Source organism: Streptantibioticus ferralitis (genome assembly GCF_029223525.1).
Classification (GTDB): Bacteria; Actinomycetota; Actinomycetes; order Streptomycetales; family Streptomycetaceae; genus Streptantibioticus_A; species Streptantibioticus_A ferralitis.
In genome coordinates, this window is the sequence record NZ_JARHTQ010000001.1 from 1 (window position 1) to 56307 (window position 56307).

Consider the following 56307-nt stretch of genomic DNA (forward strand, 5'->3'; position numbering starts at 1 on the left):
GGGGGGTGGGGGCGGGGGGGGAGGCCCCCCGGGGCTAGGCCCTGGCGCCCCTAACCCCGTGTAGGGCCACCGAGACCGCGGCCTGGGTGATCGCGTCCGGGTCCTCGGCTGCGCCGAGTTCGATGCGGCGTACGGCGGCGTCGACGATGCCCTGGAGGAGCATCGCGGTCAGCCGGGGCTCTTCGTGGCCCAGGGCGCTGAGTGCCTCGACGACAATGGCGATCAGTCCGCCGTGCGCGGCGCGGATCTTCTCGCGTGCGCCCGCGTCGAGTTCGCCCGCCGAGATGGCGACGACCGCGCGGTGCCGACGGTCACCGACCAGGGCGAGCTGCTGCCGTACGTAGGCCTCGATCTTGTTCTCGGCCGTGTCGGCGGCTTCCATGGCCGCTTCGACTTCGGCGGCCCAGACGGGGAAGTCAGCGGCGCACAGTTCCTCGACGACGGCTGCCCGGGAGCGGAAGTACTCGTAGACGGAGGAGCGTGCGAGGCCGGTGCGTTCGGCGAGGGCGGGGAACGTCAGCGCCTCCGTACCGCCCTCGGACAGCAGGGAACGCGCGGCGTCCAGCAGGGCGCTGCGCTGCATCGTCCGGTGCTCGGCCACTGAGGCCGCTCGAATCCTGGGCACCCCACCACTCTACGGACAGCGGCCCTCGGTGGGGTCAGCAGCGTCCGACATCTGCCAGTTTGGCGCGCAGCTGAAGTACCGACTTGGTGTGGATCTGGCTGACTCGGCTCTCGGTGACGCCCAGGACATGGCCGATCTCGGCGAGGGTGAGGCCCTCGTAGTAGTAGAGGGTGACCACGGTCTTCTCGCGTTCGGGGAGGGTGTTGACCGCGCGGGCCAGCAGTCGGCGTAGTTCGCGGTCTTCGGCCACCTCGACGGGATTGTCGGCGGCGCGGTCCTCCAGGGTGTCGACCAGGCTCAGCCGGTCGCCGCCTTCGGTGCCGACGTACAGCAGTTCTTCCAGCGCGACGACGTTGGCGAGTGAGAGCTGGCCGAAGATGGTGTGCAGTTCCTCGACGGCGATGTCCATCTCGGTGGCGACTTCGGCTTCGGAGGGCGTGCGGTGGTATTTCGCTTCGAGGGTCGCGTAGGCGCGTTCGACGGCGCGCGCTTTCTGGCGTACGGAGCGGGGGATCCAGTCGAGTGCCCTGAGTTCGTCGATCATGGCGCCGCGGATTCGACTGATGGCGTAGGTCTCGAACTTGATGGAGCGTTCGGGTTCGAACTTCTCGATGGCGTCGATGAGTCCGAAGACGCCGGAGGAGACGAAGTCGGCCTGTTCGACGTTGGGCGGCAGGCCGACGCTGACCCGGCCGGCGACGTACTTCACCAGTGGCGAGTAGTGCAGGATCAGTTGCTCGCGCAGTCGTGCCTCCCCGGTGGCCTTGTAGGAGCGCCACAACTCGTCCAGTGCGGTGGGGGCGGCGGTCTGCGCGCGCGGCGGAACTCCGCGGTCGTCGGTGGCCGCGGTCGCGCGGTCAGGCCCGGAGGTGTGCTGGGGCATGCGTCGCCTTGAGCCGTTCTGCCGTGACGTTGGTGGGGATTCGGGTCTCCGCGAGCGTAGCGTGAGCTGAGCGTCGCGTAGTGCTACGACGTTCGGGTGAGCCTCACGCAGATACGTTCCGCCATTTGGGGGTCAGGGCTTGGAGTCTCTTTGCCCTTTCCTTCCATGGATGTTGCGCATTAAAGCGTTCAGCGGTCATGTCCCTAACCTCGCCATCGGGTCGCCCCAGGTCAAGAACCTTCCTGTCACCTGATGGTGTGTTGACCGGGTCACCGGATCCGGGGTGTACCACCCTCTCGGGCGGCGGTGGTCAGCCGCCAGCGGGTGCCATGGCGCTCGACGTAGCCGAGCGCCTGGAGTTCGTGGAGTCTGCCGGCGGCTTCGTCGACGCCGGTTCCCGCGGTGCGGGCGATGTGTGCGGTGTCGGCGTCGCCTTGGCCGGGCAGCCCTTCGAGTACCGCGGCGGTCGCGGGTGTCAGGAGGTCTCGGGGCAGTACCGGGCCCCGGCGTTCGGGCGCGAGGTCCTCGCCGATGCTGCCGACGAGTTCGATGATGTCCGCCGCGTCGGTGACCAGTTGGCCTTCTTCGCGTAGGAGCTGGTGGACGCCGGCTGACAGTCCTGAGGTGACCGGGCCTGGTACTCCCATGGTGATGCGGCCGAGCGCGGTCGCGCGTCGGGCGGTGATCAGTGAGCCGCTGCGTAGTTGGGCCTCCACGACCACGGTGCCCCGGGTCAACGCGGCGATGACGCGGTTGCGTTGGATGAAGCGGCTTCGGGTGGGGTGGTCACCGGGGGGCAATTCGGCGAGGGTCAGGCCTTGTTGGGTGATGCGCCGGATCAACTCGGTGTTTCCGCGTGGATAGGGGATGTCCACTCCGCAGGCCATCACCGCGATCGTCGCTCCCCCGGCGGCGAGCGTGCCCCGGTGTGCGGCGCTGTCGATACCGTGGGCGGCACCGGAGACCACGGTCCAGCCGGCTTCGGCCAGGTCGGCGGCGAGGGTCGCGGCCATGTGTGTGCCGTAGTCGCTGCAGGCCCGGGCGCCGACGACGGCGACGGAGCGCAGTGCCCAGGGGCGTAGCGTGGGGTGGCCGACGGCCCACAGTCCGATGGGGCGTTGGTCGCCGAGGTCGTCGAGTTGGCTGGGCCAGTCGGGGTCGGTTGGGCAGATGAAGCGTCCGCCGAGTGCTTCGATGGTGGCCAGGTCGGGGTCCGGCCGCGCGTGTTGTCCGCGTAGTCGGTATCCGGCGGCGCGGGCGTTGCTGATGCCGGGTGGTGGCTCTTGGGCGGTGAGCATGCGCAGGGTTTCGGTGGGGCCGTGTTCGCGGAGCCATCGGCCGACGGTGGGGTCGCCGGGCTCGGCGATTCTGGTGAGTGCGGCGCGCGCCCGGCGTTCTTCGGGCCGGGTGGTGGCGGTGGCCGGTTCGGTGGTCATGTGCCGCTCCCTACGGTGGCCGGTACTCCGCGGTATACGCCGGTGCGCAGTTGGAGTGCTTGTCCTACGTCGTCGTAGTCGGGTCGGTCGTGGCCGGCCAGGTCGGCGACGGTCCAGGCGACGCGTAGGACTCGGTCCAGGCCGCGTGCGGTGAGCAGGCCGCGTTCCATTTCGCGTTCGACGTCGCGCATGGCGCCGGTGCGTACTCTCCAGCGGGTGCGTAGTTCGTGTCCGGGGACTTGGCTGTTGGTGTTCCAGGGCAGGTCTTGGTAGCGGGTGGCGGCTCGCTTCCTGGCTGTGTGGACTCGTTCGGCGACCTGTGCGGTGGTCTCGCCTCCGGTTCCGTGGCTGATCAGTTCGGAGCGGGTGACGGTGTCGACGGTGACGCGTAGGTCGACGCGGTCGAGCAGCGGGCCGGAGAGTCGGGCTTGGTAGCGCCGTACTTCGTTGGGTGTGCACTGGCAGCCGCCGCCGAGGATGGCGTGGCGGCCGCAGGGGCAGGGGTTGGCGGCGAAGACCAGCAGGAACTTGGCGGGTAGCCGCATCACGCCCGCGCTGCGGGCGACGACGACATGGTCGGATTCGAGGGGTTGGCGGAGGGCTTCCAGTACGCGGGTGCTGAATTCGGGGGCTTCGTCGAGGAACAGCACGCCGTGGTGGGCGAGCGAGACGGCTCCTGGTCTGGGGAGTCCGGTGCCGCCGCCGACGATGGACGGCATGGTGGCTGAGTGGTGCGGGGCGCAGTAGGGGGCTGTGTCGATGTGGGGTTTGCCGGGCGGGAGGATTCCGGCGATGGAGTGGACGGCGGTGACTTCTAGGGCCTGTTGTGCGGTGAGGGGTGGCAGGAGTCCTGGGAGTCGTTCGGCGAGCATGGTCTTGCCTGCGCCGGGTGGTCCTGACAGGTAGAGGTGGTGGCTTCCGGCGGCGGCGATTTCCAGGGCTTTGCGGGCCAGGGGTTGTCCGGCGACGTCGGCGAGGTCTGGTGGGCGTTGGCTGCGGGTGGTGCCGAGTCCTAGTCCGAGGCCGAGTCCGGGGAGGGTGAGGCTTGCGCTGATGGTGTCGGGGCGTTTGTCGCCGTCGTCGGGTTCTTCGTCGGGGACGGGTTCGTCGTTGAGTGCGGCGATGAGTTGTCGCAGGCTGCGGACGCCGAGTACGGCGATGTCGGGTACCAGGGAGGCTTCGGCGGCGGCGCGTTCGGGGACGACGACGTGGCGGTATCCGGCGTCGGCGGCGGCGAGTACGGCGGGCAGGACGCCGCGTACTGGCCGTACTCGTCCGTCGAGGCCGAGTTCGCCGATCATCATCAGGTCGGCGATGGCGGCGGGTCCGATGCGTTCCGCGGCGGCGAGTACGGCGCAGGCTACGGCGAGATCGAAGCCGCTTCCGCTTTTGGGTACGGACGCCGGGCTGAGGCCGACGGTGAGTTTTTTCTGCGGCCAGGTCTCGCCGCTGTTGACGAGGGCTGCGCGGACGCGGTCTCGGCTTTCCGAGAGGCTTTTGTCGGGCAGTCCGACGAGGGTGAACGCGGCTACGCCGGGTTCGAGGTCGGCTTGGACTTCGACGACCACTCCTTCGACGCCGACGAGGGCGACGGAGCAGGTGCGGGCGAATCCCATCACGCCACCCCGCGTACGTGTTCGAGGCGGGCGGCGCCGCGTTCGGGGACCAGGACGCCGATGAGGTCGATGCGGACGCCGCCTGGTGGTGGTCCGCCGTGTTGGGCGAGCCAGTGTTCCGCGAGGTGTCGTAGCCGCTGTGCTTTGCGTGGTGTCATGGCGGCCATGGGGTGTTGGTAGGCGTCGCCTCTTCGGGATTTGACCTCGCAGATCACCAGGCAGTCGCCGTCGGCGGCGACGATGTCGATCTCTCCTGCGGTGCATCGCCAGTTGCGGGCGAGGACGGTCAGGCCGGTGTGGGTGAGGCGACGGGCGGCGAGGTTTTCGCCGTAGTGGCCGAGGGCTGTGCGGGCGTTCATGGGTACCACCTCCGGGTCCGACTGTGGCGGTTCCGGAGACGGTCAGATGATCTTGAACGGATTCTGTGGGTTACTGGCCGGTTGTGGACAACTCCACCACCCGCGAGAGTGAGATCAGGAGGGTGAGGTCAGGGGGTCAGCGGCGATCCGCACGATCGGCTGCAGTTCGCGGTGGCGGCACCTCAGGATGTCGGGGGCGACAGTGGCCGTCAGGCGTTGAAGCCGGATTCGTCGGACGGCAGATCGAGGTCGCTCTTGTTCAGCTCCTCGATGTTCACGTCCTTGAATGTCAGCACCCGCACCTGCTTGACGAAGCGAGCCGGCCGGTACATGTCCCACACCCAGGCATCGGCCATCGACACCTCGAAGAACACCTCGCCCTGGACCGAGTGCACCTGCATCTCGTAGTCGTTGGTCAGGTAGAAGCGCCGCTCGGTCTCGATCACGTATTTGAACAGCCCGACGACATCGCGGTACTCCCGGTAGAGCTTCAGCTCCATCTCGGTCTCGTACTTTTCGAGGTCCTCGGCGCTCATGGCATGTTCCCCTTCAGCGGTACGTTCCCCCGCCGTCTTTCAGTCGCGCTCCGTCTCCAGGAGCAGCGGCGACGGCGGAGGCCCCTCATCAAGCAGCCTACGCAGCAGCTCGGCGAGCCTGGTCGGATACACCGTCTCACGGGTGGCGAGCAGTTCCTCGCAGGTCCACCAGCGCAGTCCGCGCACGCTGCGCCGTTCCAGCTCCGTATGCCCCTGGGTGTGCGGCTCGGCGGCGTGGGTGCGGCCCAGGTAGTACCACTCGTCCTGCTCCCAGCGCCGACCGTCGAAGTCGAACGCGCACGAGCGCTGCCACACTGCCGGGCCCAGCCGCACGGACGTGATGCCCGTCTCCTCCGCCACCTCGCGTAGCGCGGCGGCTCGCAGGCTCTCCCCCGGCTCGACCCCGCCGCCGGGGGTGAACCACCAGGTCGTGGCAGGGTCGGCGGGCTCGAAGCCGTGCAGCAGCAGGATCCGGTCCGCCGGATCGAGCAGGATGACGCGGGCCGCCCGGCGCGGCTGCCCAGCCGATCCGACCGCTGCCGCCCGCTCGGCCTCCGGCTCGCTCACCGGCTCACGCTCGGGCCAGGACACGCCGCCGCTCCGCACGCTTGCGCCGTCGGCCCGCGATCGGCCCGTACGCCGCGCCGCCGAGGATCAGCACGACTCCCGCCGTGACCGCCGAGGCGATCCAGGTGATCGGGCCGGGCTGCGAGACGCCGCCGGGCAGGGCGGCGAAGGAGCCCGGGCGGGTCACCTCCTTCAGCTGGCCGAGCGGCCAGACGGTGGCGTCGACGCGGGCGGCGACCTCGCTGCTCGGCACGGCTCCGTGGTCGCCGTCGGCCAGGTGCACCCGGGAGTCCATGGAGACCTGGCGGTTGTCGCCGAGCATGAACAGCTGGCCGCGCGGGACGGTGGTGGCCGGAATCGGCGCCTGGCCCTGCTGCAGCAGATACGGTTCGCCGATCGGGGCGCCGTTCACCGTCAGCCTGCCCTGCTTGTCGCAGCAGGCGATCTTGTCGCCGCCGACGCCGACGACCCGCTTCACGATGGGTTCATTGCCCCACTGCGGGTCGTTGAACACGACCACGTCACCGCGGCGTACCTCGTCGCCCTTGATCCGCTGCGCCAGCACCCGGTCGCCGGGGTTGACGGTTGGCTGCATCGAGTCGGTGGGCACGGTATAGGGCCGGTAGACGATGGCGCCCCAGACGAATCCGCCCAGGAACAGCAGACAGCCAAGGGCCACCGCCAACCCGGACAGGACGGTGCCCAGGCGGCCGCTGCCGCTGTTCGCGTGGGTATCCCGGCTGCTCATGGGCGGCACCCTACCGGGCGGTACCCATGGCGGTCAGCAGTCCTTCCGCTGCTTTTTGATCAGGCGGCGGCGACGCAGCAGCACCAGCGGAACCGCGCCCGCCAGCCCGGCCGCCGCGGGGACGGCTCCTGCGGCGCTGTTGATGCCGGGCTGGTTGAACGTCGAGGGAATCGGCAGCGTGCTCCAGCGGGTGACCGGCCAGGCGACCACGATGGCGCGGCCGACGACCTGGTTGACCGAGACCGTGCCGCCGCCGGGCAGCATCTGGTGGTAGCGCGAGTCCAGCGAGTCCTGGCGGTGGTCGCCCATGACCCAGATGCGGTTCGGCGGGACCTTGATCGGGCCGAACGGCTTGTCACCGCAGGGGGTGTTGCCCGGGAAGATGTACGGCTCGTCGAGCGCCTTGCCGTTGACCACGACCGGCCCGGTGCCCTTGCACTCGACCGTGTCACCGCCGACCGCGATGACCCGCTTGATCAGGTCCTTCTCCTCGGCGGACGGCATCAGGCCGATGAAGCTCAGCACCTTCTGGATGCCCGAGGCGACCGGATTGGTGGTGGTCGGCGGGTTCTCCTCGAGCCAGCCGCCCGGGTCGTGGAAGACCACGACCTCACCGCGCGACGGCTTCGAGCCGAACCACGGCGTCAGCTTGTCGACCAGCACCCGGTCGCCGACCTGCAGCGTGTTCTGCATCGACTGGGACGGGATGGAGAAGGCCTGCACCAGGAACGTCTTGATGATGAGGGCGAGGACCAGTGCGATGCCGATGAGGATCGGCAGCTCCTTCCAGAAGGAGCGCGGCTTCTTCCGCTCGCTTCCGCCCGCCCGGGCACCGGACTCCTGCTCGCGCCTGCCCCAGCTCCACCGGCCGCCGGACGCACCCGCTCCGCCGGAGCCGCCGGTGCCGTCCGAGCCCTGCTCGAACCGCCGCATACCGTCCTCGTCAGGGGACTTGCCGAGATTCACCGCCGTCGCCTCTTCCTCGACGGCGCCGACCGATGGGCCCTGCCCTTCGGGCTCGCCGGGTCCGGACCGTGCGCCGACCACCAGGTCCCCCACTTCCACTCCTCACTCCGCGCCACAGCCTGCTCCGCGCGCGATGCAGGCCCATCACTCCCATAACGAGCGGGAGTTCCGCAGGAGTCGGGAGTTGGACCATTCCTTGCCGATTATTGGCCTTCCGCAGGGCCGCCGTCCCGTCGGCGCCCGCGTTGGGCACCGATGCGAACGTTCCTGGTTCGGGCAGCGTCCGCCAGTGTGAGAAGGGCCAGGCGATCACGAACGCCCTGCCCACCACCTGGCTCTCGGCGACCGTACCGCCTCCGGGCTCGTCCATGTGGTAGCGCGAGTCGGCCGAGTTGCTGCGGTGGTCGCCCATCACCCACAGCCGCCCCGAGGGGACGGTGAGGCTGAACCGGATCTGCGACGGCGGGTTACCGGGGGCGACATACGGCTCGTCCAGCGCCTTTCCGTTGACCGTGACCCGGCCCCGGGTGTCGCAGCAGGCGACCTTGTCGCCGCCGACCGCGATCACCCGTTTGATCAGGTCCTGCTCGTTCGCCGCCGGGAGCAGGCCGATGAAGGTGAAGAACTCCTTGACCTGCTTCACGCCCGCCGGGTCCGGCTTGGGTTTGGGCTCGCCGTCCAGCCAGTGTCCGGGGTCCTTGAAGACCACGACGTCGCCGCGCTGCGGTTTCGACCCGAACCACGGGGTGAGTTTGTCGACCAGCACCCGGTCGCCGATCTGGATGGTCTCCTCCATCGATCCGGAGGGGATCACGAAGGCCTGCACCAGGAACGTCTTGAGGACCAGGGCGATCAGCAGCGCGACCCCGATAAGGATCGGCACCTCCTTCGCCGCCGACCTGCGGCGCCGCCGCTTGACCCGCTTGGCGGCGCGCCGCCGCTCCGCCCGGCCCGGTGATCTGGGTACGTCGCCGCGCACCGTTCCCGCGGTGTCGGCGGCCGCGCGGTGGTGCCCGTAGCGGGGGCGGCCGCGGTTACCCATGCGCACCGTCCGCAGCCATGTGCGTGGGCGGCGGTACGTGGGCGAAGCCCGTCGGGCGGTGCAGTGTGCGCATCCGGCCGAACGGCCAGCCGATCCAGTCGGCGCGTCCGATCACCTGGTCCACCGGGACGGTGCCGCCGCCGGGGTCGCCGAGGTGGTCGCGTGAGTCACGCGAATCGCTGCGGTGGTCGCCCATGACCCATAGCTTCCCCGGCGGCACCACGATGTCGAACGGCACCTGGGAGGGAACGTCGCCGGGGTACAGGTAGTCCTCCTCGACCGGCTGTCCGTTCACCATGATCCTGCCCTGCCTGTCGCAGCATGTGACTCGGTCGCCGCCCACCCCGACCACGCGCTTGATGTAGTCCGTCTCGTCCGGCTGTGCCAGCCCGGCCATGCTGCCCACGGTGCGCAGCAGATGGGTCAGCGGGTTCTCCGACGGCGGGTCCTGGACGAAGGATCCGGCGCCGTCGAAGACGACAACGTCGCCGCGCCGCGGTTGGTTGCCGAAACGGTACGCCAGCTTGTTGACCACAACCCGGTCGCCGACCTTCAAGGTGTTCTCCATCGATCCGCTGGGGATCAGGAAGGGCTGCACCAGCAGGGCGTTGACCAGGGAGAGCACGCCGAGGCAGACGACGCCCAGCAGCGCGGCTTCCTGCCACAGGGGCAGCCCGTCCCACCAGTCGCGGAGGGCGCGGAGGGCGCGGAGGCGGACGCGGAAGCCGCGCGGGCCGGAAACGGCGAAGCGCGACCGCCCGATCCGCCCCCGAAGGGGGGATGAGCTGTCGCGCTCCACGTCACGTTGTGCTTCGGTGTCCATCGGGCGCAGAGCCTATCCGGCTCGGCTGTGCCCGCTGGCACGAGTCCACCGCGAGTGGATCACCTGGCGGCGATCCGTCGCGGCGGGCGCGCGAGACTCAGCTCTCGCGCTTCTCCTTGATCTTGGCGGCCTTGCCGCGCAGCTCACGGAGGTAGTACAGCTTGGCGCGGCGGACGTCACCGCGGGTCACCAGCTCGATCTTCTCGACGATCGGGGTGTGCACCGGGAAGGTACGCTCCACGCCGACGCTGAAGCTGACCTTGCGGACGGTGAAGGTCTCGCGGATGCCGGAGCCCTGGCGGCGGATGACGACGCCCTTGAACTGCTGCACGCGGGAGCGGTTGCCCTCGATGACGCGGACGTGGACGTTGACGGTGTCACCCGGGCGGAAGCTCGGGATGTCCTCGCGCTTGGACTGGGCGTCGACGGCGTCGAGCAGGTGCGACATGGTGCTCTGCTTTCTTCGCTGATGCCACAGGTCATCAGCGGTAGGTAGGAATGAGGTTTCTGGTGCCGCTTCGCCGTCCGGGCGTCGTTCCCCCTGTGGCAGGGGCGCACGGCGGGCGTACAGCAGCGACCTATTGTTCCACGGGCTCGGCCGCTCGCCCAAATCGCCCGTCCGGGCCCTGCACCCAGCCCAGCTCGGCGAGGAGTTCGCGGTCGCGCTTGTCCAAGGCGGCGGGGTCGCAGCGTTCGATCAGGTCGGGCCGGTTTGCGCAGGTGCGGCGGAAGGCCTCGTCCCGCCGCCAGCGGGCGATCTTCCCGTGGTGGCCGCTGACCAGCACTTCGGGGATGTCCCGGTCCCGCCATACCGGCGGCTTGGTGTAGACCGGGCCTTCCAGCAGGTTGGCCATGGCGCCGGGGGCGAAGGAGTCGTCGCGGTGCGATTCGGCGTTGCCGAGCACTCCGGGCAGCAGTCGCGCCACCGCCTCGGTGATGACCAGCACCGCGGCCTCACCGCCGGCGAGTACGTAGTCGCCGATGGAGACCTCGTGCACCTCCCACCGCTCGGCGTAGGCGTCGATCACCCGGCGGTCGATGCCTTCGTAGCGGGCGGGCGCGAAGACCAGCCATGGCTTCGCCGACAGTTCGACGGCGAGTTGCTGGGTGAAGGGGCGCCCGCTGGGTGTCGGTACGACCAGCACGGGGGCGGCCGGCTCCGTGTCGGACGCGCCGGAAGCCTCGATGGCGTCCAGCGCCTCGCCCCACGGTTCGGGCTTCATGACCATGCCCGGTCCGCCGCCGTACGGGGTGTCGTCGACGGTGTTGTGCCGGTCGTGCGTCCATTCCCGCAGGTCGTGTACGCGTACGTCCAGCTGGCCGCGGGCGCGCGCCTTGCCGACCAGCGAGACGTTCAGCGGTTCGAGGTACTCGGGGAAGATCGTGACGACGTCGATCCGCATCAGGCTTCTTCCCGGTCGCGCTTGCTGTCGATCTCCGCCTCGCCCTCGTTGAGCAGGCCGGGTGGCGGGGTGATGACCGCGCGCTGCAGTTCCAGGTCGATGTCCGGAACGATGTCGGCGACGAACGGGATCAGCACCTCGCTGCCGTCCGGTCGCTCGACGACCAGCAGGTCCTGGTACGGCAGGTGGGAGATCTCGGTGATCCGGCCGACGGCGGTGCCGTCCTCGGTCACCACGTCCAGGTCGATCAGCTGGTGGTCGTAGTACTCCTCGGGGTCCTCCGGCGTCTCCTGCGGGTCGACGTCGGCGATCAGCAGCGTGTTGCGCAGCGCCTCGGCGGCGTTGCGGTCGGTGACGCCCTCGAAGCGCAGCAGCAGGCGGCCGCTGTGCACCCGGCCGGTCTCGATGGTCAGCGGGCCGGTTGCCGCCGGGTCGGTGGCGAGTACGGCGCCGGGCGCGAGCCGCAGCTCGGGCTCGTCGGTGCGCACCTCGATCGTGACCTCGCCCTTGATGCCGTGGGCGCGGCCGATCCGGCCGACTACGAGCTGCACGTTGTCACCTCCCGGTGAGGGTATGGCTTGGCGGTTTCGGGGGGTTGCTCCCCGCGCCCCCACTCAATTCTGGGGGCAGGTCCCGGATCACCGGCAACGGCTCGGGCCGGGGCGGCCGTAGCCGTCCCGGCCCGAGCCGGTGTTGGGGTTTGCCGGGGGCGTCCGCCCCCGAAGAAGCCCGGTCTGCTCAGCGGACCTGGTCCACGTCGACAAGGTCGACACGGACCCCGCGGCCGCCGAGGGCACCGACGACGGTACGCAGGGCGCGCGCGGTGCGGCCGTTGCGGCCGATCACCTTGCCGAGGTCGTCCGGGTGGACCCGGACCTCGAGTACGCGCCCACGGCGCAGGTTGCGCGAGGCGACCTGCACATCGTCCGGGTTGTCGACGATGCCCTTCACGAGGTGCTCAAGAGCCTCCTCAAGCATGCTCAGGACTCGGTCGACTCGGCGGTGGACTCGGCCTCGGCAGCCTCGTCCGCCTTCTTCTCGGCCTTCTTCGCCTTCGGGGTGATCGCCTCACCCTTCGGCTCGTCCTTGGCCTCCTTGGCGGCGGCCTCGAAGAGGGCGCGCTTGTCGGCCTTCGGCTCGGCGACCTTCATCGGGGCCGGGGCGGGCAGGCCCTTGAACTTCTGCCAGTCGCCGGTGACCTTGAGGATGGCGAGGACCGGCTCGGTCGGCTGCGCGCCGACACCCAGCCAGTACTGCGCGCGCTCGCTGTCGAGCTCGATGCGCGACGGGTTCTGCACCGGGTGGTACAGGCCGATCTCCTCGATGGCCCGGCCGTCACGGCGGGTACGGGAGTCGGCGACGACGATGCGGTAGTGAGGCGAACGGATCTTGCCCAGACGCTTCAGCTTGATCTTGACTGCCACGGGAGTGGGTTCTCCTGGTTTTGACGTGGTTGGGCAGCGCGGATCGCCACGTGGGGTTGTGGGAGCCGGTTGCCCGACGGACGCGTCAGCCGAAGGAGAGAGGGGTCCTGCACGGCTGCCGAGTGCTCAGCGGACCATTCTGCCACACCGCGCTGCCACGTCGTGCCGCCGGTCCCCGCGCCGACGGCCGCCACGTCGCTGACGCCTCACGCCGCGCCGACCACCTCCGGGATGCGGAAGGGCTGGCCGCACGCGCCGCACATGATCGGCGCCTGTTCCAGTACGGACGGAACGACCCTGACGTTGCGCCCGCAGTCGCACACGGCCTTGACGCGTACGCCGCCGCCGGACGAGCCGTGCCGGGCGGCGGGGCCGCGGAAGGAGCGGCTGCTGTCGGCTGCGGTCGCCATGGTGTGGGCCTTCAGCGCACGCTGCAGCCGCTCGATCGTCGGCCGGTAGCGCTTTCTGGTGTCCGGGCGCATCACGACCAGCGAGAAGCCGCTGCTGGGATGCGGCTCCTCGGAGTGGTCCAGGCCCAGTTCGTCGGCGATCGCCAGGAACCGGCGGTTGTGGTAGCGGCCGGCGCGTGAGGTGTCACGTACGCCGCGGGCGGCGGCGATCCCGTGCACGGCCTCGTGCAGCAGCCTTTCGAAGGAGAGCTCCGTACCGCAGGCGGACGAGGACTCTCCGATCAGGGACTCGGGGGCGGCCAGGTCCGGCAGCTCGGGGTGGTGCCGTTGAATGTCGGCCCACGCGACTGCCAGCTCGGCGGCGAGAACTGGTGGTGTCGTGCTCACGTCGTGACAACGAGTAGACATGCCGGTGTGTTCCGATTCCGGGGCTATCCCAAATAATTTGCACGTACTCGTCAGTTCGGGCTCATGCATCCGACTGAGGGCGGGTGCGGACGTCTGTGGATGAGCTGTGCGTCCATAGAACAAGCCGGGGCGTACTGCTGCGACGGGCCCAGGAGATGACTCCCCTGGAAATCGCAGTAGTACGCCCCGTTTGGTTCGTGTGCGCGCTATGTACGGGCTGGTGTGCCCGTTTGTGACAGACCCCGTGTGGTCAGCGCGGGGCCACTTCTGGCTCGGTGCGCCCGGCTCAGTACGCCCGGGCGACCAAGGCGACGGTACCGGGTGCGTCGTCCGACTGCGGCACCGACCCGTCCTCTGCCACCAGGCAGCGGACGGTGACGCTCTGCTCGGCGAGCTTGGCCTCGCCTTCCGGGCCGAGCTTCGACCACGGGATGCGGGCCCAGCCGGTCGACGCCGCCTCGGCGGCCTCCTCGACGGTGTCGACGTCGGCGGTACGGGCCTTGCGCCGGTCACGGGACTGCTGGAGCAGCAGCGCCTGGTCCTCCTCCAGCAGCTTCGGCAGCAGCGCGGCCAGCGCGTCGAGCGCGACCGGCTCCTTGCCGCCGGGGATCCGGCGGGCCAGCATGGCGGTGCCGTTCTCCAGGTCGCGCGGGCCGACCTCGATGCGCACCGGTACGCCCTTGAGCTCCCAGTCGACGGCGCGGCGGCCGAAGGGGGTGTCGGTGCGGTCGTCCACCTGCACCCGTACGCCTGCGGCCTTGAGCTGGTCGCCGATCTCCCGCACCTTGGCGATCACCGCGTCGTCGCCCTTGATGGCGAGCACCACGGCCTGGACGGGCGCCAGGCGCGGCGGGACGCGCAGGCCGTTGTCGTCGCCGTGGGACATGATCAGTCCGCCGACCATGCGGGTGGACACGCCCCAGGAGGTCTGCCAGACCAGTTCCTGCCGGCCGTCCTTCGACAGGTACTGGGTCTCGAAGGCCCGGGCGAAGTTCTGGCCGAGCTCGTGGCTGGTGCCCATCTGCAGGGCCTTGCCGTCGCCCATCATCGCTTCGAGGGTGAGGGTGTTGATCGCACCCGCGAAGCGCTCCTTGGCGGTCTTGCGGCCCAGGACCACGTCGATGCCGAGGACGTTGGTCATGAAGTCGCCGTAGACGTCGCTGTGGATGCGGGCGGCGTAGTCGCGCGCGTCCTCGTAGCCGGCGTGCGCGGTGTGGCCCTCCTGCCAGAGGAACTCGGTGGTGCGCAGGAAGACGCGCGGGCGCATCTCCCAACGCACCACGTTCGCCCACTGGTTGATCAGCAGCGGCAGGTCGCGGTAGCTCTGCACCCACTTGGAGAAGTACTCGTTGATGATCGTCTCGGAGGTCGGCCGGACGACCACCGGCTCCTCGAGGTCCTTGCCGCCGGCGTGCGTGACGACGGCGAGCTCGGGGGCGAAGCCCTCGACGTGCTCGGCTTCCCTGGTCAGGTAGGACTGCGGGATGAACAGCGGGAAGTACGCGTTCTGCGCGCCCGCGTCCTTGATCCGCGCGTCCATCTCCTGCTGCATCCGCTCCCACAGCCCGTACCCGTACGGTCGGATGACCATGGTGCCGCGCACCGGCCCGTTGTCGGCCAGCTCGGCCTTGTTGATCAAGTCCTGGTACCAGCGGGGGAAGTCGTCCGCCTGGGGGGTGAGAACGGGAGCCTTTGCCATGGCGCAGATCGTACGGGGAGGGCGCGCCTGAGCGTGAATCGGCTGCTCCCCGGGCTCGGGGTGCGCGCCGTACGCGGGCTCCGGGATACGGCGAAGGGGGCGCACGGAGGGCGCGTTCAAGCGCTCCTGCGTAGCCTCTGGACTACGGACGGGAAGCGGAGTTCCCTGGCTTGCGGGGGATCTCGCGTACGACGTGAGGCGCAATGCGGGGGCACTCGACGACGACTCGCTGGAATGAGGCCGCTCGATGACACCCATGCTCGTTTCCTCCGCGCCCGGGCTGACCGGACGGCCGGAGCGCACCGATGGCAGCGCGCGTGACTGGGCCGAGATCCAGGAGCGGATGCTGGTACCGCTGTACGAGGCCGTGTACGAGCGGCTTGAGGTCGGACCGCAGACCCGACTGCTGGGGGTCGGCTGCGGTGCGGGACTGGCGCTGCTGCTGGCCGCCGCGCGCGGCGCGGCGGTGACCGGCGTGGACCGGGACGGGCGGCGGCTCGCGCTGGCGCGCGAGCGGCTGCTGCCCGCGCCGCAGTGGGGTGCGCGGCGGTCCGGTTACGGGCAGGCGCGGCTCGCCCTTGGGGGTCCGGAGTGCGCGGCGGCGCAGTGCGGGTCCGCGTTCACGGTGGTGACGGCGTTCGATCCGACGCTGCCCGCCGAGTGGCTGGTGCTCGCGCTGCGGTCGGCGGCCGGGCTGGCGCGGCGGGGTGCGGCGGTGGTGCTGGCCGGTTGGGGGCCGCCGGAGCGGTGTGCGACGGCGCATGTGCTGCGGGTCGCGGAGCGGCTGGCGGGGCTGGCGGAGCCGGTGCGGGTGAGTGCCCGGGATGATCTGGAGGAGCGGGCGCACGACGCCGGGCTGCGGTTGGACGGTTCGGGGCGGGTGGCGTGCCCCTTCGCGTACCCGGACATGGACAGCGCGGTGCGCGGGCTGGTCTCCACCGGTCTGTTCGACACGGCGATCGAGGCGACCGACCGCCCGCAGGTCGACAAGGAACTGGCGGAGGCCCTCCATCGGTACCGCCGCCCGGATGGCACGGTGCGGATGGAAAACGTCTTCCGCTATGTGGTCGCCCGGGTCTGAGGCCCGGACGACACCCCTCTCGAAGCGTCGCGGTGGGTTCGGCACCGCCGGTCCACGGCGTCGTGGTCGCTCGCCATCACGGCGGGAGATCATCAGGCCGCCCGGCCCGGCACGGACGCTCCCGTCGCGACGCGGATTTCGGCTCGCCGCGGACGGCCTCGACGGGGGGACTGCCCGGTTCGGCGCCGCCGGTCCACGGCGTCGTGGTCGCTCCCGGTCGGGGCGGAAGATCTTTGCCGTCCGACCCGGCAACCGCCCGTTCCCGCCAGAACGCGGCCCTCGGCCCGCCGCGGAGGCCGCATCGGGTCACGGCCGGTTCGGCGCCGCCGGGGTCCACAGCATCGCGGCCGCTGCCCGGAAACCGTCCGCCGCGACGGCGGGCGGCGCCCGCGGCGGAGCCCGGCGGAAACAGGCAGCGCGCGACCCCCATCAGCACGCGACCCACGGGGTTGCCCACCGCACAGCGGGCCACCCGGCCCGGAATCCGGAACGATCACGGAGGACTGTCCGCCGCCACGGCGAGCCCCCGAAGGGCGGAGCCGGGCGCAACCCGCTGGAAGGCCGCACCCGGTGGGCCGGGCGGGCCCGTGGGGCTAGTTGTCCGGGCGGTCCGGGCGCGGGATGCCCGCCGTCCGGTACGCCTCGGCCTCCTCCGGTGTTTCGCGTTCCAGCAACGCCTTGGCGAGGGCGTCGAGTTGGGCGCGGTGGGCGGTGAGGAGCCGGCACGCCTCCTCGTAGCACTCGTCGACGATGCGCCGCATCTCCGCGTCGACGGCGTCGAGGGTGGCGGGTGCGGCGGCCAGACCGTAGGCCTGCTGGGCGTCCTGCGGGAGGGCGGTGAGCGGGCCGATGCGTTCGCTCATGCCCCAACGGGCGACCATGCCGCGCACGATGTTGGTGACCGGTTCCAGGTCGCGATGTTGCCCGCGCCGAGCTGTTTGCTGAACTCGGTGTACGAGATCGACTGGCTCGTCGGGCCGCCGAAGAACGACAGCAACGCGTCGGTGATGAGGAAGACTGCGAGGGCGGTCAGGATCATGCCGCCCCAGCCACCCATCCGACGGCGCGGCCGCTGCGGCGGGGGCGCGCCCTCCGACCGCCACGGCTGATCCGGGCTCTGTCGGGGCGGTACGGGGTTGGTCACGCCCCGACCATACGTACAGGCAGTGACAGGTGCCGGGACCCGCATCCGGAACGTGCGCGACCGCGGGGGGTCACAGGCCGGGCCACTCCTCGGCGGTGAGCGCGAACCGCTCGTGGTCCCGCCAGGCGTCGTTGATGTAGAGCATGCGCGGGGAGAAACCTTCGTGCCGGAACCCGAGCCGCTTGGCCAGCGCGATGGAACGGACGTTGTCCGGCTGGATGTTGATCTCCAGCCGGTGCAGCGCCAGACCGTCGGGGAGTTCGCTGAAGCACCTGTCCACCACCTGCCGCATGCCCTCGGTCATCCGTCCGGTGCCCGCGTACGGCAGGTACGAGTCATAGCCGAGCACACCGTTGCGGAACCGGGCGCGCACGATGTTGGTCACGTTGCACTTGCCGACGATGCCGCCGTCCGCGCCGTCGATCACGAGGAACGTCTGCAGCGACGGGCCCTGGTTGCGCAGCAGTTCGGGGAACCCGTCCGGGTCGACCGGGTTCCACGCGCCGATGTGCTCGGCGGACCGCACGACGGCCTCGGCGTAGGCCGCCGCGTCCGATGGCCGGGGCGGCCTGATGTGCACGCGCATGGTGTTCTCGTGCGGCACCCGGTCAGCCCATGAACTTCTTGAACTCGTCGGGCAGTTCGAAGCCCTTGCCGTCGTTGTCGGCCGGGAGCCCGAACGCGCCGCCTGCCTGCTGCTCCCGGCGGGCGGCTGCCGCGGCCTCGTCGGCCTTGCGCTTCATCGGGTTGCCACTGCGCTGCTTGCCCTTGGCGGGCTTGGCCTTCTTCTTTCGGGCCGCGCCGCCCCCCATGCCCGGCATCCCCGGCATGCCCGGCATCCCCGGCATGCCGCCGCCTTGTGCCATCCGCGACATCATCTTGCGGGCGTCGAAGAACCGCTCGACGAGGTTCTTGACGGCGCCGACCTCGACACCCGAGCCCCTGGCGATACGGGCCCGCCGCGAACCGTTGATGATCGTCGGGTCGGTGCGCTCGGCCGGGGTCATCGACTTGATGATCGCGGCGGTGCGGTCCACGTCCCGCTCGTCGAGGTTGTTGATCTGGTCCTTGATCTGGCCCATGCCGGGCAGCATGCCGAGCAGCTTGGAGATGGAGCCCATCTTGCGGACCTGCTCCATCTGCTGGAGGAAGTCGTCGAGGGTGAACTCCTTGGGGCCCTTCGCCAGCTTGGCCGCCATCTTCTCGGCCTCGGCCTGGCTGAAGGTCTGCTCGGCCTTCTCGATCAGCGAGAGCACGTCGCCCATGCCGAGGATGCGGGACGCCATGCGGTCCGGGTGGAACGCGTCGAAGTCGTCCAGCTTCTCGCCGTTGGAGGCGAACATGATCTGCTTGCCGGTGACATGCGCCACCGACAGTGCGGCACCACCGCGCGCGTCGCCGTCGAGCTTGGAGAGCACCACGCCGTCGAAGCCGACGCCGTCGAGGAAGGCCTGCGCGGTGTTGACCGCATCCTGGCCGATCATGGCGTCGAGGACGAAGAGGATCTCGTCGGGGCTGACCGCGTCGCGGATGTCCGCGGCCTGCTCCATCATCTCCTGGTCGATGCCGAGGCGGCCCGCGGTGTCCACGATGACCACGTCGTGCTGCTTGGTGCGGGCGTAGTCGATCGAGTCCTTGGCGACCTTCACCGGGTCGCCGACGCCGTTGCCCAGCTCGGGCGCGTAGACCGCGACGCCGGCGCGCTCGGCGACGACGGCCAGCTGGTTGACCGCGTTCGGACGCTGCAGGTCGCAGGCGACGAGCAGCGGGGCGTGCCCCTGGCCCGCCAGCCAGCGGCCGAGCTTTCCGGCGAGGGTGGTCTTACCGGCACCCTGCAGACCGGCCAGCATGATCACGGTCGGCGGGGTCTTGGCGAACCGCAGTCGGCGGGTCTCGCCGCCGAGGATGCCGATCAGCTCCTCGTTGACGATCTTGATGACCTGCTGTGCGGGGTTCAGCGCCTGCGAGACCTCGGACCCGAGTGCCCGCTCCTTGACCTGCTTGATGAACGCGCGGACCGCGGGAAGGGCGACATCCGCCTCCAGCAGCGCGATGCGGATCTCGCGCGCGGTGGCGTCGATGTCCGCCTCGGACAGGCGGCCCTTGCCCCGGAGGTTCTTGAAGGTCGCTGCGAGGCGATCGGAGAGAGTGTCGAACACGGCGTCGCGGGTCCTCGTGTCGGGGGCGGGCGGATATCGCCCTCCAGGGTATCTGGCCCGTCCAGGTCCGGTCTCCATCGCGGTGCGAGGCCGCTTCGCGGCTGGATCTTCAGACGGCGGCGCATATGCGCGTGGGACAATGACGGCGTCGTCGAACGCCGAGGAAGTGATCATGTCGATCCTGGACGACCTACGTGCCAACCCGCACGCGGACATCAAGACCGAGGGCTACGTCATCGATGTCGTCGACGGAAGGGTGATCATGACCCCCCAGGGGCCTGACCGGGACGACACGATCTTCGATGTCCGCAGCCAGATCCGCGATCAATACGGTAAGTCCGTGAAGACCGCGTCGGATGTCTTCGTCGACTTCCCCGGCGAGACCTCCTTCGCACCAGACGTCGCCATCCTCGACGCGGACGCCGTACGGCACGGCAACAGGTACGTGTGCACGAACGTTCTGGCCGCGGTTGAGTTCGTCTCGGTTGAGAACGACGTGAACGACTACGTGACGAAGGTGGCCAAGTACGGCCGCTTCGGCATCGCCACGTACTTGATCATCGACCCGTTCAAGCAGGTGTGCACACTCCTCGAAGGCCCGACGCCCACGGGATATGCCGAGCGCACGGAAATCCCCTTCGGCGAGCATGTGGAACTGCGCCTCGCGGACGGCCGGAGCATCGACATCGACACCAGCGATTTCCCCGATCGCAAGGCCAAGTAGGCCAGCCCTACCGCAACGCCCCCTCCACCTCCCGGGCCACCTCGGCCGCCCGGTCCGGCGGGAGGGGTGCGCCGTCCGCGCCCACCACGTAGAACGCGTCCACCGCGTTGGCGCCGAGGGTGCTGATCCGGGCCGAGCGCACCGCGACCCCGCTCGCGTCCTCCAGGGCGCGGCCGATCCGGTGCAGCAGCCCCGGCGCGTCCTGCGCCCTGACCTCGATCACGGTGGCCACCTCCGAGGTGCCGGTGGCCACCGTCACCCTGGGCGGCGGGGCCGGGACGCCCCTGCGCCGCGGGTACGCGGCCTCGCGCTCCGCCAACCGGGACTCGATGTCCAGGGAGCCGTCGAACGCCCGCGCGAAGTCGGCACGCAGCCGCGCGACCTCCGGCAGCGAGCCGAACTCGGCCGCGACCCGCCAGCTCAGCAAGGTCACAGGTCCCGCCCCGATCGGGTCCGCGGTCCGCAGATCCGCCGCCCGCACCGTCAACCGGTGCAGCGCCAGCACGCCCGCCGCCGCGGGCAGCAGGCCCGGGCGGTCCGGCACCGCCAGCAGCAGTTCCACGCCGACCGGCTCGGTGCCGTCCTCCGTCACCGGCTCCGACTCGGCCTGCAGCGCCACCACCGGGCCGCCGGTGCGGGCCGCCTCGACCGCAAGGCGCTCCTCCTCGGCCGAGGTCTCCCGGGTCGGCGTGCTGGGCGGCGCTCCGCCGGCCAGCACGCCCGCCACCCGGCGCACCAGTTCGGCGACGAGCGACGCCCGCCAGGCGCTCCACGCCGCGGGGCCGGTGGCGAGCGCGTCGGCCTGGGTCAGCGCGTGCAGCAGGTCGAGGCACTCGGTCGACCGCACCGCCTTCGCCACGGACTCGACGGTGGCCGGGTCGTCCAGATCGCGCCGGGTCGCCGTTTCGATGAGCAGCAGATGGTGCCGTACCAGCAGGGCCAGCGTGTCGGCGTCGGTGCGGCCGAAGCCCAGCCGGGCGGCCACGTCCCGGGCGATGACCTCGCCCGCCGTCGAGTGGTCGCCCGGCCAGCCCTTGCCGATGTCGTGCAGCAGCGCGGCGATCAGCAGCAGATCGGGGCGGCTGACGTGCCGGGTCAGCGACGACGCCTGGACGGCCGTTTCGACGAGGTGGCGGTCAACCGTCCAGCGGTGTACGGGGTTTCGCTGCGGACGGCACCGTACCCGCTCCCAGTCCGGCAGCAGCCTGGTGATCAGGCCCTCGGCCTCCAGCGCTTCCCACACCGCCACCGTGGCCTCGCCCGCGCCGAGCAGCGTGACGAGCTGCTCCCGCGCCTCGGCGGGCCAGGGCACCGGCAGCGGGTGCGCCGCGGCGGCCAGCGCCCGTACCGCGGGCAGCGAGATCGGCAGGCCCGCCTGGGCGGCGGCGGCCGCCGCGCGCAGCGGGAGCACCGGGTCGCGTTCCGGCCTGGCGGTACGGGCGAGCACCGCCTCGCCCTCCTGCTCGACGACGCCCTCGGCGAGCGGCATCCGCTCGGCGCTGACCGGTTCGGTTCGGCCGCGGGTGAGGAAGCGCTTACGGGGCCGCGCCGACCGTGACCGCAGCACCCGGCCGACCGCGCGCCAGGTCACATCGCTCGCGTACGCCACCGTGCGCGCCGCCTCGTACACCTGCCGCAGCAGGGTGTCGGCGTCCAACACGCCCAGCCAGTCGGCGACTTGGTCCTGCTCCTGCAGGCTCAGCCGGTCGGTGGACCGGCCGGTGACCAGGTGCAGGGCGTCGCGGGTGTCGAGCAGCCGGGTACGGGCTTCGGCCAGGCCCTCGCGCGGGGCGTCGGCCAGCCAGGAGGCGGCGACGGCGCGCAGCACGGTGGCGTCCCGCAGTCCGCCGCGCGCCTCCTTCAGATCGGGTTCCAGCAGATAGGCCAACTCGCCCTGCCGGGCGGCCCGTTCCAGGCACAGTTCGTGGAGTTCGGGCAGCCGTTTCGGCGCCTGTGCGCGCCAGTCGCCGAGTACGGCGGTGCGCAGCGAGGCGGTGAGCTCCGGGTCGCCCGCGATGTGGCGGGCGTCGAGCAGGCCGAGCTGCACCTTGAGATCGTCCTCGGCCGTTTTGCGGGCCTCGGCCGGGGTGCGCACCGAGTGGTCGAGGGCGAGGCCCAGGTCCCACACCGGGTACCAGAGGCGGTCGGCGAGCGCGGAGACCTCGCCGGTGGTGGCCGACCCGTCGTGCAGCAGCAGCAGGTCGAGGTCGCTGCGCGGCGAGAGTTCGCCGCGCCCGTAGCCGCCGACTGCGACGAGTGCCGTACCGGCGTGCGGGGTGGGGAAGAGTCCGGCGAGCCACTGGTCGGTCAGCTCGGCGAGCCTGGCACGACGCGACGGTCCCGGCTGGCCCTCCTCGTTGAGCAGGGCCAGCCGGGCCGCCGCGTAGCCGACACCGGGCGACCGTGCGCCCTCCGGTACACGGTGGGGGGTCCCGGAGGTCTCCGGGACGGCACGGTCGGTCATACGGTCTCCCAATGCCAAGCGCGGTTCCGCATCGTCGCAGCTGAGTGGTCTACGGCGGGCCGGTCTACAGGGCGTCGGGGCCGCGCTCGCCGGTCCGTACCCGGACCGCCGTGTCGACGGGGACGCTCCACACCTTGCCGTCACCGATCTTTCCGGTTCGCGCCGCCTTCACCAGGACCTCGATCAGTCCGTCGGCGTCCGCGTCCTCCACCAGGACCTCTATGCGGATCTTGGGCACGAGGTCGATGGTGTACTCGGCGCCCCGGTAGACCTCGGTGTGGCCGCGCTGCCGGCCGTATCCGCTGGCCTCGCTGACGGTCAGGCCCTGCACTCCGAAGTCCTGGAGGGCGGCCTTGACCTCGTCAAGGCGGTGCGGCTTGATGACTGCGCTGATGAGTTTCATACGTCCACCTTCGACTGTGCGGCCTCGGAGGGGCTCTCGCTCTTCTTACCGGTGGTGGCCTTGCTCTCGGCGGCCACCGGGAGTCCGCCGATCCGGGCGCCGGAGCCGACACCGGCGAAGTCGTAGCCGGTCTCGGCGTGCTCCGCCTGGTCGATCCCGGAGACCTCGTCGTCCTCACTGACCCGGAAGCCCATCACCAGATCGATCACCTTGGCGAGGATCGCAGAAACCACGAGCGAGTACAGCAGGACACAGATGACACCGACGGCCTGCTTGCCGAGCTGCCCGAACCCGCCCCCGTAGAACAGGCCCTTGGCGGTCTGGCCGACACCACCGGTGGCGAACAGGCCGATCAGCAGCGAGCCGACGATTCCGCCGACCATGTGGACGCCGACGACGTCCAGGGAGTCGTCGAAGCCGAGCTTGAACTTCAGTCCGACGGCCCAGGCGCACAGCACACCGGCGATCACGCCGACGGCGATCGCGCCCATCGGGGAGACCGAGCCGCAGGCCGGGGTGATGGCGACCAGTCCGGCCACCGCGCCGGAGGCGGCGCCGAGGGTGGTGAAGGAGCCGTGCCGGATCCGCTCATAGGCGAGCCAGCCGAGCATGGCGGCGGCGGTGGCGACCTGCGTGTTGGTGAACGCGACAGCCGCGACGCCGTCAGCGCCCAGCCACGATCCCGCGTTGAAGCCGAACCAGCCGAACCACAGCAGTCCCGCGCCGAGCATCACCAGCGGCAGGTTGTGCGGCCGGAACGGGTCGCGCTTGAAGCCGACCCGCTTGCCGATGACGAGGATGACACCGAGCGCCGCCGCACCCGCGTTGATGTGGACGGCGGTACCGCCCGCGAAGTCGATCACACCCAGCTTGGCCAGCCAGCCGCCGGTGCCCCACACCCAGTGCGCCACCGGGAAGTACACGACGATCGCCCACAAGGTGATGAACAGCGACCAGGCGGTGAACTTGACCCGGTCCGCGAGCGCGCCGCTGATCAGCGCCGGAGTGATGATCGCGAACATCAGTTGGAAGACGGCGAACACATAGATCGGAATGCCGTAGCCGGGCCACAGCTCGGTGATCCCTATGTGGCGCATTCCGAGCCAGTCGGTGCCGCCGATGAAACCACCGTGGTCGGTGCCGAAGGCGAGGCTGAATCCGAACAGGGTCCACAGGATGGTGATGATGCCGAGGCTGATGAAACTCATCATCAGCATGTTCAGCACGCTTTTGACCCGGACCATGCCCCCGTAGAAGAAGGCGAGACCGGGGGTCATCACCATCACCAGTGCGGCGCTGACCAGCATGAACGCGGTATGGCCCGTGTCGAGAACGGGCTTGTCGGCAGCGAGCGTCGTCAGGATGCCAGTCGGCATCGGCGTCTCCTCGTCGTCGGTACGGCCCGTGCGGGCGGGGAGTGGGGGGAACTGAAAGGGCCGGTTATCGCCAAGAGGGTGGCGGAGCCGGGTTTCAGTCGCCGCAGCGCGGTGTTTCACCGTCGTGACGAAGATGGCGTGCGTGTTACGGCCCGGTGAACCGGTGCTCGCCGCTCATGGTGAACGCATTGCTCCGTATACCGGGTGCCACTGCGATTTCCGGGGTGTCCCGTGCGTTTCCCGGCGGGTCCCGGCGGGTCCCGGCGGGTCCCGGGCGGGGATACGGAACCGGCCGCGGCGGTTGCCCGTCGACCTGGCGGTGGGGGAGCCTAGTCGGGCTGATCGGGGTGGCCGCCGCGGCCGGAGTGGAGAGGTCCGTGGGGTCAGACGGCCTGGGCCGCCGGGTCCAGTTCGCAGTCGTCGGGCAGATCGGTCCGCAGTTGGTCGCTGAGCGCTATGACCTCGGCCACCTGTCCGTAGTCGCGTACCGCGGTGTCCGTGGTGCGACGGATTCGGGTGTTGACCCGCTCGGAGCGGATCTTCCTGGCCACGGCGATCGCCTCGGCGGCGAGCTCCGAGGCGTGCTCGGGGTTCTGCTGGAGCAGATGGACGCTGGCCATGCCGATCAGGTTCAGCGCGTAGCTGCGCTGGTGCTCGGGGTCCTGGGCGAACAGCTCGACGGCCCGCTCCATCACCGGCTGCGCCAGCGAGGCGTACGTCGGGCTGCGACCGGCGACGTACGCCAGGTCGCGGTAGGAGTGCGCGTTCTCCGCGTTCAGCTCGGCCTCGGAGAAGAACCGGATCCAGTCGGGGTCCTCGGCCGGGCGGCGGTCGCTGAAGGTGTCCTCGGCCATCCGTACCGCGCGGTGGCACTTCTGCACCTGGCCCATGCTGGCGTAGGCGCGGGCCTCCATCGCGTGGAGCATCGACTGGGTGGTCGCGGTGGCGGAGTCCCGGCTGCCGTACTGCGCGAGGTGGACCAGCTCCAACGCGTCGTCGGGACGGCCCAGATGGATCATCTGACGGCTCATGCTGGACAGCACGTACGCACCGAGCGGGCGGTCCCCCGCCTCCTTGGCGGCGTGCAGCGCGAGCACGAAGTACTTCTGCGCGCTGGGCTGCAGGCCCACGTCGTAGCTCATCCACCCGGCGAGTTCGGCGAGTTCGGCGGTGACCTTGAACAGCCGCTTGGTGACCGGCTGCGGATGGGTCTCCTGCAGTAGGTCGGTCACCTCGTGGAGTTGCCCGACGACCGCCTTGCGGCGCAGTCCGCCACCGCACTGCGCGTCCCACTGGCGGAACATGACCGTGGTGGCCTCCAGCAGATCGAGCTCCGGCCCGGAGAGCTTGGCGGGCCGGGACGACCGTTCGGCGTGCGCGGTACGGCCCGCGGCGCCCAGGTCGGGCACCGGGACGCCCGGCGGTGCGGGCACCAGCCAGCGCTGCATCGGCTCGATCAACGCGGGCCCGGCGGACAACGCCAGCGAGGCACCGAGGAAGCCGCGGCGCCCGAGCATCAGATCGCTGCGGGAGAACTCGCTGATCAGCTCTACGGTTTGGGTGCCCGCCCACGGCAGGTCGACGCCGGAGGTGGCGGGCGGCTGGTGTGCGCTGCGCAGGCCCAGGTCCTCGATGGCGACGACCGATCCGAAGCGCTCGGAGAACAGCTCGGAGAGAATTCTCGGGATCGGCTCGCGCGGCTGCTCTCCGTCGAGCCAGCGCCTCACCCGCGAGGTGTCGGTGCTGATGTGGTGCGCACCGATCTGCCGTGCCCGTCGGTTGACCTGGCGAGCGAGTTCGCCCTTGGACCAGCCGCTGCGGACGAACCAGGAACCCAGCTGCTCGTTGGCCTGCTTCTCGCCGACGCCGTTGGCGTCGGCCTCGCCGCTTGTGACGCTTCCGACCACCGGAACGCCCCCATCCCACTTCTCTTCGCCGAACTCTCCAAAGGATGCCGCCAGTTGGGGCTCCTTGTCCTCAACGCGCCACCCCCGGTGACCGAATGCTCGTGAGTGCCCTGCCTCCGGCATGCCCGCGGACGGCGCGTCTTCCGGGGGCTCGTAAACCGAAAGTAATCCCGTGATCACCCATCCGGCGAGGGCGGATGCCGAATCGCCACCATTCGCCACCCCTTCGAATGAACTCTTCCCCCGCCGCACACGATTCACTTGACAGATGAACATCAGGTCCGAGTGGAGCGAGGTGCGGCAGGGCGCGCACTGCGCCGCGCACCACTCCCCGCGCCGCGATGCGCTGCCGACGCGCCGCCCCCGACGGCGCGTCGCGAGCTGCGGGTGGGCAGTCAGCCGCAGAGAACCCGCAAAGGGGTGGTGGGCGACGGCAAATCCAACGCAGCGGCCCGTCAGGGCCTCCTTTGAGGGTGGTGGTGGGCGACGGGAGGGCGTAACCATCGACGAATTCGGAGTGTTGGAGGTGACATGGGCTTCACGATCGGCAGCTTCCGGGAGATCCGGGACATCGCGCCCGGCGTGCGCCGCCGCACCCGCGCCTCGGTCCGCTCAACGATCGCGGAGTACACGGCGGTGTACGGCTGGGCGGTAACCCCCGGCGCCCGCGCCACCCGAGGCGGTGGCCAGTGCAGTTGCGGTGACCCGGAATGCGCGGCGCCCGGCGCCCACGCGCTGGGCTTCGCCGCCGAGATCCCGGCGGGCGCGAACGGGGAACAGGTCGCCGCCGCCTGGGCACAGACACCGGGCGCGGCCGTACTCCTGCCCGCCGGGCGATCGTTCGACGTACTGGACGTCGCGGAGGAGGCGGGCTGCCGGGCGATGGTGCGCCTGGAGCGGATGGGGCTGCGGCTCGGGCCGGTGATCGGCACACCGGACGGCCGGGCGCTGTTCTTCGTCGCGCCCGGCGCGGCGGACGAGCTGCCACGGCTGCTCTACCGGATGGGCTGGGACGACGCCGCTCTCGATCTGCGCTGCCGGGGTCTGGGCGACCATGTCACCGCGCCGCCCTCGGACCTCGGGGGTCTGGGCCCGGTCCGCTGGCTGCGTCCGCCCTCCCCCGACCGGCAGCCGCCGGAGGCGCGCCTGCTGCTGGGCACGCTGGCGTACGTGTGCCACCGGCACAGGATGCCGGTGCGGACGTTGTGATGGAGATGGGTAAGGGGCGCCCGCCAGTGGCGGGCGCCCCTTACCCATCGGACCTACTCGGCGGGTCAGTCGCCGATCAGCGCGTCGACGAACGCCTCCGGCTCGAACGGCGCCAGGTCGTCGGGCCCCTCACCGAGGCCGACGAGCTTGACCGGTACGCCCAGTTCCCGCTGGACGGCGACCACGATGCCGCCCTTGGCGGTGCCGTCGAGCTTGGTCAGGGCGATACCGGTGATGTCCACGACCTCCGCGAAGACCCGGGCCTGGACCAGCCCGTTCTGGCCGGTGGTGGCATCCAGGACCAGGATCACCTCGTCGACCGGGCCGTGCTTCTCCACGACCCGCTTGACCTTGCCGAGCTCGTCCATCAGGCCGGTCTTGGTGTGCAGTCGGCCCGCGGTGTCGATCAGCACCACATCGGCGCCCTCAGCGATACCTTCCTTCACCGCGTCGAACGCGACGGAGGCGGGGTCGCCGGCCTCCGGGCCGCGCACGGTGCGCGCCCCGACCCGCTCGCCCCAGGTCTGCAGCTGGTCGGCGGCGGCGGCGCGGAACGTGTCGGCGGCGCCGAGCACCACACTGCGGCCGTCGGCCACCAGAACGCGGGCCAGCTTGCCGGTGGTGGTGGTCTTACCGGTGCCGTTGACGCCGACCACCATCAGCACCGCGGGGGTGTCCTGCGGGCTTTCGGTGTGCAGGACGCGGTCCATGTCGGTACCGACCAGCGTCAGCAGTTCCTCGCGCAGCAGTGCGCGCAACTCGTCGGGGGTCCGGGTGCCCAGCACCTTGACCCGGGTGCGCAGCCGCTCGACCAGTTCCTGGGTGGGGGCGACACCGACGTCGGCGGTGAGCAGGGTGTCCTCGATCTCCTCCCAGGTGTCCTCGTCGAGACGGTCACGGGAGAGCAGGGTGAGCAGTCCCTTGCCGAGGGTGCTCTGCGAGCGGGACAGCCGGGACCGCAGCCGTACCAGTCGGCCCTCGGTGGGCTCGGGCACCTCGACGGGCGGGGCGAGCGGTTCCCCGGCCACCGTCTCGGGTTCTTCGACCTCCGCGACCTCGGTGGCCGCGGGGGCGTCCGGCAGGTCGACCTCTTCGATGGTCCTGCGGGGCTCGTCGTGCGGTTCCTCCGCCTCCTCGCCGAGGTGCGGCTCGGCCGGCGGGGTGGTGATCTTCGGTTCTGCCGACGGCGGCGGCGTGGGCGGCAGCTGCTTCTTGCGGCGACTGCTGACCACGAGGCCGCTCAGCGCGCCGACCGCGACCAGGGCGATGACTACAGCAAGGATGACGGTTTCCATAACGCCCTCCAGTATCGGCCACTGCGCAAGGGCCGCGCCCTGGAAGACGCGGGGCACACAGTTAAAGCAACTTAATGGGACAAAGGTCACTCTTGACGTTTTCCCGACCCGCATACGATCCTGATCTGCAATGCGCGTAGAGGGCCCTTAGCGATGGTCCCGTAGTCGCCGTTTCCCCCTCCCCCGACTTCCCGCTCGGAGAAACCACCGTTATGGAGAAGACGCCTGCTCTCGAAGCAGAAGGCGCCATCGAGACCCGCGGCATCGAGCCCGTCCCCGACTCCGAGCGGCAGGGCCGCGTCAGAGAGCTCTTCCCCACCTGGGTGGCGGCCAACATCAGCGTCCTGCTGCTCACCATGGGCGCGGGCCTGGTGGTCTCCAACGGCCTGAACTTCTACCAGGTCCTGCTGGTCGCCGTCCTCGCCCCCATTGTGTCGTACGGCATCGTGGGTGTGCTCACCATCGCGGGCAAGCGCGGTGGCGCGCCCGGTATGACGCTCTCGCGCGCGGTCTTCGGCCAGCGCGGCAACCTCCTCCCCGGCGCGGTGACCTGGATCGCACGCTGGGGCTGGGAAACGATCAACGCGGTGACCGGCGCGTACGCCGTGCTCACCATCCTCAACCTGCTGTTCGGGATCAAGAGCAGCACGCCCCTGATCATCGTCACCCTGCTGTTCTTCGTCGGCGCCACCTTCACGGTCAGCGGTATGGGCCGCAAGGTGCTGCTGCTGTGCAACCGGTGGTCGGCGTACCTCTTCGGCGCCTTCAGCCTCGCGGTGCTGGGCTATCTGGTCGCCGACACCAACTGGTCCGCGGTCTTCTCCCGTCCGGCGGGCTCAACCGCGCTGCTGGTGGCCGGAGTTGGCACCATCGCGGCCGGTGGCCTCAGCTGGGCGCCGTCCGGCGCCGACTTCTCGCGCTACCTGCCGCGCACGGCCTCCAGCAAGGGCATCGTGGGCAACACGGTCGCGGGCGCGGGCATCGTCGTGGTGCCGCTGGTGCTGATGGGCGCGGTGATGGCGGTCGGTACGCCGGATCTGGCCAAGGCCAGCGACCCGGTCTCGTTCATCGGCAAGCTGCTGCCGATGTGGCTGTCGGTTCCGTATCTGTTCATCGCGCTGATCGGCATGCTGCTCATCAACAGCATGTCGATGTACTCGGCCGGGTTCACCGCGCAGACCCTGGGTTTCAAGATCCCGCGTGCCTGGGCGGTCAGCGTCAACGCGGTCATCAGCCTGGTCTTCGGTTCGCTGCTGATGATCGTGGCGTCCGGCTTCATCAGCTCGTTCATCTCCTTCCTGACCCTGCTGGCGGTCTCGTTCTCGGCGTGGATCGGCGTCTTCGGCGTCGACATGCTGCGCGGCCGGGAGTACGACCCGAAGGCGCTGATGGACACCACCCGTACCAGCGCCTACTGGTACAAGGGCGGCTTCGCCTGGCAGGCGATGACGGCCTGGGCGGCGGGTCTGGTCATCGGTCTGTGCTTCACTTCCGTCTCCTGGTTCTCCGGCCCGCTGGCCGGCACCTGGCTCGGTAAGAACGGCCTGGGCTGGGCGGTGACGATCGTCATCGCCGCGGTGCTGTACGCGGTGCTGCCGCGGGAGCAGGCCGCGGTCAGCGGTGAGGCGGCGGAGGCGGTCGAGACCGCCGACCCCGCGAGCGAACTGGTCAGCTGACCCAACGCCAAGCGCGTCGTCCCCCCTTCGCCGTCTCCGGCGGAGGGGGGACGTTTCTGTGCGGGGGTGCCGCTTCTGCTGGCGCATCAGCCAGGCCGCGCCCCGGCTGCCGTCTCCGTAGGGGACGTTGGGAAACCCGCGTGGGAGGTGACGTCCCGTACGGACGGTTGACGACCCGCACGGAATGCTGCGGACCGGCTCGGGACGATGCGGGCCCCACGGGGACACTGCGTACCCGCGCAGGACTCGGTGCCCCCGCGAGACGCCGCGGCCCGGCCCAGGACGCCACGGACCGGAACGGCCCGGCACTCGCCCTCAAGGCCGCCCGCGCCCTCGGTGTTCGTTCGACTGCGCCGCCCGCAGCGGAAAGTTCGGGCAGCCCCGCGTCCGGCGCTCCCCCTGCGCCGCCGGTCGATCCGGTGCCGTCGGCACACAGCGCCCGCCGGTCCGGAAAAGCCCGCCGCCCCGGCTCAGCCATGGTGCTGAGCCGGGGCGGCGGAACTGGAAGAGCGGGCAGCGGGGGGTGGTTTAGCCCATCTCCTCCAGGGCCTTGCCCTTCGTTTCCCGGACGAAGAACGCCACGAAGGGAATCGAGAGGATGGCGAAGAAGGTGTAGATCACATAGGCGCCCGACAGGTTCCAGTCGGACAGGGTCGGGAAGCTGACCGTGATCAGCCAGTTGGCGATCCACTGGGCGGCGGCCGCCACACCGAGCGCCGCGGCGCGGATCTTGTTGGGGAACATCTCGCCGAGCAGCACCCAGACCACCACGCCCCAGGACAGGGCGAAGAACAGCACGAAGGCGTGGGCCGCGCCCAGCGCGACGGTGCCCTGGAGGTTCGGCAGGTGGATGGCGGCGCCGGAGCCGGTCTTGTACGAGAACGCCCAGGCGGCCAGGCCCAGCGAGATCGCCATACCGACGGAGCCGATGAGGGCCAGCGGCTTGCGGCCGATCCGGTCGACGAAGATCATCGCGATCACGGTGCCGATCACGTTGATGATCGACGTGGTGAACGAGTAGAGGAACGAGCTGGACGGGTCGATACCGACCGACTGCCACAGCGACGCCGAGTAGTAGAAGATCACGTTGATGCCGACGAGCTGCTGGAAGACGGACAGGCCGATACCGACCCACACGATCGGCAGGAAGCCCGCCCTGCCACCGAGCAGGTCCTTGAACCTCGCCTTGTGCTCGCGGTGCATGCCCTGGCGGATCTCGGCGACCCGGGCGTCGAGGTCGGCGCCGTTGCCCTCGACCTCGGCGAGGACCTTCTGCGCGTCGGCCTCACGGCCGACGGAGATCAGGAAGCGCGGCGACTCCGGGATCGCGAGGGACAGCAGTCCGTAGAGCGCGGCGGGCACGACCATCACACCGAGCATCCACTGCCAGGCCTCCAGGCCGCCGATCTTGCCGCGCTGCTGGCCGTTGGCCATCTGCAGGATGCCGTAGTTGACCAGCTGCGATATCGCGATGCCGATGACGATCGCGGCCTGCTGGAAAGAGCCGAGGCGTCCGCGGTAGGCGGGGGGTGCGACCTCGGCGATGTACGCGGGGCCGATCACCGAGGCCATGCCGATGGCGAAGCCACCGATCACCCGCCACAGGGTGAGGTCCCACACCGCGAACGGCAGCGCCGAGCCGATCGCGCTGACCACGAAGAGGATCGAGGCGATCTGCATGACGCGGATGCGGCCGATGCGGTCGGCGATGCGGCCCGCGGTCGCGGCGCCGATCGCGCACCCGAGCAGTGCCGCGGCGACCACCTGGGCGAGCAGGGCGTGGCCGATGCCGAACTTGCCCTGGATGCCGTTGACCGCACCGTTGATCACGGAGCTGTCGTAGCCGAAGAGGAATCCGCCCATGGCTGCGGCGGCGGTGATGAAGATGACATGGCCGAGGTGGTCCGGCGCGGCCTTATGGCCGCCGGGCGCTACGTCCGATGCGGTGCTGGTGGTCAACGTGAACTCCTGGGGCTCTGCACAGAGCCCTCCCGTGGGGGCCTGGATCTTCGATTGCTTCGAGTGTCAGGCGGTCCGTCGACCGTCACCACTCGGCTATCCATCGAAAGTTAAAGCGACGTTGCAGAGACTATGCCTTCAAGTTTCGAAGTCAAGAGGGGGTGGTGGGTCTCCTTGGACATAATTCCGGTCACATGATGTTCATATATTGAACTTTTGATGGAAGCGTCGCCAAGCCGATACAAGAGGTACGCGGAGGCGGTCGGACTACTTCTTGCCGTCCCGCAACCGCTGGCTGATCACCTTCGAGACCCCGTCGCCCTGCATCGACACGCCGTACAGCGCGTCGGCGACCTCCATCGTGCGCTTCTGGTGGGTGATCACGATGAGCTGCGAACTCTCCTGGAGCTCCTTCATGATCCGAATCAGACGCTGAAGGTTGGTGTCATCGAGCGCCGCTTCGACCTCGTCCATCACATAGAACGGGCTGGGCCGGGCCTTGAAGATCGACACCAGCAGCGCCACCGCGGTCAGCGACCGTTCGCCGCCGGAGAGCAGTGAGAGCCGCTTGACCTTCTTGCCCGGCGGCCGGGCCTCGACCTCGACGCCGGTGGCCAGCATGTCGTCAGGATCGGTGAGGATCAGCCGGCCTTCACCACCCGGGAACAACCGGGAGAAAACCCCCTCGAACTCCCGTGCCGTGTCGTGGTAGGCGGCCGTGAACACCTGCTCGACGCGCTCGTCGACCTCCTTGACCACCTGCAACAGGTCGGCGCGGGTCTTCTTGAGGTCTTCCAACTGCTCGGAGAGGAACTTGTGCCGCTCCTCCAGGGCCGCGAACTCCTCAAGGGCGAGCGGGTTGACCTTGCCCAACTGCTGGTATGCCTTCTCGGCGGCCCGCAGCCGCTTCTCCTGCTCGGCGCGCACATACGGGCGGGGCGCGGCCTCGGTGTCCGGCGCCTCGCCCTCGGCGGGCGAGATCGGCGCTGCGGCGTGAAGCGCCTCGGTCGAAGGTGGTGGAGGGAGCCGGGTGGGCGGCGGTACCGGCTGGTCGGGGCCGTACTCGGCGACCAGCCCGGCCGGTTCGATCCCGTGCTCCTCCAGCGCCTTGGCTTCCAGCTGTTCGATCCGCAGCCGCTTCTCGGCGCCCAGCACCTCGCCGCGGTGCACCGAGTCGGTGAGTTTGTCCAGCTCGGACTTCAGGCCGCGTGAGGCGTCCCGTTCGGCTGCCAGCCGGGACTCGCGCTCGGCCTTCGCCCGCTCGGCCGCCGACCGCTCGCGCTCGGCGCGGGCCAGCGAGACGGTCACGTACTCCAGCAGTCCCCGCGCACCGGCCAGCACGGCGGAGGCCACGCGTGCCTCGTACTCCTGGCGCGCCTTGCGGCGGTCGGCGCGCGCCCGCGCTTCGCGCTCCATCCGCGCCCCCCGGTCCAGCGCGTCGGCGCGGCCCGCGAGCGCCTTGACCCGCTCCTCGTGGGTACGCAGTTGCAGCCGCGCCTCCATCTCGGTCTGGCGGGCGTTGGCGCCGTCGGCGGCGAGCCGGTCACGTTGCGAGGTGTCCGGCTCCTCCTCGGCCGGTGACTGCTCGGCCTCGTGCGACCGCTCGGTCAGCTCGGTCAGCTCCGCGCCGGCCCGGGCCAGTGCCTCCTCCGCGCGGGCGACGGCTGCCGCGGCGCGTTCGGCTTCGCCCGCCGCGCCGCGTGCCTGCCCGCCGAGGCGTCCCAGCTGCTGGGCGACCGCCGACTTCTCCTTCTCCGCGTCCCGCCGCCGGGCGGCGAGTTCCTCCACCGCCCGGGCGCTGTCGGTCCGGCGCTCCTTCGCCCGGGCCTGGACCACGGTGAGCTCCTCGCAGCGCACCGCGAGCCGCCGCAGCTCGGCCGCCGCCTCGTCCACCGCGGCCTGTACCTCCAGCAGGCTGGGCGCTCCTGCCGAGCCGCCCTGCCCGAAGTGCGCCGCCAGGACATCGCCGTCGGCGGTTACGGCGGTCAGCTGAGGGTGCCGGGCGATCAGCGCTTCGGCGTCCGCGAGGGTGCCCACCACCACGGTGTCCCGCAGCAGCCGCCGCAGTGCGGGTACCAACTCCGCCGGCCCGCTGACGAGTTCGGCGGCAGGCCGAGCGCCGCTGGGAAACGATTCGGCAGCCCCGGCGGGGTCGACGTGCCGCGGCCCGGGCGCGGCGCCCGTGTCCGGGCGGGCGTCGGAGGCCACCGGCGCTCCCGAGGTGCCCCCGGAGGAGTCGGCCTCCGGTGCCGCGCCGATGAGGAGCGCGGCCCGCCCCGCGTCGTCCTTACGCAGCAGCCGCAGGGCGTTGGCGGCGGCAGCGGGGTGGGCCACCGCGACGGCGTCGGCGGCCGCGCCCAGGGCGGCGGCGACGGGGACCTCGAATCCCGGCGCCACGGTGAGGAGTTCGGCGGCCGGGCCGAGCAGCCCGGTCAGCCGGTCGTCGGCGCCGAGCAGTATGCCCGTACCGTCCTTGCGGCGCAGGCCGAGTGCCAGGGCGTCGTGCCGGGCGGCGAGCGCCGCGCGTTCGCGCTCCGCCGTGGTGGCGGCTTCGCGGGCGGCGGCCAGCTCTTCCTCGGCCCGCTCCTGCTCGCGCTTGGCGGACTCGTAGCGTTCCTCCAACTCGGCGTCGTCCACCGCCAGGCCGTCGACCTGGGCGCGCAGTTGCTCGTACTCCTCCTGCGCGGTCACCGCGCGCTCCGCCGCCTCGTCGCGGGCGGCGGTCAGCCGGCCGATCTCGGCCTCGGCGGCGCTCGCCCGGCTGCGGGCCGCGTTGACCTGGCCGTGCAGCCGGGCCAGGCCCTCGCGGCGGTCGGCGATCGCCCTGGCGGCCGCCTTGAGCCGCTGGTCCTCCTGGGCGAGCGCGCGTTCCAGCTCGGCGCGGTGGGCGACGGTGTCCTCCAGCGCGAACTGCGCGGCCTCCAGCGCCGCGGTCAGCTCGGCCTCCTGCTCGCGGATCCGGGCGGCCTCGCGCTCCATCTCCTCCGGGTCCCGGCCGCGCCGCTCCTCGGGCTGCTGCGCGGTGGCGTGTTTGACCTTCTGCTCGGCCAGGCCGATGGTGCCCCGTACCCGCTCGGCGAGTTGCGACAGTGCGTACCAGCTCTGCTGGGCCTCGGCGAGGCGCGGCCCGATCTGGCGTACCTGCTCCTCCAGTTGGGCTTCGCGCCGGATCGCGGCGGCCAGTTCGGTCTCGACGGCGTCGCGGCGCTCCTTGAGTGCCGTCTCGTCGGCGATCTCGGTGCGCAGCGCGGCGCGCAGGGTGACCAGGTCGTCCGCGAGCAGCCGCAGCCGGGCGTCCCGAAGGTCGGCCTGGATGACGGCGGCGCGGCGGGCGACGGCGGCCTGCCGGCCCAGTGGCTTGAGCTGGCGGCGCAACTCGGCGGTGAGGTCGGTGACGCGCGCGAGGTTGGCCTGCATCGCGTCCAGTTTGCGAAGCGCCTTCTCCTTGCGCTTGCGGTGCTTGAGGACGCCCGCCGCCTCCTCGATGAAGGCGCGGCGGCCCATCGGGTCGGCGTGCAGTACGGAGTCGAGCTGGCCCTGGCCGACGATGACGTGCATCTCGCGGCCGATACCGGAGTCGGACAGCAGTTCCTGGATGTCGAGGAGTCGGCAGGTGTCGCCGTTGATCTGGTACTCGCTGCCGCCGTTGCGGAACATCGTCCGCGTGATGGTGACCTCGGCGTAGTCGATGGGCAGTGCGCCATCGCTGTTGTCGACGGTGAGGGAGACCTCTGCGCGGCCGAGCGGCGGGCGACCGGTGGTGCCCGCGAAGATCACGTCCTCCATCTTGCCGCCGCGCAGGCTCTTGGCCCCCTGTTCACCCATGACCCAGGACAGGGCGTCCACCACATTGGACTTGCCCGAGCCGTTGGGGCCGACGACGCAGGTGATGCCGGGTTCGAAGCGCAGGGTCGTGGCCGAGGCAAAGGATTTGAACCCACGCAGGGTCAAGCTCTTCAGATGCACGCCGAGCTCTCCTCCTCCGCTCCGCAGCGGCAGCCGCTGATGTCGCTGTCGAGGAGTCGGACTCTACAGTTCGGGCCCGGTTTCGCCGGGGAGGATGCAGGGCACACCAGAGGTTAAGAACCGAAGAGGATCACGGGGGTGTGGCAAGGGGGGACACGACGAAGGGACGCCGAAGCGTCCCTTTACAGAACTTCAAGCGGTGTGCTGATCCGGACCGAGCGGTATCGGCCGGGTCAAGCCAGCAGCCGGATCAAGCCAGCGCGGGCTCCGCCTGGGGAACGTCGATGGAGCTGAGCAGCGACTCTTCACGCGACGAAGCCAGAGCGTCGTTCTCGGCCTGGATCCGTACGAGCTCGGACTCCAGGTCCTGTACACGCTGCTGAAGCCGTCGCATCTCGGCGAGGAGTCGCGGGTCGGGACCGCCGACGTAACCGAGAAGCGCCTTTGCCATGATGGATGGTCCTCCACGCTGAGTGACCGACCTGAGCGGTGTGGGTCGTGAGGGGGTTACCGCACCCGCCGTTTGCGCCGCCGCCGTTGTCCTTCTCACAGCCAAACAGCTAAGGTGCGCGGGGCTTCCAGCGTCTCACCAAATGGTTTGACGGTCAACACGATCACACCCCAGTCGTGCGGCGCGCCGTCAACGTCACGCGGCGCGTCACTCGCCGCGGGGGCACCCGCAGGGGGCTCAGAGATCATCCTTTCGCGGCAGCCTGGCACGCCGGTGCCGAAATGGCAACTGCCGAAACTGAGCTGTGCCGACCAATTGCCCGCAGCTTATGCGCGGGCCCGCGGATGACGCCATCAGCGAGTGCTGAATCTGTCATATCCGCCGCGCGGCACACCCCAGATCTCTGTGACACCATCCACCCGACCTGGGGTTTCGCCAGCTCTGAGCCAGTCGAGCAGTCGCTCGCACCGCCCCCTGGTGCCCTCCGCGACAACCTGCACGCGCCCGTCGGCGAGGTTGGAGACGTAGCCGGAGAGGCCGCCGATCTCCAGTGCCGTGGCCCGGGTCCACCAGCGGAACCCGACGCCCTGGACCCGGCCGCGTACCCATGCGGTCAGCCGCACCTCCTCGGCGGCGGCGCCGATGACGGCGTGACCCTGTTGGGCGTTGTCCGCGTCACCGTTTCGGGTGCCCCCATCACCATTGCGGGCAGAGTCGTTCACCGGGTCGTCCCTCTCGATATGGCGTGCGTCCAACCCCCTGGCATATGCCCGGGTCGGCGGGTCGGCTGGCCGTGCGCACCGGGGTCCGGGGCGGCCGACGGAAGTTACCGTACGCGGGCGCCAACGGGCCGGACGCGAGCCGTCGGCCGATCAGTCACCGCACCTCCGTGAAATGCGGCATCCCGTCAATTACGTGGGCTTCGCTCCGATAACGGCCGGGGTTCGATACAGTCACGCCGCATCAGGACTCACTCGTTCGAGTGAAAGCAGGTGCCGTTCCGCGCCCCCGCGGGGCACAGCCGACACCGGGAAGCGAGGACCGCGCAGATGGGCCGCCATCGCCGCACTTCCGCCGAACCCGTCCCACCGCCCCCTTCGGAGCCCGGCCGGTCGGTGCACGGCCGCGGGACGGACCGGCGGCGCAATCCTCCGGCGCGCACCGGCCTGTTGGGCGTCTCCGCCGCGCTCGCGGTGGGCGCGGTGGCCGTCACCTCCGGCCTGGTGCCGGTACCGGGCGGACTGCCTGGCGTGTCGGGCCGCTACACCTTCGGCGCGCCGGACGACGCCCCGGACAACCTGCCACGAGCCGACGGCACACCGACCACCCCGGTACGGGTCGCCGCCCCGGCGAGCCCGTCGGGCCGCGGCTCCGTTCCGACCAGCCGGGACACCGGGCGCGGCGCCGTCCCGGGCGGCGTGATGCCCACGGCCTCGTCCAGCGCATCGGCGACGCCGTCGCCCAGTGCCTCGGCGACGGCCTTGCCGACACAGCGCGGCGCCGCACCTGCCGCCCCAACCGCCTCGTCCAGCACGGACGGCACGGGTGACACGGATGGCGCGAACGGCACCGATGCCCCCTACGGCACCAGCGGCCAGGCGGCCGCGCCGGGCGCCAACGCCCGAGCGATGCGCCAGGTCCTGGCCCTGGTGAACCAGGAGCGCGCCAAGGCGGGCTGCGTCCCGCTCACCGAGGACCCCCGACTCGGCACGCTCGCCCAGGACTTCAGCCAGGAGATGGCCACCCGCGGCTTCTTCGGCCACACCGATCCGGACGGCAAGTCGCCCTGGGACCGGGCCGCGCCACTCGGGATAGCCAATCTGGGCGGCGAGAACATAGCCCGCGGCCAGGCCGGCGCCCAGGCGGTGATGGAGACCTGGATGAACAGTCCTGGCCATCGGGCCAACATCCTCGACTGCGAGTACCACACCATAGGGATAGGCGTCGATTTCGACTCCGGTGGCCCTTGGTGGACACAGGACTTCGGCTTCTGAGGGCCTCGTGGTCCTGGCGACTCACCAGGCACACGAGGCCCACAGCGCAGCCGCCGTGACGTTACGTCAGGCTGCGGCGCCGACGGCGAAGATCCGCGCGGTGTCGGCGATCCGGCGGCCGAGGTGCTCGGCGGTGGCGATGTCCGCCTTGTGGACGCCGTCCGGGCCCTCGTCGTTGTTGGTCTGAGCGCCCGCGCCGAGGAAGATGCCGAGGCGGTTGAGGTCGTTCTCGGAGGCCGTGGAGGCGTTCCACCCCGGGTGCAGGCCCAGGCTGACCCAGTGCATGCCGTGCTGGGCGGCGAGCACGGTGAAGAACTGCAGGGTGTGCAGCTTGTCACCGCTCTTGGATGCGGAGTTGGTGAATCCGGCGGCCAGCTTGTTCTTCCAGGCCGCGCTGAACCAGCGCTTGGAGCTGGCCTCGGCGAAGGCGTGGAAGGCCGCCGACGCGGTACCCATGTAGGTCGGCGAGCCGAAGACGATGGCGTCGGAGGAGTCCAGCAGCTCCCACTGCTCATCGGTGATCGCCTCGACGTTGACCAGGTGGACGGTGGCACCCGCCGCGGCGGCGCCGTCGCGGACGGCCTCGGCGAGGACGGCGGTGTGGCCGTAGCCGGAGTGGTACGCGATGGCCACGACAGGGGTGACGGGAGTGGTCACGGTTGCGCTCCTAGATGCGATCGGCCCCGGGCGAAAGGCGTGGGCCCCGGGGTGGCATCACCAGGAGAGCACTTCCTAATCGAAAGCGCAACCCACCAGTTAGCGCTGTGCCCGAGTACGCTTGTGCTATGGCTACGACCGAGACCCCCGCCTGTCCTTCGTCCGAGGACGAAGCGCAGGCGTTCGACGTGTTCGCCAAGGCCTGCCCGTCACGCGCCACGCTGGAGCACATCACCGGCCGTTGGGGCAGCCTGACACTGGGCGCGCTCAGTGAATGCACGCTGCGCTTCAACGAGTTGCGGCGCCGGGTCGACGGCGTGAGCGAGAAGATGCTCTCCCAGACCCTGCACGCGCTGGAGCGCGACGGACTGGTGCATCGCCAGGCGGCGGCCACCAATCCGCCGCGGGTGGACTACTGCCTGACCCCGCTGGGCCGCGCGGTGGTCGAGCGCCTGCTGTCGCTGATCGATCTGGTGGAGGACCGGATGCCCGAGGTACTGGCCGCTCGGGAGGCCTACGACACCCGCGGCGGACGCTGACAGCGCGGGCAGAAGTAGCTGGACCTGTTCATCCACGGCCGTCGGCGGATCAGCGTCCCGCAGCGCCGGCAGGGCTCTCCCTCCCGGCCGTACACGTCCAGCGAGCGGTCGAAGTACCCCGACTCGCCGTTGACGTTGACGTACAGGCTGTCAAAGCTCGTACCGCCGGCGGCCAGTGCGTCGCCCATCACCTCGCGGATGTGGGCGATCAGTTCCGCGGTGCGCGGGCGGGTCATGGCGGCGGTGGGACGGTCGTAGTGCAGTTTGCTGCGCCACAGCGCCTCGTCGGCGTAGATGTTGCCGACACCGCTGATCAGTGACTGGTCCAGCAGTGCGCGCTTGATCGTGGTGCGGCGGCGGCGCAGCGCCTCGTGGAAGACGTCCTCGTCGAACGCCTTCTCCAGCGGGTCGGGGGCGATGTGCGCGAGGGGCAGCGGAAGGCCCACGGCGGCGTCCGGGCCGTCGGGTACGCAGTCGTGCACCGACAGTCCGCCGAAGGTGCGCTGGTCGACGAAGCGCAGCTCGGTGCCGCCCGCCTCGCCCGCGGCTGATGTCCCCGCCTCGCCAGCGGCCGGCGCCGCGGTGTCGGTGAAGCGGACCCGGATCCGCAGGTGCGCCTCGTCGGGCACGTTCTGCGGCTGCACGAGCAGCTGGCCGCTCATGCCGAGGTGCCCGAGCAGCGAGGTGCCGTTGCCCAGCGGCAGCCAGAGGTACTTGCCGCGGCGGTAGGCCGGGCCGAGGGTGACCCCGCGCAGCCGGTCCGCGAAGTCGGCCGCGCCCGCGAGGTGGCGGCGCACCGCACGCGGGTGCAGCACCTCGGTGTCGGTGACCGTACGGCCGCTGACCCAGCGCTCAAGTCCCCGGCGGACGACCTCCACCTCGGGCAGCTCGGGCATGTCCCCTCCAAGCGTTACGGGCCCACCACCGATGATCGGTGGCAGGCCCGTTCGTCGCCCACCACCGCCCTCAACCGGGCCCTTGGGGCCGCGGAGTTGGCGGTAGCGTGTCACACGGTGCTGAACAGCGACTCAGTGGGCCGCGGATTCCGCTGTCTTCTCCTGCGCGGAGCCGTCCCGCTCCTCGCACTTGGCGCGGATCTCCCGCCAGGCGGACTCGGCCGCCTGCTGTTCGGCCTCCTTCTTGCTGCGGCCGGTGCCGGTGCCGTACGTGACACCACCGACGCGGGCGGCAGCCGTGAAGGTCTTCTCGTGGTCCGGCCCCGACTCGGTGACCAGGTACTCGGGGACCCCGAGCGCCTCGGTCGCGGTGAGCTCCTGGAGGCTGGTCTTCCAGTCCAGGCCCGCCCCGAGGTTCGAGGACTTCTCGATCAACGGGTCGAAGAGGCGGTGGACCAGTTCGGACGCGGCGTCGAGACCCTGGTCCAGGTAGACGGCGCCGATCACCGCCTCCAGGGTGTCGGCGAGGATCGAGGCCTTGTCCCGGCCGCCGGTCCCCTCCTCGCCCCTGCCCAGGCGGATGAACCTGCCCAGCTCAAGGCCGCGAGCCACCTCCGCCAGCGCACGCGAGTTGACCACCGCGGCCCGCAGCTTGGCCAGTTGGCCCTCGGGCAGGTCGGGGTGGACCCGGTACAGCGTGTCGGTGACGACCAGGCCGAGCACCGAGTCCCCGAGGAACTCCAGCCGCTCGTTGGTCGGCAGGCCACCGTTCTCGTAGGCGAACGACCGGTGGGTGAGCGCACGCACCAGAAGGGCGGGTTCGAGTGTGTACCCGAGCCGCCCTTCCAGAAGCGTGTGGGACGAGGCTGCCTTGATGGCGTCTGCCGACGACTTTGCGTCTGACATGAAGCCTGTCACCTACCGATCAGACCTCGAGGACCTGACGCTTGTTGTAGGTGCCGCAGCTCGGGCACGCGATGTGCTGCTGCTTCGGCTCGTGGCAGCGCTCGCACGCCACGAGGGGGGTGACCGCAGCCTTCCACTGCGACCGGCGGTGGCGCGTGTTGCTGCGCGACATCTTCCGCTTCGGAACAGCCACGGCTATTTCTCCTGCTTCTCGTCGACGCCGCGCTCGGCGCCGCCCATGTTGTCCTTCTCGCCGGCCTTGAGGCTGTCGGCGAGTCCCTGCAGTGCCGCCCAACGGATGTCGGCAGCATCGTGGTGGTGTTCCGGATCGTCCGCGAGCCGGGCTCCGCAATCGGAGCACAGACCCGGGCAGTCCTCCCGGCACACCGGCTGCAGCGGCAGTTCCAGCACCACCGCGTCGCGCAGCACGGATTCGAGGTCGAACATGTCGTCCTCGAGGACGAGCAGTTCCTCCTCGTCGCCGTCTTCAGCCTCTTCGGCGTTGCCGCCGAAGCGCTCATCGGCGTCGGGGTAGGAGTACAGCTCCTGAAAGTCCGAATCGAGCTCCCACTCGATCGACTCCAGACACCTTACGCACTCGCCCGCGACCAGCGCATGGGCGGTGCCCGTAACGAGCACGCCTTCCATGACCGATTCGAGTCGCAGGTCGAGTTCGATCGAGGCCCCCTCCGGGACACCGATCACCCCGGCGATGCCGAGATCCGCGGGCGCGGGCACCGTACGGGAGACCCTCTTCATCGCGCCAGGCCGACGGCCCAGCTCGCGTGTGTCGAACACGAGAGGGTCGCGATGGTCAAGGCGGGCGTTGATGGCTTCCTGCTTTCCTTGGTGCTTGTGCCGTGCGGCGCGGGCCGACCTGAAAGAGGGCAGCCGGAAACCGGCTCATAAATGGGCCGGAGGTGTCAGGATACTGGACGCGCGTCCTTGGCCCAACTTCGCCCACCGCCCGGCAGTGACCGGCGAGCGCCGCACAGGCCCGGTCAACGGCCCTGTTCGAGTTCCCGCAGGTGGTTCAGATCGATCAGGCCGGTGTCGAAGAAGCTGGTCTCGTCCAGGCCGCCCGGCTGTGCGGTGTGCTGTTGGTACTGCTGCGTCTGTTGGTGCTCGTGCGGCTGGTGCTGCTGCGGGATGTGGTGCTCGTAGCCCTGCTGCTGCCAGGTGTACGCGCCAGGATCGGCGTACTCGGGCTGCTGCGGGTAGCCGTAGGCGTCGTAGCCGCCGCTCTGGTACGGGTCCTGCTGGTAGCCCCCGTACTCGGTCGCCATCGGGGCGTACTCGGACTGCTGCGGGTAGTCGTAGCCGGGAGCGGCGGCCGGTTCCTGGAGCGCCGGTTCCTGGTGCAGCGGCTCATGGAGCGCCGGTTCCTGCGGGGCGCCGGCCAGGCCCGCCAGGTACTCGGCGTCGGACTGGTGGGCGGCCATCGGCGTGCCGTCGGGTGCCAGGCCGTCCTGGGCGGCCATGTGCGCGGCCAGTTCGTCGGTGGGGCGGTAGCCGGTGAGCTTCTGCCGGCCGCGGCCGACCGCCTCCAGGGTCTTGGCCAGCACCGCCTCGAAGGCGCCGAGCTTGGCGTCCACATAGGCGTCGGCCCGGCGGCGCAGCTCCTCCGGGTCGCCGGTACGCTCCGGCGTCTCTTCGTCCGCCATGCCGTGCTCGTCGGTGCCGGGACCACGGCCCAGCAGCTTCTCGCGGCCGCGGTCGACCGAGCCGAGGGTCTTGGTGAGGACCACTTCGAAGTTGGCGAGCTTGCTGTCGACGTACTCGTCCGCCTCCACGCGGATCTCCTCGGCCTCCTGGCGGGCCTCGGCCAGGATCCGGTCGGCTTCCGCCTGGGACCGCCGGGCGACCTCGGTGTCGGAGACCAGCGAACCGCGCTGCTCATGCGCGGAGGCGATGATCCGCTCCGCCTCGGCGTACGCCTCGGCGACCATCTGCTCACGGTCGCCGAGCAGCGCCTGCGCCTGGGAGAGCGAGTCCGGGAGGGCGTTGCGCACCTCGGAGAGCAGGGCCAGCAGCTCGCCGCGGTTGACCACGCAGGACGCCGACATCGGCATGGAGCGCGCGCCTTCGACGGCCGCGACGATCTCGTCGAGCTTCTTTTGCACGTCCATGTCTCGTGGTGTCTTTCCTCGGCGGGCCCGGCTCGGCCGGGTGGATGGATGGATCAGACTCTACGGCCACCGGCCGCGCCCGGCACAGTGACTGACGAACCGTCAGAAACTTGCGGGGCGCTACGGGCGGCTCAGCCTCGCCCGAGCTTCTCGCGCAGGCTCCGCAGTACGGGTTCGGGCACCAGGTGGGAGACGTCGCCACCCCACTGGGCGACCTCCTTGACCAGGCTGGAGGACAGGAAGCTGTAGGTGGGGTTGGTGGGTACGAAGAGGGTTTCGACACCGGACAGCCCGTTGTTCATCTGGGCCATCTGCAGCTCGTAGTCGAAGTCGCTGACGGCACGCAGGCCCTTGACGATGGCCGGGATGTCGCGCTGCTTGCAGAAGTCGACCAGCAGGCCGTGGAAGGCCTCCACCCGGACGTTGCCGAACTCCGAGGTGACCTGCTCGATCAGCGCTATGCGCTCCTCGATGGTGAACAGACCCTGCTTCGCCTTGTTGATCATCACGGCGACGTAGACCTCGTCGTACAGCCGGGACGCGCGGGCGATGATGTCGAGGTGTCCGTTGGTGATGGGGTCGAAGGACCCCGGACAGACGGCGCGGCGCAACAGTGGTTCCTCGCTCTCCGATGCGGTCATGACGCGTCGGCGCTGTCGTCACTGCGGCGCGCAGCGCCTCGTTTGAGGGCGGCGGCGGGCGACGGTTGGGCGTCGGCGCGTGTCGCGGCGGCGCGACCGTACCAAAGTGTGCCCTCGCCGTAGCGACGGGCCCGAAGCCCCTCAAAGCCCTCGGGCCAGCGGAATTCTCCGCCCCTGGTGCTTCTCTCCACGGTGGCGAGCACGTCGTCGGCGAGCCACCCCTGGGCCCGGAGTGTGAGGAGGATCTCTCGCAGTTCGTCATCGGTGACCGCGTAGGGCGGGTCGAGGAATACCACGTCGTACGGGGCGGCGGGGGGCGGTACGGCGATCAGCTTCTCGGCCTTGGCGGCACGTACCTCGGCGCCGGGCAGCCCGATGGTGCGGACGTTCTCCCGGATGGTGCGGGCCGCTCGGGCGTCCGCCTCGACCAGCAGGACGTGCTCGGCGCCGCGCGAGAGCGCCTCCAGGCCGACCGCGCCGGAACCGCCGTACAGATCGAGCACCCGCGCTCCGTGCAGGGAGCCGCGCAGCGACTCCCAGGTGGAGAACAGGCCTTCGCGCGCCCGGTCGGACGTGGGCCGGGTGCCCTGTCCTGGTGGGACGGCCAACCGGCGGCCACCTGCGGCACCGGCAATCACGCGGGTCACCCTCGGTCACGTTCCTTTGCGTCGCCGTTGCGTTCCGTGGTGGAGCGGCGTCGGTGATGACGCCGCACCACCACGATACGTAGCCCCCGGCAGGCCTGCCTGCGGGGGTAAAGGGGGTTTTCCCCCGGGGGCTCCGCCCCCGGACCCCCCTTCCGGGGCTCCGCCCCTGGACCCCGCTCCGGAGGGTGGCTCATCCCCGGGGCACGCTTGGCGGGGCTCGCCCGCACTTCTACCGGCCCACCGTTCCCGGGCTCCGCCCCCAGACCCCACTCCGGGAGGTGGCTCACCCCCCGGGGAACGCTTCACGGGGCTCGCCCGCAAGCTCACCCCAGGCCACCGTTCCTGGGCTCCGCCCCCGGACCCCGCTCCGGAGGTCGCTCATCCCCAGGGGACGCTTGGCGGGGCTCGCCCGCAGGCCCACCGTTTCCAGGCTCCGCCCCCGGACCCCGCTCCGGGCTCGCCAGCGGGGCTGCGCCCCCGGACTTCGGTTCCGGGGGCGCGGCCCCGGCCCCGCTTCGGGGGGCGCGGCCCCGCTGCCGCACCCCCGGCTCCGGGGTTCCACCCCGGAGCCTCCGCGCCATGCTGCCGGCCGTCGGGCCGGAGTCCTCTTGCCGTCGCAGCGGTGGGCAACCCCGTGGTGTGGACCGGCGGTACCGAACTCGTCGCAGCCCGCGGCTACGCCTCGCCGTCTCCCGGGGTGGCCGAGGTGGCCGACGGTGCCGAACCCACGAGGGTGGGTGAGGCATAGCGGGACCAGGACAGGCAGCCGTCGGGCGGGCAGTGTTCGGGGTGGCGGGGGTCATGGCCCAGTTCACGCAGCTTGGTGCGCACCGAGTCCGGGGTGCGGCCGAAGCGGGCGGCGGTGCGGGCGATGGTCTCACCGTCGTGGAACCGGCGGACCAGTTCCTCCTCGTGCTGCGGTATCCACGGTGCGCCGTGGCCGGGGAACAGCTCCCGCAGCACATCGCGGTCGGGGATCGGCTCGGCCACGTCGGCGGCCAGGGCCAGGGCGCGCAGCGCGCGGTTCAGCGCGATGCGCAAGGTGGCCACATCCGCCATCGGCAGCCGCAGTTGGCCGGAGGCCAGCGGGGTGCCGGGGTCGGTCTCGGTCCAGCCGGTGAGCGTCAACGTGACGGTGGTGTCGTCCTCGCTGGCAAGCTCGATCCGGAAGACCTTCTCGCCGAGCGGTAGTTCATTGAGATGACGAAACGCCATGATTCTGCCCCCAAGGGTCCAAGTCAGCCCATCCGCTGTCGGATTGGCTCGGACTGGTTCCATTCTCCCAGGGGGGTCTGACAATCGAGGGTGCCGGAACGGGCCTTCAGCCCTTCTCCAGATACTCCTCGCGGGAGGCGTCGACCAGGCTGTCCAAAGCGCTCAACAGGTCGGGATGACCGGTCAGTTCGGGGTCGGCCGCGACCAGGGCGGTGGCCTCCTCGCGGGCCGCCTCGATCACGTCCACGTCGTCGATGACGGCGAGCATCCGCAACGACGACCGGGTGCCGGACTGCGCCTGTCCCAGCACATCGCCCTCGCGGCGCTGCTCCAGATCGATACGGGACAGCTCGAAGCCGTCCAGTGTGCCGGCGACCGCGTCCAGCCGCGCCCTCGCCGCACTCGCCTCGGGCATCTCGGTGACCAGCAGGCACAGGCCCGCCGCGCTGCCCCGGCCGACCCGGCCGCGCAACTGGTGCAGTTGGGAGACGCCGAACCGATCGGCGTCCATGATCACCATCGCGGTTGCGTTCGGCACGTTCACCCCGACCTCGATGACGGTGGTGGCGACCAGCACGTCCACCTGCCCGGCCGCGAAGCGCCGCATCACGTCGTCCTTGGCGTCCGGCGCCATCCGGCCGTGCAGCACCTCCACCCGCAGCCCGTGCAGCGGGCCCTTGGCGATCTGCTCGGCGATGTCGAGCACCGCCAGCGCGGGACGGCGCTCGGCCTCGTCCTCCGGCGACTTCTGCTTCGGCTCCTCCTCGTCGCCGATGCGCGGGCACACCGCGTACGCCTGGTGCCCGGCCTCGACCTCCTCCCGTACCCGCTCCCAGGCGCGGGTGAGGAAGTGCGGCTTGTCCTTCGCCGGTACGACATGCGTGGCGATCGGGGAGCGTCCCGCGGGCAACTGGTCCAGTACCGAGGTCTCCAGATCGCCGAAGACGGTCATGGCGACCGTGCGCGGGATCGGGGTTGCGGTCATCACCAGCAGATGCGGGGGCTGTGTGCCCTTGCCGCGCAGCGCGTCGCGCTGTTCGACCCCGAAGCGGTGCTGCTCGTCGACGACGACCAGGCCGAGGTCGTGGAACTGGACGGTGTCCTCGATCAGCGCATGGGTGCCGATGACGATCCCGGCCTCCCCGGTGACCAGGTCGAGCAGCGCCTGGCGGCGGGCGGCGGTCCCCATGGAACCGGTCAGCAGGACGACCTTGGTCCCGACGTCGGAGCCGCCGAGCATGCCCGCCTCGGCCAGCTCGCCCATCATCTCGGTGATCGAGCGGTGGTGCTGCTGGGCGAGGACCTCGGTGGGCGCCAGCATCGCGGCCTGCCCGCCGGAGTCGACCACGGCGAGCATCGCGCGCAGCGCGACCAGCGTCTTGCCGGAGCCGACCTCGCCCTGGAGCAGCCGGTGCATGGGGTGCTCGGTCGCCAGGTCGGCGAAGATCTCCGTGCTGACCGCGCGCTGCCCCTCGGTGAGGGTGAACGGCAGCTTGGCGTCGAAGGCGCTCAGCAACCCGGCCTCGCTCGGCACCCGCGCGACGGCGGGCAGGCTGGCGTCCGCCGCCCGTCGCCGGGCCAGCGCGACCTGCAGCACGAACGCCTCGTCCCACTTCAGGCGTTCGCGCGCGTCCGCGATATCGGCCTTGGTACGCGGCCGGTGCACCTTCTCCAGGGCCTCGGGCAGCGGGGCCAGGCCGCGCGCGGTCCGCAGCGTCTCGGGCAGCGGTTCGCCGATGCCCGTCCAGCCGGTCGCCTGCAGCGAGTTGAGCGCGGTGTCGACGGACTGGGCGATCTGCCAGGACGCGATCTGCTTGCACGCCGGGTAGAGCGGCAGCAGCCGGTTCGCGAACGCGTCCACGGCCTCCTGGCCGTCCTCGACGTCGAGCAACTGGTAGTCGGGGTGGGCGAGTTGGCGCACCCGGTTGAAGACCGTCACCTTGCCCGCGAACATCCCTCGGCGGCCCGGCAGCAGCTTCTGGTGGTGGAAGTGCGCGGCCTTGTTGAAGAAGACCAGGGTCAGCGAGCCGCTGCCGTCGGTGACCACGACTTCCAGGCGCACGCCCTTGCCGTGGTTGTAGGTCTTCTTCTCGGCCTTGGCGACCCGCGCGACGACGGTGACGTGCTCGTCCAGCGGGAGGTCGGCGAGCCGGGTCAGCTCGCCGCGCTCGGCGTACCTGCGCGGATAGTGGTGCAGCAGATCGCCGACGGTGTGCAGGTCGAGGTGGTCGGCGAGCACCTTCGCGGTGCGGTCACCGACGACCTTGCGCAGGGATTCGTCCAGGGCAGCCATCGCTGTCCATCTTGGCGCACGGCTGTGACAACGCGCGTTTACTCGACACCGATGAGCAGCAGGCGGCTGCCCTGCCCGCCCGTGTAGACCACTGTGTCCACCGCCAGGTGGCGGTCGTGCACATGGGCCCGCAGCCGGTCCGCGAGGTCGTGCGGGGCGTCCTCGCCCAGGACGAAGGTGACCATCTCGCCGCCCGCGGCGAGCATCCGGTCGAGCACGGTGACCGCGGTGTGCACGGGGTCACCGCCGATGACCGCCACATCGCCGTCGATCAGGCCGAGCGTGTCCCCGGCCTGGCAGACGCCCGCCATGGTCCACGACTCGTGCTCGGCGACGGCCAGTTCGGCGTAGCGGGTGGCCCCGGCGGCCGCCGTCATCGCCACCACGTCCTCGTCGAACCGGCGGGACGGCTGGTGCACGGCGAGCGCCGCGATGCCCTGGACGACGGACCGGGTGGGAATCAGCGCGACCCGCACACCGTCGGTGCGGACCCGCTCGGCCGCCGCCGCGACGGTGTGCCGCAACTCGTCGTCGTTGGGCAGCAGTACCGCCTCACGGGCTCCCGACTGCCGGATGGCCTGCGCGATCTCGCCGCTGGCCAGCGGTTCGCCGGGGCGCGAGGGGACGACGACGGCCCCGGCCTGGGTGCACAGCGCGGCCACCCCGTCGCCCTCGACCACGGCGACGATCGCCCGGCGCACCGGTGCCGCGGGCCGGGCCGCCGCTCCTTGGGCCGCGTCGCCGAAGTGGGTGATGCGGATGCGGTACGGCCGCCCCGCCTCGACCCCGGCCTCGACGGCGGCGCCCGCGTCGTCGACATGGACGTGCACGTTCCACAGGCCGTCGCCGCCGACCACGACAAGGCAGTCGCCCAGCGCGTCCAGCTGGGTCTTCAGCCGGTCGACCGCCTGGTCGGGGGCCTCCAGCAGGTAGATGACCTCGAAGGCGGGGCCGCCCGGGACCGCGTGCGGGTCACCGGTCGCGTCGCCGCCGCAGCTCGCGCAGCCGTACGGGACCAGCGGCGGGTGCAGGCCCGGGGAGGCGGGCAGCCGGTCGGGGACGTCCCCGCAGAGCGCCTCGGCGAGCGCCCCCAGCACCGCGACCAGACCGCGCCCGCCCGCGTCCACCACCCCGGCCCGGCCGAGCACGTCGAGCTGTGCGGGAGTACGGGCCAGCGCGGCGCGCGCGCCCTGGTACGCGGCGGTGGCGACCGCCACCAGCTCGTCGGCCCCGTGCGTGCCGGGCTCCCCCTCGGCGCAGGCTGCGGCGTCGGCCGCCGCGGTGGCGACGGTGAGCATCGTGCCCTCGACCGGATGCGCGACCGCCTGGTACGCCGATCCGGCGGCGGCCCGCAGCGCCGTGCGCAGCCCGGCGGCGTCGGGTCGCTCGGCCAGCACCTCGCTCATCGCCCGGAGCAGCTGCGCGAGGATGGTGCCGGAGTTGCCGCAGGCCCCGATGAGCGCGCCGTGTGCCATGGTCCGTACCGCCTCGGCCACCCCGGGAGTGCTGCCGGAGGCGGCGTAGCCGTCGAAGACGGCGTCCACGGACTGGGCGGCGGACTCGACGGTCAGGTAGAGGTTGGTGCCGGTGTCGCCGTCCGCGACCGGGTACACGTTGATCGCGTCGATCTCCTCGCGCGCCTGGCCGAGCGCCCGCAGGGCCAGACGGCACCAGGTGCGCACCGCGGCGGCGTCGAGCGTGTGCGGCACCGGTTTCCTCCTGTGGGGCGGCCGACGTGTGGCACCCGACAGTAGTGGCGTGCGCAGGAGCAGCGACCCGTAGGGCCTTGTTCGACGGTGGCGGCGGCGTGCCCCGGTCGGCGGACGGCTCGCGGCGGGGTCCGTCGCGACCATGGTAGTTTTTCTGTACGGGAGCAGGCGTTGTATGCTGCTCCGGTTGCCCGACACCAGTCGGGCCTTTCTCTCGGTCCCACCGAGAACTCACCGTACGTGCATCTGAAGTCTTTGGAGTGACCCGTGGCTGCCAACTGCGACGTCTGCGGCAAGGGGCCGGGCTTCGGCAACAACATCTCCCACTCGCACCGCCGTACGCGCCGTCGTTGGAACCCCAACATCCAGACGGTGCGCGCTGTGGTCGGTCGGACGCCGAAGCGCCTCAATGTCTGCACCTCGTGCATCAAGGCCGGCAAGGTCGCGCGCTGACGTCCACCGCGTCGTCGTAGTGCAGCCCTGCGGCTGATCAAAAACCGGTCCACCTTGCGGTGGGCCGGTTTTTTGCCGTTCGGGCGCTCAACGCCACTGCCAGGCGTGGTCGACCGGCCCGATCCCGGCGCCCAGCGGGAAGCCGGCGGCGATGGCCCCGGTCACATAGCGCTTGGCGGATCCCACGGCCTCGGGGACGCCCACGCCCTGGGCGAGGTACGTGGCGATGGCGCTGGCCAGGGTGCAGCCGGTGCCGTGGGTATGGCGGTTTTCGTGGCGGGTGGCGCGGAACCAGTGCTCATCGGTTCCGTCGGAGAGCAGATCCACCGGTGCGCCGGGCAGATGGCCGCCCTTGATCAGCGCCCAGCGCGGCCCGAGGGCCAGGATGGCCCGCGCGGCGTCCGGCAGGTCCGACTCCCCGGTCACCTTGACGCCGGTGAGCTGTTCGACCTCGTCCAGGTTGGGGGTGGCGACGGTCGCGGTGGGCAGTAGCCGGGTGCGTACCGATTCCAGCGCCTCGGTGGCCAGCAGCGTGTCACCGTGCTTGGAGACGCCGACCGGGTCGACGACGACCGGGGCTTCGAGTCCGTCCAGCAGTTCGGCGACGGTGCGCACCAGTTCCGCGGAGGAGAGCATGCCGGTCTTGACCGCCTGGACCCCGATGTCGTCGACGACGCTGCGGAATTGGGCGCGCACGGCCTCCGCGGGCAGTTCCCAGGCGCCCTGCACCCCGAGCGAGTTCTGCGCGGTCACCGCGGTGATCACGCTCATGCCGTGCGCACCGAGCGCCTGCATCGTCTTCAGGTCGGCCTGGATGCCCGCGCCGCCACCGGAGTCGGAACCGGCGACGGTCAGGACACGTGGAGGAATCCTCATAACGACCGAACCTAGCCGGTCAACGTTCAACGGCCCGTAAACGGGCAGCGAACGTCAGGCCTTCCGGCGGATCTCACATCCGGTCGCGGGCCCGCGGGCACACAAAGCCGCTGGACGCACCGGTAACCCGGCGCGGCCCGCGGGACCCTACTCCCCGAAGTGGTCGAAGCCTCCGGCCCGCTCCCAGGGCGCGCCGTCCACCGTCACCTGTGGCCCGGCCGTGCCCGCCGCCAGTACCTCGCCGATCACCCGCCAGCGCGCGGGCAGCTTGGCGTCGGGCGGGAACGTCGCCACGATCGCGTGGTCCTCTCCCCCGGTGAGCACCCACTGCAGCGGATCGACACCGACCGCCTGGCCGATGTCCTTCATCTGCGCGGGTACGTCGATGTCGCCGGACTTCAGGTCGATGCGGACACCACTGGCCGTGGCGATGTGTCCGAGGTCGGCCACCAGGCCGTCGCTGACGTCGGTCATCGCCGTCGCGCCCAGATCGGCGGCGGCCGGGCCCGCGTGGTACGGCGGTTCCGGTCGCCGGTGCGCCTCGACGAAGGCGCGAGGGCTGCGGAAGCCGCGGGACAACACCGCGAATCCAGCCGCCGACCACCCCAACCAGCCGGTGACCGCCACCATGTCACCGGGCCGGGCGCCGGACCGGGTGACGGGCTGGCGATTGCGCAGGTCACCCAGCGCCGTGATGGCCACGGTGATGGTTTCTCCACGCACCACATCACCGCCGACCACGGCCGCGCCCGCCACGTCGCACTCGTCGCGCAGCCCGTCCATCAGTTCCATCGGCCAGGTCGCCGGCAGTTCCGCGGGAACGACCAGGCCGAGCAGCAGCGCGGTGGGTACGGCTCCCATGGCCGCGATATCGGCGAGATTCTGCGCCGCCGCTTTGCGGCCGACGTCATAGGCTGTGGACCAGTCCCGCCGGAAGTGCCGCCCCTCAAGCAGTACATCCGTGCTGGCCACCACCCGCCGGTCGGGCGCGGCCACCACAGCCGCGTCGTCGCCGGGCCCCAGCCGAACGGCCGGGGTGGCGGTGAGCCGGGAGGTCAACTCCCTGATGAGCCCGAACTCCCCCAGCTCACCCACGGTCCCCTTCATCCCACTCGCTCCTTCAGCAACACCTTGTGCAACGCAGTCCCCTTCACCCGCGGGCCGTCGGCCGCCTTGGCCGTCGGCTCGTCAATCCGCCGCACAGGAACGTCCCCCATAGCCTTAAGGCCATGGGAAGTGCCCCCTTCGCCGCGCCGTGCGCGCCGCGCGGGTCTCCCCGCTGCACGCGACGACGCGGTACGGTTGCCGTCCCCTTCCCACATGATCCTCGTAGCCGCCGTGGAGGTTCCGTGGTACAGGCGTACATCCTGATCCAGACCGAGGTCGGCAAAGCCTCGGCCGTAGCGGAGGTGATCTCCAGCATCCCCGGAGTCATGATGGCCGAGGACGTCACCGGTCCATACGACGTGATCGTGCGCGCCCAAGCGGAGACAGTGGATGAACTGGGTCGCATGGTGGTCGCCAAGGTCCAGCAAGTGGACGGCATCACCCGCACTCTGACCTGCCCGGTCGTCCATCTGTAGCCCCGCCTATGCTCGGTCGGTGAGCTCATCCACCCGCCGGCCGCACCGTTTGTCCAAGTTGTTCCGACTGGCTCGCCTTTATGACTCACTGCCCGTTGCCGCCGTTCTACTGGCGGCGACGGGCTGTTCGTCCAACGCCTCGTACATCGTTGCGGTGCCGACCCCTTCGGCCGCCCAGGCAGCGGTGTGCCGTGCGCTGCACAACGCGCTGCCGAAGACGGTCAACGGGCTGGCCCGGCATCCCACCAGCCCGGCGTCGGACTTCACCGCCGCGTGGGGCGACCCCGCCATCGTGCTGCGCTGCGGCGTGCCCACACCCGATGTCCTCAACTCCGGCAGCGAACATTACAACCCGACCACCGAGGCGGCGTCGATCAACGGCGTGGACTGGCTGCCGGAAAAGCAGTCGGACGGCAGCGTGCGCAACACCACCACGTTGCGCAAGGCGTTCGTGGAAGTGACAATCCCGGCGAAGTACACCGGACCGTACGGTGACATCAGTGCGCTCACCGATCTCGCCGACGCCGTCAAGAAGTCGGACCCGCCGGGGCTTTAACGGCTGGTCGCCACCGATGCCCCGGCGGTACGGCGCACTTAGCGCAGGCCCGTCGAGCGGCGCAGCGCGGCCTGCAGCAGCCGGTCGATCAGCTCCGGGTAGCCCACTCCGCTCTCCTGCCACATCCGCGGGTACATCGAGATCGGCGTGAAGCCCGGCATGGTGTTGATCTCGTTGATCACGAACTGGCCGCTGTCGGTGAGGAAGAAGTCCGCGCGCACCAGACCCTCGCAGGACGCCGCCTCGAACGCCGCGACCGCCAGCCGCCGCACCTCGGCGGTCTCCTCGGCGGTGAGCGGCGCGGGGACAACACCCTCGGCGGAGTCGATGTACTTGGCCTCGAAGTCGTAGAACTCATGGGCGGTGACCGGCGGAATCCAGGCCGGGACGCTGGCCCGCGGGCCGTCCTCGAACTCCAGCACCCCGCACTCGATCTCGCGCCCCGACAGCAGCGCCTCGACGATCACCTTCGGGTCGTGACGGCGTGCTTCCGCCATCGCCGCGTCGAGCCCGGAGATCTCGTCGACCTTGCTGATGCCCATCGACGAACCCGCCCGCGCCGGCTTGATGAACACCGGCCAGCCGTGCTCGGCCGCGAAGTCCACCACCTTCCGGCGGGCCGCGACCGGGTCCTGCTCCCACTCGCGCGGCCGGATCACCTCGTACGGGCCGACCGGCAGCCCGAAGGAGGCGAAGACCCGCTTCATGTACTCCTTGTCCATGCCGACGGCGGAGGCGAGCACGCCCGCGCCGACGTACGGGACGCCGGAGAGCTCCAGCAGGCCCTGCAGGGTGCCGTCCTCGCCGTACGGGCCGTGCAGTACCGGGAAGACGACGTCGACCTCGCCAAGCGCCTTGGGCACCGCACCCGGTTCGGTGTAGACGATCTCGCGGTTGGCGGGATCCACCGGGAGGACGACGGAGCCGTCCGGTGACTCGGCTAGCTGTTCGACGTTCGGCAGCGCGCGGTTGGCGATGGCCATCCGCTCCGGGTCGTCGGCGGTCAGCGCCCAACGCCCTTCGGTGGTGATGCCGATGGGCAGGACGTCGTACTTCGCGCGGTCGATGGCACGCAGTACCGCGCCCGCGGTGAGGACGGAGATGGCGTGCTCGGAGCTGCGGCCGCCGAACACGACGGCAACCCGCGGCTTACGCGGCGGCTGCTCGGTGCTGTGGGGAGAAGGCATGTTGCTCATGTCGCTGTGACCCTACCGTTCGGTTCCGGACAGACTAGCGACGCTCGGCTTTGGCGGACCGCGACATCAGCTCCTTGAGCGCCACGAGCGGCGGTTTGCCCTCGTGCACGATCTCCACCACGGTCTCGGTGATCGGCACCTCGACACCGTGTCGACGGGCCAGATCCAGCACGGATTCACAGGATTTGACGCCTTCCGCGGTCTGCTTGGTCACCGCGACCGTCTCCTCCAGCGTCATACCGCGGCCGAGGTTGCGGCCGAAGGTGTTGTTCCGGGAGAGCGGCGAGGAGCAGGTCGCGACCAGGTCACCCAGACCGGCGAGGCCCGCGAAGGTGTGCGCGTCGGCGCCCATCGCCAAGCCGAGACGCGTGGTTTCGGCCAGTCCGCGGGTGATCAACGACGCCTTGGCGTTGTCGCCGAGCCCCATGCCGTCGGCGATGCCGACCGCGAGCGCGATGACATTCTTCACGGCTCCGCCGAGTTCGCAACCGACCACGTCGGTGTTGGTGTAGGGCCGGAAGTACGCGGTGTGACAGGCCGCCTGCAGCCGCTGGGCGACCGCCTCGTCGCGACAGGCGACCACCGAGGCGGCGGGCTGCCGGGCCGCGATCTCCTTGGCCAAGTTGGGCCCTGACAGCACCGCGACGCGCTCCGGACCGGCCTTGGCCACCTCCTCGATCACCTCGCTCATCCGCTTGGCGGTGCCGAGTTCAACGCCCTTCATCAGGCTGACCAGGACCGCGTCGGGCGGCAGCAGGGGGGCCCACTCGGTGAGGTTGGCGCGCAGCGTCTGGGACGGTACGGCGAGGATCACGAACTCCGCGTCGCGCGCCGCCTCCGCCGGGTCGGTGGTGGCCCGTACCCCGGGCGGCAGTTCGACGCCCGGCAGGTAGTCGGGATTGGTGCCGGTGCTGTTGATGGCATCGACGGGGGCGGCGCGGCGACCCCACAGGGTCACCTCGCAGCCGGCGTCGGCGAGGATCATCGCGAAGGCCGTGCCCCAGGATCCGGTGCCGTACACCGCGCAGCGCGTCGTCACTTACGCTCCACTCTTTTCTGCGTTCCCTGCGTTGTCCGCGTCGTCTGCATTGTCGGCGCTCCCGGCGCTCCCGGCGCTCTCGGTCACCGTCTCACGTCGAGCCGTCTGCCTCGCGCGGGCCGACCTGCGGTGGTCGTAACGCTCCGTGGGCGCGGGCTCACCACGTAGCTCGGCGAGCAGCTCGGTGATCGCGTCCATGATCGCTTCGGTGGCGCCGCG

Annotated in this window: 54 protein-coding genes and 2 pseudogenes (1 of these 56 only partly in view); 9 read left to right on the forward strand and 47 right to left on the reverse strand. The window is 70.7% G+C overall.

All coding sequences use genetic code 11. The annotated features are described in order from the left end of the window. Nucleotides 1–34: 34 nt before the first annotated feature. The 18 genes from P2L57_RS00005 to proS form a co-directional block, all read right to left on the reverse strand. Nucleotides 35–601, reverse strand: a complete 567-nt coding sequence (locus P2L57_RS00005; RefSeq protein WP_275807535.1) for a TetR/AcrR family transcriptional regulator — start codon at nt 599–601, stop codon at nt 35–37. A 58-nt stretch (nt 602–659) separates the two neighbouring features. Continuing rightward, nucleotides 660–1508, reverse strand: coding sequence for an RNA polymerase sigma factor WhiG (whiG, locus tag P2L57_RS00010; RefSeq protein ID WP_275806226.1), 849 nt, complete (start codon nt 1506–1508; stop codon nt 660–662). 269 nt (nt 1509–1777) lie between these two features. Then, the gene (dprA, locus tag P2L57_RS00015) at nt 1778–2944 is read right to left on the reverse strand and encodes a DNA-processing protein DprA (RefSeq protein WP_275806228.1); all 1167 of its coding nucleotides are present in this window, start codon (nt 2942–2944) and stop codon (nt 1778–1780) included. Then, nucleotides 2941–4560, reverse strand: a complete 1620-nt coding sequence (locus tag P2L57_RS00020; RefSeq protein WP_275806230.1) for a YifB family Mg chelatase-like AAA ATPase — start codon at nt 4558–4560, stop codon at nt 2941–2943. Before P2L57_RS00020 ends, dprA begins: the two co-directional genes overlap by 4 nt. Then, nucleotides 4560–4919 (reverse strand): YraN family protein, encoded by a 360-nt coding sequence (locus P2L57_RS00025; protein WP_275806232.1) that lies wholly within the window; start codon nt 4917–4919, stop codon nt 4560–4562. The genes P2L57_RS00020 and P2L57_RS00025 overlap by 1 nt, the downstream gene beginning before the upstream one ends. A gap of 209 nt (nt 4920–5128) precedes the next feature. Next, on the reverse strand, nt 5129–5455 hold the full coding sequence (locus tag P2L57_RS00030) for a DUF2469 domain-containing protein (protein ID WP_275806234.1): 327 nt from the start codon (nt 5453–5455) through the stop codon (nt 5129–5131). A gap of 39 nt (nt 5456–5494) precedes the next feature. Then, the gene (locus P2L57_RS00035) at nt 5495–6022 is read right to left on the reverse strand and encodes an NUDIX hydrolase (protein WP_275807538.1); all 528 of its coding nucleotides are present in this window, start codon (nt 6020–6022) and stop codon (nt 5495–5497) included. Between the two features lie 4 nt (nt 6023–6026). Next, the gene (gene lepB / locus P2L57_RS00040) at nt 6027–6770 is read right to left on the reverse strand and encodes a signal peptidase I (RefSeq protein ID WP_275806236.1); all 744 of its coding nucleotides are present in this window, start codon (nt 6768–6770) and stop codon (nt 6027–6029) included. A gap of 33 nt (nt 6771–6803) precedes the next feature. Continuing rightward, the gene (lepB, locus tag P2L57_RS00045; RefSeq protein WP_372515578.1) at nt 6804–7820 is read right to left on the reverse strand and encodes a signal peptidase I; all 1017 of its coding nucleotides are present in this window, start codon (nt 7818–7820) and stop codon (nt 6804–6806) included. Beyond that, on the reverse strand, nt 7714–8778 hold the full coding sequence (lepB, locus tag P2L57_RS00050) for a signal peptidase I (RefSeq protein ID WP_275806240.1): 1065 nt from the start codon (nt 8776–8778) through the stop codon (nt 7714–7716). The genes lepB (P2L57_RS00045) and lepB (P2L57_RS00050) overlap by 107 nt, the downstream gene beginning before the upstream one ends. Next, nucleotides 8771–9601, reverse strand: coding sequence for a signal peptidase I (gene lepB, locus P2L57_RS00055; protein WP_275806242.1), 831 nt, complete (start codon nt 9599–9601; stop codon nt 8771–8773). Before lepB (P2L57_RS00055) ends, lepB (P2L57_RS00050) begins: the two co-directional genes overlap by 8 nt. A gap of 97 nt (nt 9602–9698) precedes the next feature. Then, nucleotides 9699–10049, reverse strand: a complete 351-nt coding sequence (gene rplS, locus P2L57_RS00060) for a 50S ribosomal protein L19 (RefSeq protein ID WP_275806244.1) — start codon at nt 10047–10049, stop codon at nt 9699–9701. Nucleotides 10050–10179: 130 nt separating this feature from the next. Next, nucleotides 10180–11004, reverse strand: a complete 825-nt coding sequence (gene trmD / locus P2L57_RS00065; RefSeq protein ID WP_275806246.1) for a tRNA (guanosine(37)-N1)-methyltransferase TrmD — start codon at nt 11002–11004, stop codon at nt 10180–10182. Beyond that, nucleotides 11004–11555, reverse strand: coding sequence for a ribosome maturation factor RimM (gene rimM, locus P2L57_RS00070; protein ID WP_275806248.1), 552 nt, complete (start codon nt 11553–11555; stop codon nt 11004–11006). Before rimM ends, trmD begins: the two co-directional genes overlap by 1 nt. Nucleotides 11556–11742: 187 nt before the next feature. Next, entirely contained in the window at nt 11743–11982 is a 240-nt protein-coding gene (locus P2L57_RS00075) for an RNA-binding protein (protein WP_255932252.1), read from the reverse strand. A gap of 2 nt (nt 11983–11984) precedes the next feature. Next, complete coding sequence (rpsP, locus tag P2L57_RS00080) at nt 11985–12428, reverse strand: 30S ribosomal protein S16 (protein WP_275806252.1); 444 nt, start codon at nt 12426–12428, stop codon at nt 11985–11987. A gap of 206 nt (nt 12429–12634) precedes the next feature. Continuing rightward, nucleotides 12635–13225 (reverse strand): hypothetical protein, encoded by a 591-nt coding sequence (locus P2L57_RS00085; RefSeq protein WP_372515555.1) that lies wholly within the window; start codon nt 13223–13225, stop codon nt 12635–12637. A 307-nt stretch (nt 13226–13532) separates the two neighbouring features. Further along, nucleotides 13533–14945 carry a proline--tRNA ligase gene (gene proS / locus P2L57_RS00090; protein WP_275806255.1) on the reverse strand — a complete coding sequence of 471 codons (1413 nt, stop codon included), beginning with the start codon at nt 14943–14945 and terminating at the stop codon, nt 13533–13535. Nucleotides 14946–15192: 247 nt separating this feature from the next. Between proS and P2L57_RS00095 the strand changes: the two genes are divergently transcribed. Continuing rightward, a complete protein-coding gene (locus P2L57_RS00095) occupies nt 15193–16026 on the forward strand; it encodes an SAM-dependent methyltransferase (RefSeq protein WP_372515556.1) in 834 nt (277 codons plus the stop codon). Between the two features lie 593 nt (nt 16027–16619). On the opposite strand, the pseudogene P2L57_RS00100 reads toward P2L57_RS00095, so the two are convergent. The 4 genes and pseudogenes from P2L57_RS00100 to ffh form a co-directional block, all read right to left on the reverse strand. Next, nucleotides 16620–16952: pseudogene (locus P2L57_RS00100) on the reverse strand (M41 family metallopeptidase); the annotation flags it as partial. Next, nucleotides 16886–17170, reverse strand: coding sequence for a hypothetical protein (locus P2L57_RS00105; RefSeq protein ID WP_275807657.1), 285 nt, complete (start codon nt 17168–17170; stop codon nt 16886–16888). The pseudogene P2L57_RS00100 and the gene P2L57_RS00105, both read right to left, overlap by 67 nt. Before the next feature lie 70 nt (nt 17171–17240). Beyond that, nucleotides 17241–17756, reverse strand: a complete 516-nt coding sequence (locus tag P2L57_RS00110) for a GNAT family N-acetyltransferase (RefSeq protein WP_275807544.1) — start codon at nt 17754–17756, stop codon at nt 17241–17243. Between the two features lie 22 nt (nt 17757–17778). Then, nucleotides 17779–19329, reverse strand: a complete 1551-nt coding sequence (ffh, locus tag P2L57_RS00115; RefSeq protein WP_275806257.1) for a signal recognition particle protein — start codon at nt 19327–19329, stop codon at nt 17779–17781. A gap of 172 nt (nt 19330–19501) precedes the next feature. On the opposite strand from ffh, the gene P2L57_RS00120 reads away from it, so the two are divergent. Continuing rightward, the gene (locus P2L57_RS00120; protein WP_275806259.1) at nt 19502–20053 is read left to right on the forward strand and encodes a Uma2 family endonuclease; all 552 of its coding nucleotides are present in this window, start codon (nt 19502–19504) and stop codon (nt 20051–20053) included. Between the two features lie 7 nt (nt 20054–20060). Here P2L57_RS00120 and P2L57_RS00125 read toward each other — a convergent pair whose 3' ends face one another. The 4 genes from P2L57_RS00125 to nsdA form a co-directional block, all read right to left on the reverse strand. Then, nucleotides 20061–22517, reverse strand: a complete 2457-nt coding sequence (locus P2L57_RS00125; RefSeq protein ID WP_275806261.1) for a [protein-PII] uridylyltransferase — start codon at nt 22515–22517, stop codon at nt 20061–20063. A gap of 64 nt (nt 22518–22581) precedes the next feature. Beyond that, nucleotides 22582–22920, reverse strand: coding sequence for a P-II family nitrogen regulator (locus P2L57_RS00130; protein ID WP_275806263.1), 339 nt, complete (start codon nt 22918–22920; stop codon nt 22582–22584). Continuing rightward, nucleotides 22917–24296, reverse strand: coding sequence for an ammonium transporter (locus P2L57_RS00135; RefSeq protein WP_275806265.1), 1380 nt, complete (start codon nt 24294–24296; stop codon nt 22917–22919). Before P2L57_RS00135 ends, P2L57_RS00130 begins: the two co-directional genes overlap by 4 nt. A gap of 383 nt (nt 24297–24679) precedes the next feature. Continuing rightward, nucleotides 24680–26203, reverse strand: coding sequence for a transcriptional repressor NsdA (gene nsdA, locus P2L57_RS00140; protein WP_275806267.1), 1524 nt, complete (start codon nt 26201–26203; stop codon nt 24680–24682). A gap of 531 nt (nt 26204–26734) precedes the next feature. Between nsdA and P2L57_RS00145 the strand changes: the two genes are divergently transcribed. Next, the gene (locus P2L57_RS00145) at nt 26735–27412 is read left to right on the forward strand and encodes a bifunctional DNA primase/polymerase (RefSeq protein ID WP_275806269.1); all 678 of its coding nucleotides are present in this window, start codon (nt 26735–26737) and stop codon (nt 27410–27412) included. 65 nt (nt 27413–27477) lie between these two features. Here the strand turns inward: P2L57_RS00145 and ftsY are convergent, their stop codons facing one another. Continuing rightward, entirely contained in the window at nt 27478–28707 is a 1230-nt protein-coding gene (gene ftsY, locus P2L57_RS00150) for a signal recognition particle-docking protein FtsY (protein WP_275806271.1), read from the reverse strand. Nucleotides 28708–28919: 212 nt separating this feature from the next. Between ftsY and P2L57_RS00155 the strand changes: the two genes are divergently transcribed. Further along, nucleotides 28920–30383 carry a purine-cytosine permease family protein gene (locus P2L57_RS00155; RefSeq protein WP_275806273.1) on the forward strand — a complete coding sequence of 488 codons (1464 nt, stop codon included), beginning with the start codon at nt 28920–28922 and terminating at the stop codon, nt 30381–30383. Nucleotides 30384–30911: 528 nt separating this feature from the next. Here P2L57_RS00155 and P2L57_RS00160 read toward each other — a convergent pair. The 4 genes from P2L57_RS00160 to P2L57_RS00175 all read right to left on the reverse strand — a co-directional run bounded on the left by P2L57_RS00160 (nt 30912) and on the right by P2L57_RS00175 (nt 37403). Next, entirely contained in the window at nt 30912–32342 is a 1431-nt protein-coding gene (locus P2L57_RS00160) for a sugar porter family MFS transporter (protein ID WP_275806275.1), read from the reverse strand. A 267-nt stretch (nt 32343–32609) separates the two neighbouring features. Beyond that, a complete protein-coding gene (locus P2L57_RS00165) occupies nt 32610–36308 on the reverse strand; it encodes an SMC hinge domain-related protein (RefSeq protein ID WP_275806277.1) in 3699 nt (1232 codons plus the stop codon). A 250-nt stretch (nt 36309–36558) separates the two neighbouring features. After that, nucleotides 36559–36759, reverse strand: a complete 201-nt coding sequence (locus P2L57_RS00170) for a hypothetical protein (RefSeq protein ID WP_269859030.1) — start codon at nt 36757–36759, stop codon at nt 36559–36561. 353 nt (nt 36760–37112) lie between these two features. After that, nucleotides 37113–37403, reverse strand: coding sequence for an acylphosphatase (locus tag P2L57_RS00175; RefSeq protein WP_275807548.1), 291 nt, complete (start codon nt 37401–37403; stop codon nt 37113–37115). Between the two features lie 405 nt (nt 37404–37808). Here P2L57_RS00175 and P2L57_RS00180 point away from each other — a divergent pair, with 405 nt between their 5' ends. Next, a complete protein-coding gene (locus P2L57_RS00180) occupies nt 37809–38753 on the forward strand; it encodes a CAP domain-containing protein (RefSeq protein WP_275806282.1) in 945 nt (314 codons plus the stop codon). A 66-nt stretch (nt 38754–38819) separates the two neighbouring features. Here the strand turns inward: P2L57_RS00180 and P2L57_RS00185 are convergent, their stop codons facing one another. Then, nucleotides 38820–39410, reverse strand: coding sequence for a flavodoxin family protein (locus P2L57_RS00185; protein WP_275806284.1), 591 nt, complete (start codon nt 39408–39410; stop codon nt 38820–38822). 128 nt (nt 39411–39538) lie between these two features. Between P2L57_RS00185 and P2L57_RS00190 the strand changes: the two genes are divergently transcribed. Next, on the forward strand, nt 39539–39949 hold the full coding sequence (locus tag P2L57_RS00190; RefSeq protein ID WP_275806286.1) for a winged helix-turn-helix transcriptional regulator: 411 nt from the start codon (nt 39539–39541) through the stop codon (nt 39947–39949). On the opposite strand, the gene mutM is transcribed toward P2L57_RS00190, so the two are convergent. The 10 genes and pseudogenes from mutM to P2L57_RS00240 form a co-directional block, all read right to left on the reverse strand. Continuing rightward, the gene (gene mutM, locus P2L57_RS00195; RefSeq protein ID WP_275806288.1) at nt 39925–40845 is read right to left on the reverse strand and encodes a bifunctional DNA-formamidopyrimidine glycosylase/DNA-(apurinic or apyrimidinic site) lyase; all 921 of its coding nucleotides are present in this window, start codon (nt 40843–40845) and stop codon (nt 39925–39927) included. The two genes, P2L57_RS00190 and mutM, sit on opposite strands and share 25 nt — an antisense overlap. 132 nt (nt 40846–40977) lie before the next feature. Then, a complete protein-coding gene (rnc, locus tag P2L57_RS00200; protein WP_275806290.1) occupies nt 40978–41751 on the reverse strand; it encodes a ribonuclease III in 774 nt (257 codons plus the stop codon). A gap of 19 nt (nt 41752–41770) precedes the next feature. Beyond that, nucleotides 41771–41944 carry a 50S ribosomal protein L32 gene (rpmF, locus tag P2L57_RS00205; RefSeq protein ID WP_015657589.1) on the reverse strand — a complete coding sequence of 58 codons (174 nt, stop codon included), beginning with the start codon at nt 41942–41944 and terminating at the stop codon, nt 41771–41773. A gap of 2 nt (nt 41945–41946) precedes the next feature. Further along, on the reverse strand, nt 41947–42582 hold the full coding sequence (locus P2L57_RS00210) for a YceD family protein (RefSeq protein WP_275807551.1): 636 nt from the start codon (nt 42580–42582) through the stop codon (nt 41947–41949). Nucleotides 42583–42752: 170 nt separating this feature from the next. Then, a complete protein-coding gene (locus tag P2L57_RS00215; protein ID WP_275806294.1) occupies nt 42753–43880 on the reverse strand; it encodes a F0F1 ATP synthase subunit B in 1128 nt (375 codons plus the stop codon). Between the two features lie 131 nt (nt 43881–44011). Continuing rightward, nucleotides 44012–44491 carry a pantetheine-phosphate adenylyltransferase gene (gene coaD, locus P2L57_RS00220; protein ID WP_275807554.1) on the reverse strand — a complete coding sequence of 160 codons (480 nt, stop codon included), beginning with the start codon at nt 44489–44491 and terminating at the stop codon, nt 44012–44014. 26 nt (nt 44492–44517) lie between these two features. Beyond that, nucleotides 44518–45168 (reverse strand): 16S rRNA (guanine(966)-N(2))-methyltransferase RsmD, encoded by a 651-nt coding sequence (gene rsmD, locus P2L57_RS00225; protein ID WP_275806296.1) that lies wholly within the window; start codon nt 45166–45168, stop codon nt 44518–44520. Between the two features lie 675 nt (nt 45169–45843). Next, nucleotides 45844–46383, reverse strand: coding sequence for a hypothetical protein (locus P2L57_RS00230; RefSeq protein WP_275806298.1), 540 nt, complete (start codon nt 46381–46383; stop codon nt 45844–45846). A 106-nt stretch (nt 46384–46489) separates the two neighbouring features. Further along, a pseudogene (gene recG, locus P2L57_RS00235) lies at nt 46490–48679 on the reverse strand (ATP-dependent DNA helicase RecG); the annotation flags it as partial. Between the two features lie 35 nt (nt 48680–48714). Continuing rightward, on the reverse strand, nt 48715–50385 hold the full coding sequence (locus tag P2L57_RS00240) for a DAK2 domain-containing protein (protein ID WP_275806300.1): 1671 nt from the start codon (nt 50383–50385) through the stop codon (nt 48715–48717). Nucleotides 50386–50652: 267 nt separating this feature from the next. Between P2L57_RS00240 and rpmB the strand changes: the two genes are divergently transcribed. Continuing rightward, a complete protein-coding gene (gene rpmB / locus P2L57_RS00245; protein WP_014628431.1) occupies nt 50653–50838 on the forward strand; it encodes a 50S ribosomal protein L28 in 186 nt (61 codons plus the stop codon). An 87-nt stretch (nt 50839–50925) separates the two neighbouring features. On the opposite strand, the gene thiD is transcribed toward rpmB, so the two are convergent. Together thiD and P2L57_RS00255 are read right to left on the reverse strand one after the other, a co-directional pair. Further along, nucleotides 50926–51714, reverse strand: a complete 789-nt coding sequence (thiD, locus tag P2L57_RS00250; RefSeq protein ID WP_275806308.1) for a bifunctional hydroxymethylpyrimidine kinase/phosphomethylpyrimidine kinase — start codon at nt 51712–51714, stop codon at nt 50926–50928. A gap of 147 nt (nt 51715–51861) precedes the next feature. Continuing rightward, nucleotides 51862–52821, reverse strand: a complete 960-nt coding sequence (locus P2L57_RS00255) for a thiamine-phosphate kinase (protein ID WP_275806310.1) — start codon at nt 52819–52821, stop codon at nt 51862–51864. A gap of 242 nt (nt 52822–53063) precedes the next feature. Here P2L57_RS00255 and P2L57_RS00260 point away from each other — a divergent pair, with 242 nt between their 5' ends. Further along, nucleotides 53064–53297 (forward strand): Lrp/AsnC family transcriptional regulator, encoded by a 234-nt coding sequence (locus tag P2L57_RS00260; RefSeq protein WP_275806312.1) that lies wholly within the window; start codon nt 53064–53066, stop codon nt 53295–53297. A gap of 19 nt (nt 53298–53316) precedes the next feature. After that, a complete protein-coding gene (locus tag P2L57_RS00265) occupies nt 53317–53853 on the forward strand; it encodes a DUF3515 domain-containing protein (protein WP_275806314.1) in 537 nt (178 codons plus the stop codon). 38 nt (nt 53854–53891) lie between these two features. Here the strand turns inward: P2L57_RS00265 and P2L57_RS00270 are convergent, their stop codons facing one another. The 3 genes in view from P2L57_RS00270 to P2L57_RS00280 are tightly spaced (at most 34 nt apart) and all read right to left on the reverse strand, a layout consistent with a single transcriptional unit that may run on beyond the window. After that, entirely contained in the window at nt 53892–55049 is a 1158-nt protein-coding gene (locus tag P2L57_RS00270; RefSeq protein ID WP_372515557.1) for a D-alanine--D-alanine ligase family protein, read from the reverse strand. Between the two features lie 34 nt (nt 55050–55083). Beyond that, a complete protein-coding gene (locus P2L57_RS00275; protein ID WP_275806316.1) occupies nt 55084–56088 on the reverse strand; it encodes an NAD(P)H-dependent glycerol-3-phosphate dehydrogenase in 1005 nt (334 codons plus the stop codon). After that, a protein-coding gene (locus P2L57_RS00280; protein ID WP_275806318.1) for a lysophospholipid acyltransferase family protein crosses the window boundary here: on the reverse strand, nt 56089–56307 show its final stretch. The gene runs 600 nt beyond the window's last position; 219 of the gene's 819 nt are visible here — the last part of the coding sequence; its start codon lies beyond the right edge, outside the window — the gene reads right to left on this strand; its stop codon occupies nt 56089–56091.

Coding starts and splice junctions, on each gene's coding strand:
- whiG (WP_275806226.1), bottom strand. CDS start 1,508: ATGCCCCAGCACACCTCCGGGCCTGACCGCGCGACCGCGGCCACCGAC.
- dprA (WP_275806228.1), bottom strand. CDS start 2,944: ATGACCACCGAACCGGCCACCGCCACCACCCGGCCCGAAGAACGCCGG.
- P2L57_RS00020 (WP_275806230.1), bottom strand. CDS start 4,560: ATGGGATTCGCCCGCACCTGCTCCGTCGCCCTCGTCGGCGTCGAAGGA.
- P2L57_RS00025 (WP_275806232.1), bottom strand. CDS start 4,919: ATGAACGCCCGCACAGCCCTCGGCCACTACGGCGAAAACCTCGCCGCC.
- P2L57_RS00030 (WP_275806234.1), bottom strand. CDS start 5,455: ATGAGCGCCGAGGACCTCGAAAAGTACGAGACCGAGATGGAGCTGAAG.
- lepB (WP_275806236.1), bottom strand. CDS start 6,770: ATGAGCAGCCGGGATACCCACGCGAACAGCGGCAGCGGCCGCCTGGGC.
- lepB (WP_275806240.1), bottom strand. CDS start 8,778: ATGGGTAACCGCGGCCGCCCCCGCTACGGGCACCACCGCGCGGCCGCC.
- lepB (WP_275806242.1), bottom strand. CDS start 9,601: ATGGACACCGAAGCACAACGTGACGTGGAGCGCGACAGCTCATCCCCC.
- rplS (WP_275806244.1), bottom strand. CDS start 10,049: ATGTCGCACCTGCTCGACGCCGTCGACGCCCAGTCCAAGCGCGAGGAC.
- trmD (WP_275806246.1), bottom strand. CDS start 11,004: ATGCGGATCGACGTCGTCACGATCTTCCCCGAGTACCTCGAACCGCTG.
- P2L57_RS00075 (WP_255932252.1), bottom strand. CDS start 11,982: ATGCTTGAGGAGGCTCTTGAGCACCTCGTGAAGGGCATCGTCGACAAC.
- proS (WP_275806255.1), bottom strand. CDS start 14,945: ATGGCAAAGGCTCCCGTTCTCACCCCCCAGGCGGACGACTTCCCCCGC.
- P2L57_RS00095 (WP_372515556.1), top strand. CDS start 15,193: ATGACACCCATGCTCGTTTCCTCCGCGCCCGGGCTGACCGGACGGCCG.
- P2L57_RS00110 (WP_275807544.1), bottom strand. CDS start 17,756: ATGCGCGTGCACATCAGGCCGCCCCGGCCATCGGACGCGGCGGCCTAC.
- P2L57_RS00120 (WP_275806259.1), top strand. CDS start 19,502: ATGTCGATCCTGGACGACCTACGTGCCAACCCGCACGCGGACATCAAG.
- P2L57_RS00125 (WP_275806261.1), bottom strand. CDS start 22,517: ATGACCGACCGTGCCGTCCCGGAGACCTCCGGGACCCCCCACCGTGTA.
- P2L57_RS00130 (WP_275806263.1), bottom strand. CDS start 22,920: ATGAAACTCATCAGCGCAGTCATCAAGCCGCACCGCCTTGACGAGGTC.
- P2L57_RS00135 (WP_275806265.1), bottom strand. CDS start 24,296: ATGCCGACTGGCATCCTGACGACGCTCGCTGCCGACAAGCCCGTTCTC.
- P2L57_RS00145 (WP_275806269.1), top strand. CDS start 26,735: ATGGGCTTCACGATCGGCAGCTTCCGGGAGATCCGGGACATCGCGCCC.
- ftsY (WP_275806271.1), bottom strand. CDS start 28,707: ATGGAAACCGTCATCCTTGCTGTAGTCATCGCCCTGGTCGCGGTCGGC.
- P2L57_RS00155 (WP_275806273.1), top strand. CDS start 28,920: ATGGAGAAGACGCCTGCTCTCGAAGCAGAAGGCGCCATCGAGACCCGC.
- P2L57_RS00170 (WP_269859030.1), bottom strand. CDS start 36,759: ATGGCAAAGGCGCTTCTCGGTTACGTCGGCGGTCCCGACCCGCGACTC.
- P2L57_RS00180 (WP_275806282.1), top strand. CDS start 37,809: ATGGGCCGCCATCGCCGCACTTCCGCCGAACCCGTCCCACCGCCCCCT.
- P2L57_RS00190 (WP_275806286.1), top strand. CDS start 39,539: ATGGCTACGACCGAGACCCCCGCCTGTCCTTCGTCCGAGGACGAAGCG.
- mutM (WP_275806288.1), bottom strand. CDS start 40,845: ATGCCCGAGCTGCCCGAGGTGGAGGTCGTCCGCCGGGGACTTGAGCGC.
- rnc (WP_275806290.1), bottom strand. CDS start 41,751: ATGTCAGACGCAAAGTCGTCGGCAGACGCCATCAAGGCAGCCTCGTCC.
- P2L57_RS00215 (WP_275806294.1), bottom strand. CDS start 43,880: ATGGACGTGCAAAAGAAGCTCGACGAGATCGTCGCGGCCGTCGAAGGC.
- P2L57_RS00230 (WP_275806298.1), bottom strand. CDS start 46,383: ATGGCGTTTCGTCATCTCAATGAACTACCGCTCGGCGAGAAGGTCTTC.
- thiD (WP_275806308.1), bottom strand. CDS start 51,714: ATGAGGATTCCTCCACGTGTCCTGACCGTCGCCGGTTCCGACTCCGGT.
- P2L57_RS00255 (WP_275806310.1), bottom strand. CDS start 52,821: ATGAAGGGGACCGTGGGTGAGCTGGGGGAGTTCGGGCTCATCAGGGAG.
- P2L57_RS00270 (WP_372515557.1), bottom strand. CDS start 55,049: ATGAGCAACATGCCTTCTCCCCACAGCACCGAGCAGCCGCCGCGTAAG.